49 protein-coding genes (2 of these 49 running past the window's edge) are annotated in these 57,671 nt (G+C 65.5%); 25 read left to right on the forward strand and 24 right to left on the reverse strand.

Annotated features, from left to right (window positions below; genetic code table 11):
- Nucleotides 1-212, forward strand: the end of a protein-coding gene (locus ACIBG0_RS22295; protein WP_397034869.1) for an NADP-dependent oxidoreductase. 697 nt of this gene lie to the left of the window's left edge; 212 of the gene's 909 nt are visible here — the last part of the coding sequence; its start codon lies off the left edge, out of view; the stop codon is at nt 210-212.
- A gap of 3 nt (nt 213-215) precedes the next feature.
- Here the strand turns inward: ACIBG0_RS22295 and ACIBG0_RS22300 are convergent, their stop codons facing one another.
- From ACIBG0_RS22300 to ACIBG0_RS22310, 3 genes are all read right to left on the reverse strand, one after another.
- The gene (locus tag ACIBG0_RS22300; protein ID WP_397034870.1) at nt 216-1,628 is read right to left on the reverse strand and encodes a hypothetical protein; all 1,413 of its coding nucleotides are present in this window, start codon (nt 1,626-1,628) and stop codon (nt 216-218) included.
- A gap of 134 nt (nt 1,629-1,762) precedes the next feature.
- On the reverse strand, nt 1,763-2,515 hold the full coding sequence (locus tag ACIBG0_RS22305; protein WP_397034871.1) for a L,D-transpeptidase family protein: 753 nt from the start codon (nt 2,513-2,515) through the stop codon (nt 1,763-1,765).
- Between the two features lie 165 nt (nt 2,516-2,680).
- Entirely contained in the window at nt 2,681-3,313 is a 633-nt protein-coding gene (locus ACIBG0_RS22310) for a cyclodeaminase/cyclohydrolase family protein (RefSeq protein ID WP_397034872.1), read from the reverse strand.
- A gap of 115 nt (nt 3,314-3,428) precedes the next feature.
- Here ACIBG0_RS22310 and ACIBG0_RS22315 point away from each other — a divergent pair, with 115 nt between their 5' ends.
- Nucleotides 3,429-4,466, forward strand: a complete 1,038-nt coding sequence (locus tag ACIBG0_RS22315) for an LLM class F420-dependent oxidoreductase (RefSeq protein WP_397034873.1) — start codon at nt 3,429-3,431, stop codon at nt 4,464-4,466.
- A gap of 185 nt (nt 4,467-4,651) precedes the next feature.
- Here the strand turns inward: ACIBG0_RS22315 and ACIBG0_RS22320 are convergent, their stop codons facing one another.
- From ACIBG0_RS22320 to mftR, 7 genes are all read right to left on the reverse strand, one after another.
- On the reverse strand, nt 4,652-4,984 hold the full coding sequence (locus ACIBG0_RS22320) for an STAS domain-containing protein (RefSeq protein ID WP_397034874.1): 333 nt from the start codon (nt 4,982-4,984) through the stop codon (nt 4,652-4,654).
- A gap of 85 nt (nt 4,985-5,069) precedes the next feature.
- Complete coding sequence (locus ACIBG0_RS22325) at nt 5,070-7,409, reverse strand: SpoIIE family protein phosphatase (protein ID WP_397034875.1); 2,340 nt, start codon at nt 7,407-7,409, stop codon at nt 5,070-5,072.
- A gap of 13 nt (nt 7,410-7,422) precedes the next feature.
- Nucleotides 7,423-8,061: a SpoIIE family protein phosphatase gene (locus tag ACIBG0_RS22330; protein WP_397034876.1), complete on the reverse strand. Its 639-nt coding sequence runs from the start codon at nt 8,059-8,061 to the stop codon at nt 7,423-7,425.
- The gene (locus tag ACIBG0_RS22335) at nt 8,054-8,479 is read right to left on the reverse strand and encodes an ATP-binding protein (protein WP_040691752.1); all 426 of its coding nucleotides are present in this window, start codon (nt 8,477-8,479) and stop codon (nt 8,054-8,056) included. The genes ACIBG0_RS22330 and ACIBG0_RS22335 overlap by 8 nt, the downstream gene beginning before the upstream one ends.
- Complete coding sequence (locus ACIBG0_RS22340; protein WP_040691749.1) at nt 8,457-8,846, reverse strand: STAS domain-containing protein; 390 nt, start codon at nt 8,844-8,846, stop codon at nt 8,457-8,459. The genes ACIBG0_RS22335 and ACIBG0_RS22340 overlap by 23 nt, the downstream gene beginning before the upstream one ends.
- Nucleotides 8,847-8,858: 12 nt before the next feature.
- Nucleotides 8,859-9,767: an STAS domain-containing protein gene (locus ACIBG0_RS22345; RefSeq protein ID WP_040691747.1), complete on the reverse strand. Its 909-nt coding sequence runs from the start codon at nt 9,765-9,767 to the stop codon at nt 8,859-8,861.
- Between the two features lie 108 nt (nt 9,768-9,875).
- Entirely contained in the window at nt 9,876-10,493 is a 618-nt protein-coding gene (gene mftR / locus ACIBG0_RS22350) for a mycofactocin system transcriptional regulator (RefSeq protein ID WP_397034877.1), read from the reverse strand.
- A gap of 67 nt (nt 10,494-10,560) precedes the next feature.
- Between mftR and mftE the strand changes: the two genes are divergently transcribed.
- Nucleotides 10,561-11,289, forward strand: coding sequence for a mycofactocin biosynthesis peptidyl-dipeptidase MftE (gene mftE, locus ACIBG0_RS22355; RefSeq protein ID WP_397034878.1), 729 nt, complete (start codon nt 10,561-10,563; stop codon nt 11,287-11,289).
- Nucleotides 11,286-12,479 carry a pre-mycofactocin synthase MftD gene (gene mftD, locus ACIBG0_RS22360; protein ID WP_397034879.1) on the forward strand — a complete coding sequence of 398 codons (1,194 nt, stop codon included), beginning with the start codon at nt 11,286-11,288 and terminating at the stop codon, nt 12,477-12,479. The genes mftE and mftD overlap by 4 nt, the downstream gene beginning before the upstream one ends.
- 9 nt (nt 12,480-12,488) lie before the next feature.
- On the opposite strand, the gene ACIBG0_RS22365 is transcribed toward mftD, so the two are convergent.
- Nucleotides 12,489-12,959 carry a MarR family winged helix-turn-helix transcriptional regulator gene (locus tag ACIBG0_RS22365; RefSeq protein WP_397034880.1) on the reverse strand — a complete coding sequence of 157 codons (471 nt, stop codon included), beginning with the start codon at nt 12,957-12,959 and terminating at the stop codon, nt 12,489-12,491.
- A 256-nt stretch (nt 12,960-13,215) separates the two neighbouring features.
- Between ACIBG0_RS22365 and ACIBG0_RS22370 the strand changes: the two genes are divergently transcribed.
- The 4 genes from ACIBG0_RS22370 (at nt 13,216) to ACIBG0_RS22385 (ending at nt 16,730) form a co-directional block, all read left to right on the forward strand.
- The gene (locus ACIBG0_RS22370; RefSeq protein ID WP_397034881.1) at nt 13,216-14,892 is read left to right on the forward strand and encodes a fumarate hydratase; all 1,677 of its coding nucleotides are present in this window, start codon (nt 13,216-13,218) and stop codon (nt 14,890-14,892) included.
- Between the two features lie 185 nt (nt 14,893-15,077).
- Entirely contained in the window at nt 15,078-15,479 is a 402-nt protein-coding gene (locus ACIBG0_RS22375; RefSeq protein ID WP_397034882.1) for a hypothetical protein, read from the forward strand.
- 154 nt (nt 15,480-15,633) lie between these two features.
- Complete coding sequence (locus ACIBG0_RS22380; RefSeq protein WP_397034883.1) at nt 15,634-15,834, forward strand: hypothetical protein; 201 nt, start codon at nt 15,634-15,636, stop codon at nt 15,832-15,834.
- Nucleotides 15,835-16,127: 293 nt separating this feature from the next.
- Entirely contained in the window at nt 16,128-16,730 is a 603-nt protein-coding gene (locus ACIBG0_RS22385) for a M15 family metallopeptidase (RefSeq protein WP_397034884.1), read from the forward strand.
- 153 nt (nt 16,731-16,883) lie between these two features.
- On the opposite strand, the gene ACIBG0_RS22390 is transcribed toward ACIBG0_RS22385, so the two are convergent.
- The 10 genes from ACIBG0_RS22390 to ACIBG0_RS22435 all read right to left on the reverse strand — a co-directional run bounded on the left by ACIBG0_RS22390 (nt 16,884) and on the right by ACIBG0_RS22435 (nt 35,342).
- Nucleotides 16,884-18,203 (reverse strand): MFS transporter, encoded by a 1,320-nt coding sequence (locus ACIBG0_RS22390; protein ID WP_397034885.1) that lies wholly within the window; start codon nt 18,201-18,203, stop codon nt 16,884-16,886.
- 16 nt (nt 18,204-18,219) lie between these two features.
- Nucleotides 18,220-22,431 carry a TIGR02680 family protein gene (locus ACIBG0_RS22395; RefSeq protein ID WP_397034886.1) on the reverse strand — a complete coding sequence of 1,404 codons (4,212 nt, stop codon included), beginning with the start codon at nt 22,429-22,431 and terminating at the stop codon, nt 18,220-18,222.
- Nucleotides 22,432-22,434: 3 nt separating this feature from the next.
- The gene (locus ACIBG0_RS22400) at nt 22,435-23,850 is read right to left on the reverse strand and encodes a TIGR02678 family protein (protein ID WP_397034957.1); all 1,416 of its coding nucleotides are present in this window, start codon (nt 23,848-23,850) and stop codon (nt 22,435-22,437) included.
- A complete protein-coding gene (locus ACIBG0_RS22405) occupies nt 23,850-25,337 on the reverse strand; it encodes a TIGR02677 family protein (RefSeq protein ID WP_397034958.1) in 1,488 nt (495 codons plus the stop codon). The genes ACIBG0_RS22400 and ACIBG0_RS22405 overlap by 1 nt, the downstream gene beginning before the upstream one ends.
- A gap of 153 nt (nt 25,338-25,490) precedes the next feature.
- Nucleotides 25,491-25,814: a type II toxin-antitoxin system PemK/MazF family toxin gene (locus ACIBG0_RS22410; RefSeq protein ID WP_397034887.1), complete on the reverse strand. Its 324-nt coding sequence runs from the start codon at nt 25,812-25,814 to the stop codon at nt 25,491-25,493.
- Nucleotides 25,804-26,016, reverse strand: coding sequence for a hypothetical protein (locus ACIBG0_RS22415; RefSeq protein WP_364347675.1), 213 nt, complete (start codon nt 26,014-26,016; stop codon nt 25,804-25,806). Before ACIBG0_RS22415 ends, ACIBG0_RS22410 begins: the two co-directional genes overlap by 11 nt.
- 59 nt (nt 26,017-26,075) lie before the next feature.
- Entirely contained in the window at nt 26,076-30,014 is a 3,939-nt protein-coding gene (locus tag ACIBG0_RS22420; RefSeq protein WP_397034888.1) for a CHAT domain-containing protein, read from the reverse strand.
- Nucleotides 30,015-30,061: 47 nt separating this feature from the next.
- A complete protein-coding gene (locus tag ACIBG0_RS22425; RefSeq protein ID WP_397034889.1) occupies nt 30,062-31,201 on the reverse strand; it encodes an XRE family transcriptional regulator in 1,140 nt (379 codons plus the stop codon).
- Between the two features lie 532 nt (nt 31,202-31,733).
- Nucleotides 31,734-34,340: an AMP-binding protein gene (locus tag ACIBG0_RS22430; protein ID WP_397034890.1), complete on the reverse strand. Its 2,607-nt coding sequence runs from the start codon at nt 34,338-34,340 to the stop codon at nt 31,734-31,736.
- Between the two features lie 99 nt (nt 34,341-34,439).
- Complete coding sequence (locus ACIBG0_RS22435; RefSeq protein ID WP_387293241.1) at nt 34,440-35,342, reverse strand: PAC2 family protein; 903 nt, start codon at nt 35,340-35,342, stop codon at nt 34,440-34,442.
- A gap of 136 nt (nt 35,343-35,478) precedes the next feature.
- On the opposite strand from ACIBG0_RS22435, the gene metH reads away from it, so the two are divergent.
- The 11 genes from metH (at nt 35,479) to ACIBG0_RS22490 (ending at nt 48,893) form a co-directional block, all read left to right on the forward strand.
- Entirely contained in the window at nt 35,479-39,075 is a 3,597-nt protein-coding gene (metH, locus tag ACIBG0_RS22440; RefSeq protein WP_397034891.1) for a methionine synthase, read from the forward strand.
- A gap of 425 nt (nt 39,076-39,500) precedes the next feature.
- Nucleotides 39,501-41,159 carry a serine/threonine-protein kinase gene (locus tag ACIBG0_RS22445; protein ID WP_397034892.1) on the forward strand — a complete coding sequence of 553 codons (1,659 nt, stop codon included), beginning with the start codon at nt 39,501-39,503 and terminating at the stop codon, nt 41,157-41,159.
- Between the two features lie 87 nt (nt 41,160-41,246).
- Nucleotides 41,247-41,918 carry an HAD family hydrolase gene (locus tag ACIBG0_RS22450; protein ID WP_397034959.1) on the forward strand — a complete coding sequence of 224 codons (672 nt, stop codon included), beginning with the start codon at nt 41,247-41,249 and terminating at the stop codon, nt 41,916-41,918.
- A gap of 201 nt (nt 41,919-42,119) precedes the next feature.
- A complete protein-coding gene (locus ACIBG0_RS22455; protein ID WP_397034893.1) occupies nt 42,120-42,983 on the forward strand; it encodes an arpA protein in 864 nt (287 codons plus the stop codon).
- Nucleotides 42,984-42,993: 10 nt separating this feature from the next.
- Complete coding sequence (locus ACIBG0_RS22460; protein WP_397034894.1) at nt 42,994-43,830, forward strand: class I SAM-dependent methyltransferase; 837 nt, start codon at nt 42,994-42,996, stop codon at nt 43,828-43,830.
- A complete protein-coding gene (locus tag ACIBG0_RS22465; protein ID WP_397034895.1) occupies nt 43,827-45,638 on the forward strand; it encodes a choline/carnitine O-acyltransferase in 1,812 nt (603 codons plus the stop codon). Before ACIBG0_RS22460 ends, ACIBG0_RS22465 begins: the two co-directional genes overlap by 4 nt.
- Nucleotides 45,639-45,734: 96 nt before the next feature.
- Nucleotides 45,735-46,016, forward strand: coding sequence for a phosphoribosyl-ATP diphosphatase (locus ACIBG0_RS22470; protein ID WP_354960458.1), 282 nt, complete (start codon nt 45,735-45,737; stop codon nt 46,014-46,016).
- A 123-nt stretch (nt 46,017-46,139) separates the two neighbouring features.
- The gene (hisG, locus tag ACIBG0_RS22475) at nt 46,140-46,991 is read left to right on the forward strand and encodes an ATP phosphoribosyltransferase (protein WP_397034896.1); all 852 of its coding nucleotides are present in this window, start codon (nt 46,140-46,142) and stop codon (nt 46,989-46,991) included.
- 146 nt (nt 46,992-47,137) lie between these two features.
- Entirely contained in the window at nt 47,138-47,272 is a 135-nt protein-coding gene (locus tag ACIBG0_RS22480; RefSeq protein ID WP_397034897.1) for a hypothetical protein, read from the forward strand.
- Complete coding sequence (locus ACIBG0_RS22485; RefSeq protein ID WP_397034898.1) at nt 47,272-48,492, forward strand: YeiH family protein; 1,221 nt, start codon at nt 47,272-47,274, stop codon at nt 48,490-48,492. The genes ACIBG0_RS22480 and ACIBG0_RS22485 overlap by 1 nt, the downstream gene beginning before the upstream one ends.
- Nucleotides 48,493-48,743: 251 nt before the next feature.
- Nucleotides 48,744-48,893, forward strand: coding sequence for a hypothetical protein (locus ACIBG0_RS22490; protein ID WP_397034899.1), 150 nt, complete (start codon nt 48,744-48,746; stop codon nt 48,891-48,893).
- Nucleotides 48,894-48,895: 2 nt separating this feature from the next.
- Here ACIBG0_RS22490 and ACIBG0_RS22495 read toward each other — a convergent pair whose 3' ends face one another.
- The gene (locus ACIBG0_RS22495) at nt 48,896-49,795 is read right to left on the reverse strand and encodes a RecB family exonuclease (protein ID WP_397034900.1); all 900 of its coding nucleotides are present in this window, start codon (nt 49,793-49,795) and stop codon (nt 48,896-48,898) included.
- An 80-nt stretch (nt 49,796-49,875) separates the two neighbouring features.
- Here ACIBG0_RS22495 and ACIBG0_RS22500 point away from each other — a divergent pair, with 80 nt between their 5' ends.
- Nucleotides 49,876-50,709, forward strand: coding sequence for a tRNA (adenine-N1)-methyltransferase (locus ACIBG0_RS22500; RefSeq protein WP_062989275.1), 834 nt, complete (start codon nt 49,876-49,878; stop codon nt 50,707-50,709).
- 1 nt (nt 50,710) lies between these two features.
- On the opposite strand, the gene ACIBG0_RS22505 is transcribed toward ACIBG0_RS22500, so the two are convergent.
- The gene (locus ACIBG0_RS22505; RefSeq protein WP_397034901.1) at nt 50,711-51,205 is read right to left on the reverse strand and encodes a hypothetical protein; all 495 of its coding nucleotides are present in this window, start codon (nt 51,203-51,205) and stop codon (nt 50,711-50,713) included.
- A gap of 206 nt (nt 51,206-51,411) precedes the next feature.
- Between ACIBG0_RS22505 and arc the strand changes: the two genes are divergently transcribed.
- The 4 genes from arc to ACIBG0_RS22525 all read left to right on the forward strand — a co-directional run bounded on the left by arc (nt 51,412) and on the right by ACIBG0_RS22525 (nt 56,284).
- Nucleotides 51,412-53,172, forward strand: a complete 1,761-nt coding sequence (gene arc, locus ACIBG0_RS22510) for a proteasome ATPase (protein WP_397034902.1) — start codon at nt 51,412-51,414, stop codon at nt 53,170-53,172.
- 439 nt (nt 53,173-53,611) lie between these two features.
- Nucleotides 53,612-54,262 (forward strand): TetR/AcrR family transcriptional regulator, encoded by a 651-nt coding sequence (locus ACIBG0_RS22515; protein WP_397034903.1) that lies wholly within the window; start codon nt 53,612-53,614, stop codon nt 54,260-54,262.
- The gene (locus ACIBG0_RS22520) at nt 54,240-55,757 is read left to right on the forward strand and encodes an ArnT family glycosyltransferase (RefSeq protein WP_397034904.1); all 1,518 of its coding nucleotides are present in this window, start codon (nt 54,240-54,242) and stop codon (nt 55,755-55,757) included. Before ACIBG0_RS22515 ends, ACIBG0_RS22520 begins: the two co-directional genes overlap by 23 nt.
- Nucleotides 55,758-55,864: 107 nt before the next feature.
- Nucleotides 55,865-56,284 (forward strand): VOC family protein, encoded by a 420-nt coding sequence (locus ACIBG0_RS22525; protein WP_397034905.1) that lies wholly within the window; start codon nt 55,865-55,867, stop codon nt 56,282-56,284.
- Nucleotides 56,285-56,542: 258 nt separating this feature from the next.
- On the opposite strand, the gene ACIBG0_RS22530 is transcribed toward ACIBG0_RS22525, so the two are convergent.
- Entirely contained in the window at nt 56,543-57,418 is an 876-nt protein-coding gene (locus ACIBG0_RS22530) for an LLM class F420-dependent oxidoreductase (RefSeq protein WP_397034906.1), read from the reverse strand.
- 174 nt (nt 57,419-57,592) lie between these two features.
- On the opposite strand from ACIBG0_RS22530, the gene bla reads away from it, so the two are divergent.
- A protein-coding gene (bla, locus tag ACIBG0_RS22535) for a class A beta-lactamase (RefSeq protein ID WP_397034960.1) crosses the window boundary here: on the forward strand, nt 57,593-57,671 show its 5' end (the start). 824 nt of this gene lie beyond the right edge of the window; 79 of the gene's 903 nt are visible here — the first part of the coding sequence; the start codon lies at nt 57,593-57,595; its stop codon lies off the right edge, out of view.

Genomic DNA, 57,671 nt, shown 5'->3' on the forward strand with positions numbered 1-57,671 from the left:
ATGCCGACAGCGATCCGCGGTACGAGCGGCTGTATGTCGATCCGTCCGGCCGCGATCTACGCGAGCTGACCGCCCTGTTCGAGACGGGCCGGTTGCATGTCGAGGTCGATCAGGTGCTGCCGATGGCCGAGGTGGTCAAGGCGCATCACCTGAGCGAATCCGGGCGCGTCCGCGGGAAAATCGTACTGGTGCCGTGGAATTCGCCGGTGTGACCGTCAGGCCGCGCCGATCCCGGTGATGAGTGTCTGGTTGCCCACGCGCGCCGTCGTGACGACCTGGGGTTTGTAGGTGACCGATGTCGAATCGGGCCGATGCTCGGTCACCTGCACCAGATACTGGCCGACGGACGTCCCCGGCGTAATGCTGATGCAGTGGGTGGTACCGGCCGGAATGCCATCGATGCCCTGTTGAATTGTCCCGGCGGGGGAGACGGATGCATTGGGCGCCACGAACTCTCGGGTCGCCACACCGGACCGGGTGACGTAATACGCGTATTGGAACGCGAAGATGACGCCCGGTCCGGAATCCATTCCGCCCGCACCGTTGCCGGTGATGGTGTCCCCGACGCGCTCGGCCGGGCACTCGGCGGCGGGGGTGGGTCCGGAGACCGCGACCTGGCTGAGTGTGGACGAGGCAACCGTCGCCGGTTGCGGATCCGGGCGAATCTGCACGAACGCCACGACGAGCAGTCCGGCCGCCGCGACCGATCCGACCAGCACGGGCACCCACCGGCGCTTCGACCGATTCCGCCCGGAACGATCGATCATGGCCGCCAATGCCTCCTCGTGCCGGAAGTAATCCGGCGCAGCGGGTTTCGGTTCCTCGGGAACTTCTTCGACCCACTCGGACCACTCACCTCGATAGTCGAGTTCCTGCCGCGTGAATTCGCTGTCGTCTACCTGAATCAGGTTCTGCTCGTACGTGCCCGGTGCGTCATGGTTCGAATCGTGTCGAGTGGCTTCGGCGTGGGGAGGCCCCGGGTGAATCGGGTTCTGGCGCATCGGATCTTCTTGGAGCGGAGCCCGCATGGGCGGCTCCTGAGGAACAGGGGGGTGCCAATGGGGATCTTGCACGGCGGGCGGACGCGGTGCGCCAGGCGCGGGAGGGTTCGGGTTTGCGGTGATGGGTGCCTGACGGATCGGATCCGGCAATGTCAGCGATTGCTGCTCACTGTCCTGCACGGTCGGCGCCTGGTGCATCGAGATGTTTGGAACCGGTGCCTGACGCGCGGGAACGTCTTGGATCGGAATCCGCGGTATCGGTCCGATTTGCCTCGGGCCCTGGGGATTCGGAGCTTGGCCGCCGGGAACCTGTTGGCCGCGAATGCGCCGGAACGGATCGGTATTCGTCGGCGCCCGGTCGACCGGCACTCGGGGCAGCGGCCCGGATTGCGTTGCGGCGCTGTCGATTGGAACGAGCCGTAGTGGACCGGTGTCGATGGGTGCGCCGTCGACCGGGATCCGCGGAATCGGACCGGTCGGCGCATCGTCCTCGGTGGAGCCGATCCGGTGGAACGGGTTCGGCGGTGTCGGAGTCCGGTATGTCCTCGGCGCACCGAGCGGTTGTTGTGGCGCAGCGCCCGGCTGCGGGCCCATATTCGCCCGCGAGGTCATATCCGGTCGATCCATCGCCCCACCTTCATCAGGTCATACGATCACGTGTGTCCCGCAGTTGTATCAACCCCGGCAGGATACTGCCAGGTTTGCTGCCCGTGACGACATTGAGAGAAGGTGTCGCGAAGGAAAAACGGATTGTTTACGGGTCACCAGTGCACGGTGACCGGATCGCCGACGCCGACGGTCTGGTAGTACCAGGCGGCGTCGTCGGGAGCCAGATTGATGCAGCCGTGGCTGACATTGGCATGGCCCTGCGAATCCACCGACCACGGCGCGGAGTGCACGAAAACGCCGCCCCACGTGAGGCGTTCGGCGTACTCGCCGTTGATGACGTAGCCCTCGGGGGAGCTCAGCGGTATCCCGATGGTGCGCGAGTCGAAGACGACCGAACGGAACTTTTCCAGTATCGGGAAGGTACCTGTCGGTGTCTCGTAGCCGGGCTTGCCCATGGACGCGGGCACCGACCGCGCGACCGCGCCGCCGACGCTCACGGTGAAGGTATGCGCTGACATATCGGCGTCGGCCACCACGCCCGCATTGGTGCGGAACTCGGTGCGAGTGTTACCGACCTGCACCGAGATCGGCGCTCGGGCGGGCAGGAAACTTGTTGGTGTCCAAGTCAATTCACGATCACTCGCCCAGGAGAAGGCTCCCGGCAGTGGCTCGGTGGCTCGGATATCGACCAGTCGTTCAGCTCGGTCGCGGTTGGCGACCGAATCGGCGAATCGAATCGTCACCGGTGCCGCGATGCCGACTTCCTGGCCTGCCGACGGGGTAATCGTCGCGACGACGTCGGCGCTCGGTTCGAGGATCGTAGTGGCGAATGCCGTTCCGGACCCGAAGGCCGCCAAGGCGACGATCGTGATCGCGAGGAATAGGTATCTGAGTGCGCTCCGCATGGTCCACCCCTTCACGCTGGTGTGGGACGCAGAAATCCAGTCTAGGACTTCATGATCAACTCGACGTACCGGTTCTATAACGGCCGTCCGAGTCCACAGGTTTTTCGTATAGAGGCGACATACCCGGCATAAAACCGGGCAAACGATCCGACCGGTTGGTCGAATTCAGCTGCGTACCGCATGCAATACATCCGCGTGCAATGCGTCCGCACGAGCAGTGATCTCGTCGATGCGGATCAGAACTGCCGCGAACTTATCGCCCTGTTCGGCGCTGAGTGAGCGGACGTTTATTTCGATATTGAGCTGCGAACTGGTGGCCGCGGCCCGCGCCGCATCGGCGGCGGCGCCGATATCGGTGACCACATTGGGATTTCCGATCGGCAGCAGTTCGGTGGCGAGTGAGAGCACCTCATCGGCCTCGTCGACGACCGCGGCGGGCACCCGGGCAGCCTCGAGCAGCGCGGCGGTAATGGCATCGCTGCGCGCGGCGACCTGCTCCGGGGAATCCTTCGGCAACTTGTAGGCGTTGCCGACGGCGGTGAACGCCGCCGCATCCGCATCGGCCAACGCCAGCGCGCGCTCGCGGGCCGCATCGGCCGCCTCGATGATCCGGTCGATGACCGGCCGGTGCTCGGCATCCTTGGCCCGGGTGGTGTAGCGCGCGACCATCGCGACCAGCGCGGCGCCCTGTGCGGCGTGCAGTGCGGCGACGGCACCGCCGCCTGGTGCCGGCACCTTCGCGGCCAGGTCGGTCAAGTACTGCGCGAGAGTGACCTCAGCGAAGGCGGGCTGCGACACGTCGGGTGGCCTTTCGTTTTCCTGCGACGATAGTGGAGAACTACGGCGAATACGCTACCGCTCGCACCGGTGGCCGGTGCGCGGCCGGTGCGTAGCTGCGGTTATGTTGAGTGCTATGCGGATCGGATTGAGCATCAACTACTCGGGCGGCTTCAAAGAGGCGGCCGCCGAGGTGGCCGACCTGGAAAGGGCCGGACTCGACATCGTGTTCGTGCCCGAGGCCTACTCGTTCGACGCGGTGAGCGCGCTCGGATATCTCGCGGCCAAGACCACCCGGCTGCAGCTGGCCTCGGGCATCCTGCAGATCTACACCCGCACGCCGAGCCTGACCGCCATGACCGCCGCCGGGTTGGACTTCGTCTCCGACGGCCGCTATGTGCTCGGCCTCGGCGCGTCGGGCCCGCAGGTGATCGAGGGCTTCCACGGCGTTCCCTACGACGCGCCCATTGGACGCACCAGGGAGTTGGTGGAGATCTGCCGCAAGGTGTGGCGTCGCGAGCGACTGGAGTACCAGGGCAAGTATTACCAGATCCCGCTGCCCGCCGATCAGGGCACCGGCCTGGGCAAACCGCTCAAGCTGATCAATCATCCGGTGCGCGAACGTATTCCGGTGCTGCTGGCCGCGCTGGGCCCGAAGAATGTGGAGCTGGCCGCGGAGATCGCCGAGGGTTGGCAGCCGATCTTCTTCGTACCGGAGAAGGCCAAGCAGATCTGGGGCGAATCGCTGGATGCTGGTCTGGCCAAGCGCGATCCGAGCCTCGGCGAGCTCGACGTCTACGCGGGGCCCGCACTGGCCATCGGTGAGAATGTCACGCCGCTATTGGAATTCGTGAAACCGCATCTGGCGCTCTACATCGGCGGCATGGGCGCCAAGGGCAAGAACTTCTACCACACGTTGGCCACCAAGTACGGCTACGGTGCCGAAGCGGACCGGATCCAGGAGCTGTATCTGGCGGGCAAGAAGGAAGAGGCCGTCACAGTGGTCCCGGATGATCTGGTCCGCGATATCTCGCTGGTCGGCCCGGCCGGCTTCGTGAAGGAACGGATCGCCGCATTCCGTGCGGCGGGTGTCACGGTGCTGAATGTGGTGCCGATGGCCGCGACCTCGGCCGAGCGGGTCAAGCTGATCGAGCAACTGCGCGAACTCTGCTGATTCGCAGCGCCCGCGGCGCTGCGTGTTCACGGCCCCCTAGCGTCTGGAGGCCGAGCGGTCGAGACTGGCGACTTCGTCGCATGCGCTTCGACAGCTCGGCCTCGAGACGGGCCGTGAACGTCGCTCGTAAGACTCGCTCCGTGGTGGTCGGGTGATCGGAAAGGGTTCGGGTCGAAGTCGGGGCGCTACCGGAGTGAGGCCAGCGCCGCGGCCAGGGTGGTGTGCAGTGCGAACACCTGATCGAGGCTCGTCATCTTGAGCTGCCGACTGGTGGCCGGACCGTCCGCGACCACCACAATGGTCGTCGTATCGCCCGCACGCTGATGCGCCGCGACCAGGGTCGCCATACCCGCTGAGGCGAGGAAGCTCACACCGGTCAGGTCGATGATCAGAACCGCCGGTTTGCCGGTGAGGATGGCCTCGATGGTGTTCTCCAGCGCTGGCGCGGTCGCCAGATCGACCTCGCCGGAAACCGTGAGCACGGTCGCGCCATCGTGTGCCTCGACTGTGGTGGTCATCGTGTCCGCCAAGGGATACGCGTCTCCGGAGTTGTTTGTCACATCATCACAATCTGCCATGAACCCGCCTCTCGCGCCGCATTCCTCAGCCAGAAATCTGGCGGTTCGTGCCACGCAGCGGGTTCGCTACGGGGGATTTGATCGCGGGCAACGTTACCGACATGCGGACGCGGGTGCCCACCCCGCTGTGGTCTATCTCCAATTCTTCCGTCAGTGCCCGCATCATGTCGATGCCGCGTCCGCGCGGCCCTGGGTCGGCGGAGCGTGGTTTCCACGTTCCGGTGTCGGCGACCAGAATGACGACCTTTTGGGTATCACATTCGGCGGTCAGTTCGACGAGTCCGGGAGCGGTGGTGGCCGCCGCAGCGCTGGTGGCGCGGCCGAGCAGTTCGGCCGTGGAGTTGATCGCGCGGGTGACCGGCCCGCCGCCATTGCGATAGGCGTGCTCCATGCTGTTGCTACACGCCTCGTTCGCCGCGGCGATGAGGTCGGAGGCGAGGTCGTGCGGCACCGCGGCCGCGGCGAGCCAGGCCTTGAGCCGCTTGCGCATCGCCGAGAGCTGATCCGGATTGGCGGGAATCTCGAGCCGCAGCGGTGCCGGGGGTTGCCGGTACACGACCATGGCGACGTCATCGTCGTAGCCCGCCGCCGGACGTAGTCGGGAGAGCACGGCATCGGCGACCTCACGCGGCAGCTTGCCCGCGGTATCGGCGAGCACCCCCGAAATCTTCGCGAAACTGTCATCGATATCGACGCCGCGCTGTTCGACCAAGCCGTCGGTGAACAACACCAGCGTCGAACCCGGTGTGAGCGCTGTGGTTGCTTCGGGGCGTCGTGGCGTATCGAAGGTTGCCAGCGGTACCGCACGGCCGCCCTCGAGCAGTCGACCCGGCTGACCGACATCGGCGAGAATCGGCGGCATATGTCCGGCACTGCTGTAGCGGACCAACCCGCGCACCGGATCGAGAACGGCCGCGCAGACCGTCGTGCACATCGCGCCGGGAATCCGGCCCGCAACGGTATCGAGTTCCGCGAGCAGCTGTGCCGGGCCCGCGCCACGCAGCAGCAGAGCTCGTGCGGCCGTACGCAATTGGCCCATCACCACGGCCGCCGACAGACCGCGCCCGACACAGTCGCCGACCACGACGCCGATGGTGCCATCGCGCAGCGGCACCACGTCGTACCAGTCGCCGCCGATCTCCAGCGGCGGCAGCGCGGGCTCGTAATGCACCGAGAAGCGCGGCGGCAGTTCGATCGGACCGAGCATGGCACGCTGCAGCGTCAGCGAGGTCGAGCGCGCCTGATCGAAGTTGCGCGCCCGCTGCACGGCCAGACTCAGATGGCCGATGAGCAGCGAGAACAACGTCCAGTCGGCGGCGCTGATGGCGCGCGGCGCGGCGAAGCGCAGCCACAGTGCCGCATCACCGGTCTCGCCGAGCGGGGCGACGATGCCCTCGGAACTCTCGGTGCCCTCCGGAATGGCGAACAGACTGCGCGCCGGACGGCGGCGAGCTCGATCCAGTAGCGCCCGCGCGCGGGCGTCGAGCACCGAGCCCTCCGGATCACCCTCGGCCCCCGAAACATACGTCTCCGGCCCGGTATTGCGATTGGGCCACACCATCACCACCGCGGTTTCCGCGCCGACGGTGCGTCGCAGTTCGTCCAGCCCGACGGCGAGCACCTCGACCACACTCGTCGCCGCGCCGACCGCGGTGGCCAGTCGTGACGCGGCCTGATCGCGGGCCTGCGCATCGTGTTCGGCGGTGACATCGCGGATGGTGCCGACGAAGATTTGCTCGTACTTCTCCGGTTCGACCATCGCGCTGGTGCTCACCGCGAGCCAGACCGTGCGGCCGTCGCGGTGTTTGACCGGAATCACGAACCGCTGGGCCTCGCTACCCAGATCGGGATAGCGCGGACCTTCCGGCGTCGACCACGGATGCGGCAGCGGGAACGGAAGTTCCGATGCGCCATAGCCGGTCAGCGCGCCGAAGGCGGAGTTGACCTCGATGATGGTGCCGCGCGCATCGGCGACGAAGAATCCGTCCTGCAGCGACTCCACCAGGGCGGTGCGGAAGGCATCGCGCCCGGCCAGATCGTCGATGCGCGAACGCTGTTGTTCGGCGCGGCGGGTGCCGTCGATATAGCCGCGGGTGGCGATGTCCAGGGCGGCGAGGGTCTGCAGCAGGAACTCGAGTGCGGTCTCGGCGTGTTTGGGGGATTCCTCGGCTTCCGCAGTGCTCGATTCCGCGGCTTGCACCACGCGGTAATGGTTTTCGGTGAGGTCGAGCAGGCTGATGCCCTCGACGAGGGCGCGGCGGCCGAGTTCGTACCCCTCGCCGAGACTCGCCTGCGACGGTGAGTTCAGATGCCGCCGTAGCGCATCCGAGTAAGCGTCGAGAAATGCGGCCAATGCCGCGCTCATTTCATGCCACCGTTCACGCTGGTGCCTCCAGTACGCCGCCCCGGTGGCGGGCCGCGAGCACCAATGCGTCGTCGGTGTCCTTGGCATGCCTGGCCAGGATTTCGGCGGTGATCTCGGCGGTGGATTTGGACGGATCGATGCCGCTGTCGGCGGCTTCGGTGACGATGCCGTCGGTTGACATCAACAGCAGATCGCCAGGACGCACCGGGACGGTCTGTACCGGTAGGTTCTGGGGTAGTCGATAGCCGACGATGCCGCCGGTCATCAGGACCGTCGCGCGCATAGTGAGCCCGACCGGACCCGCGGTCAGAATCCGGCAATCGACATTGCCGACGCCGAGCCAGTGCACCGTATCGGATGTGCCGAACAGCGCCAGAGACACCGCCGCGCCTCGGGTGTCGGCCATGGCCCGATGACATAGCACCATCAGCACGTCCAGCGGTTCGGCGCGGTTCTCCGAGAGCACCTGCGCTGCGCGATCGGCGGCGTCCGCGGCCGCCGAGCCGTGGCCGAGTCCGTCGAGCACGGCGAACAGCACCGCGCCGCCGCCCGCGTCGAGGACCACACCGCGATCACCGGAGACCCGCTGACCGGGCAGGGCACGGCCGGCCACCGCCCATTCGATCCGGCCGATGATCCCGTCCTCATGCACCGTTGGGTACCCACTTCCACATCTCCACCAACGTGCCGCGACCAGGCGCCGAATCAACGGTGAGCCGGTCCATCAGCCGGCGTGCGCCGGGCAGGCCGAGTCCGAGACCGCGGCCGGTGGAGTACCCGTCGTCGAGTGCGCGGGCGATATCGAGGATGCCGGGGCCCTGGTCTTCGGCCTGGACGACCAGCGCCTGGCGACCCTCCCGGTCATCGACCAGCAAACGAATTTCACCACTGCCCGCGTAACTGGTTATGTTGCGGGCGATCTCGGAGATCGCCGTCGAGATCATGGTCATATCTGTCAGAGAAAATCCGAGCTTGGCCGCCAGCTCACGTCCGGCTTGACGTGCGATCACGATGTCACCCGACACCCTGACCGCAATCACCAAGTTCTCAGCGGCCACTGTCACGACCATCTCGCTGGCGGCGGGCCGGAGTCATGCGGTTCAGCCACGCCAAGCCCTCTTCCAGGTCGAGGGCGGTGTGCATATCCTCGAAGGTGAGGCCCAGCTGCACCATGGCGAACGCGACTTCGGGCTGTAATCCGACGATGACCGTTTCGGCACCGCGGAGCTGGGTCATGTGCGCGATGGTACGCAGCGATCTGGCCGCGAACGAATCCATCACATCGATCGCGGTGACGTCCACGATGATCCCGTGTGCGCGGTATCTGCTGACCTGTTTCATCAGGTCGTCCTGCAGACGCTCGGTATCGGCGTCGGTCAAGGCTGACTGGACCGACGCAATTAGATAGGTACCTTGTTTGAGGATCGGAACCGGCATAGGGGGGCCCGATCAGCGCCCATCGCGCTCGGTGAGCATTCGATCCGTGACGCGGGTCACCTCATAGCCGAGTAAGCGTTCGGCCTCTTCGATACCTCCCTGGAGGTCACCGACCGCGTTCATCTTGGACAGGTCCAGGCCGATGGTCACCAGGGTGAGGGCGATCTCGGAGGACAGGCCGGTGATGATCACATTGGCGCCCATCAGGCCGGATGCGTCGACGGTCTGGACCAGGTGGTTGGCCACCGTGGAGTCGATCGCGGGCACACCGGTGATGTCGATGACCACCACCTTCGCGCGATTGGCGCGGATGGCGCGCAGTAGCTGTTCGGTGAGCTGGCGGGCGCGTTGCGAATCGAGCACACCGATGATCGGGAGGATGAGCAGCTGCTCACGCACCTGGAGCACCGGGGTGGACAGCTCGCGAATGGCTTCCTGCTGCTGGCGGATGACGCGCTCGCGCTCCTGCACGAACGAGATGGCCACGGTGCTCGCGATGCGGTTCGCGGCGGGCTCGTACGCGTCGAGTACGGCGTTGAGCATTTCGAAATCGGCCTGGTACTTCTCGAACAGCGAGCGGGCCAGTACGTCGCGCAGCAGCAGCACGATGCCGAGGACCTCGTCGGTTTCGACGCCTCTCGGAATAATGCGCTCGGACAGATCGCGGGCGTAGGCCTGCAGCGCCTCGACGCTACCGGTTACCAGCACCTCGACGTAGTTGTCGTACATGGAGGTCGCTTCGGAGAAGATTTCCTCCGGGGTCATCGCGGTCAGCAGCTGGGCCTCGGTGATGCGCCTCGCCCACTCTTCACGCAGCCCGGTTCGGTTCTGCCGCAGGTGTTCGACCAGCTGCGGAAGCAGGTTGTCGACCGGTCCTACGGGCAGGGAATCCGCCGAAAGGCTCATGGACACCTCGGACATGGAAATTCCAGCCCCTTTCGACGGGATTGTCGGGATAGTCATGCATGCGGCTGCGTGCCGATACCGAGCCTAGTCATACCCCATCCCGGTCGCCGGTGAAACCTGCCGTTAGCTCGATGGTAGATGCGAATCCTCGGAAGGCGGTGCGAATCCACGCGCCAGGGCCGCCAGCGCTTGGTCGAGATAGACCGTGAGGTCGGTGTCTGCGCGGGTCAGCCAGGCATCGAAGGCGGCGCGCGCCGCGGCCAGGGTGGTGCGCCCGACCGCCATCGCGACCAGGTTGTCCTCCGGTACGCCGAGGCGGCGTGCGGCGAAGGCGCTGACGGCCCGTTCCCAGGCGTCATAGTGCGCGCCCGCGGTGGCGGCCAGTGCCGGATCGCCGCCGACGAGTTGCATGCGAACGCGTAGCTCGGGCACGTCTTCGGCGCGATATCGGTTGGCGTTCACCACAACTCGGCGTACCGCCGTCATCATCGGTACCTCGTCCGGCACCGTCGCGAAGGCCGCGCGCAGTGCCTCGACCTCGGCGTCGAACTGGTACCAGAGCACCTCCGCCTTGGTAGGGAAGTAACGGAAAAAGGTGCGTCCGCTGATACCCGCGGCGGCGGCGATCTGCTCGACGGTGGTTTCGGCGAAGCCCTGTTCGGTGAACAGTCGCATGGCGATCAATTCGAGTTCGCGCTTGGTTGTGCCGCGTGGGCGGCCCCGCACCTTGGCATCGGTCACGGCTGTTGATTATGGGCGTCGATCGCCGGATCTTGATTATGTCAGTCACTGACGATAATCTCTCGGCATGGTGGAACGTGTCGCGGAACACACTGTGGCCGCGCGATTGACCTGGCCGGAGGTCGGGTCGCGCGCGGCTGCGGGCGCGATTCTCGCCGTGCCGGTCGGGGCGACCGAACAGCACGGACCGCATCTGCCCCTGTCCACCGATACCGATATCGCGGTGGCATTGTGCGCGCGGCTGGCCGGGTTGCGGTCGGATGTGCTTATCGCGCCGGCGATCCCGTACGGAGCCAGCGGCGAGCACGCGGGTTTCGCGGGCACGCTGTCGATCGGGCAGGCCGCGCTGGAGTTGCTGATCGTCGAGTTGTGCCGCTCGGCCACCGATACTTTCGACCGCATCGTGCTCGTCAACGGGCACGGCGGCAATCTCGCACCGCTGCGCAAAGCCGAGGCGTTGCTGCGTTCCGAATCCCGGGACGTGCGGGTATTCATGCCGCGCTATCCGGGTGATCCGCACGCGGGCCGCGCCGAGACCTCGATGCAGTTGGCGCTGCGGCCGGAGGCGGTGCGCACCGAACACGCCGTCGCCGGTGATACGAGGCCGCTCGCCGAACTCCTACCCCTGCTGCGCGCCGGGGGAGTGCGCGCGGTCAGCGCCAACGGCGTGCTCGGCGACCCGACGGGCGCGAACGCCGATGAAGGCACCGCACTGCTCGCCCAATTGACCACTGACCTGCATGAACAGATCCGGCTGTGGTGGCCGGTGGCTTCCCCGAAAGGATCCCTCTCGTGAACACCTGGTTCGAAACCGTTGCCGAGGCGCAGCGGCGGGCAAAGAAACGACTGCCGCGGTCGGTGTACGGCGCACTCATCGCCGGATCCGAGCGCGGGCAGACCATCGATGAAAATCAGCAGGCATTCACCGAACTCGGCTTCGCACCGCATTGCGCGGGCCCGATCGGCGACCGCGACCAGTCGACAACCGTATTGGGACAGCAGCTCTCGATGCCGGTGCTGATCTCACCCACCGGCGTGCAGGCGGTACATCCGGATGGCGAGGTGGCCGTGGCGCGTGCGGCGGCAGCTCGTGGGATTGCGATGGGGCTCAGTTCCTTCGCGAGCAAGCCCATCGAGGAAGTCATCGCGGCGAATCCGGCGACATTCTTCCAGCTGTACTGGTGTGGTTCGAAAGATGAGATCCTGCAGCGGATGTCGCGCGCCAAGACGGCAGGCGCGGTCGGTCTTATCCTGACCCTGGACTGGTCCTTCTCGCACGGGCGCGACTGGGGCAGCCCGGTGATCCCGGAGAAGCTGGACTTCAAGACCATGCTGACATTCGCACCGCAGACTCTGGCGCGGCCGCGCTGGCTCGCGACTTATGTTCGCTCCGGCCGCATTCCGGATCTCACCGCGCCGAATATGGCTGTCGGTGACGGTCCGGCGCCAGGTTTCTTCGGTGCCTACGGGGAGTGGATGGGTACGCCAGCGCCGGATTGGGCGGATGTGGCGTGGATCTGCGAACAGTGGGACGGGCCGGTCATGCTCAAGGGCGTGATGCGCGTCGATGATGCGCTGCGCGCGGTCGATGCCGGTGTCGCGGCGATTTCGGTGTCCAATCACGGCGGAAACAATCTGGACGGCACGCCCGCCGCGATTCGGGCATTGCCCGTGGTGGCCGATGCGGTCGGATCGCAGATCGAGGTGGTGCTCGACGGCGGCATCCGGCGCGGCAGCGATGTGGTGAAGGCCGTGGCGCTCGGCGCCCGCGCGGTCATGATCGGGCGGGCCTACCTGTGGGGGCTCGCCGCGAACGGGCAGGCCGGTGTCGAGAATGTGCTCGACATCCTGCGCGGCGGTATTGATTCGGCGCTGCTGGGACTTCGCAAGACCAGCGTCGGCGAGCTCGATCGGGGCGATCTGGTGGTGCCGGACGGGTTCGAGCGGGCATTGGGGCTGCCGGACCCGGCCGTGCAATCGGCTTGACCTGGCGGATTATTCGGTGGCCGCGACTTTTCGATGATGGGCGAGCAGTGTGTCGTAGATATCGGCGAGGGCGGCCAATTGCTGGCGGTCGAGCACGTCGACCATATGTCTGCGCACGCTCTGCACATGCGCGGGCGCGGCCGTGGCCAGCACGTCGGCGCCGCGCGGGGTGAGCCGCGCGGCGGTGCGGCGGGCGTCGTCCGGAATCGGCTCCCTGGCGACCAGGGTGCGTTTCTCCATCCGAGTGATCTGATGCGACAGTCTGCTCTGCGACCATTCGAGTTGGGCGGCGAGATCGGCGAAGGTGAGTCGATGATCCGGTGCGTCGGCCAGGTAGGCCAGCACCGAGTATTCGACATAGGTGAGGTTCGATTCGCGAGATGAGTCGCGTCCGACCGCGGCGGCGATGAGGTCCCTGGTGCGCACATACCCCACCCATGCGCGCATTTCGACGTCATCGAGCCAATGGGGATCGGTCACGAGAGCGCTCCAAACTCTGACATGTCATTGAAATGTCCCGCCGCGTGCTGTCGCGCGACAACTGCCAGATCTGAGAGGTAGCACTGGTGGGGTTGAACGTGCAACCTTTTCGTGGGATGTACCGAGTGAGGGTTGCCTAAGCAACAGTCGACCTCTTATTACTGGATACGCTCCTTGTGCTCGTGACCAGTTTGCCGAAGACCTTCCCGAGGCTCCGGCTGTGCGTCAGCCCTGAGACCGAATAAGGAGTGCGTCCGTGACCGCGCCGGATTTCCGCTATTCAGATCTGCTGCCGATCGGCGCCGACGACACCCCGTACCGGTTGATCACCACCGAGGGTGTCAGCACCTTCGAACACAACGGCCGCACCTTCCTGCAGGTCGAACCCGAGGCATTGCGCCTGCTCACCGCCGAGGCGATGCACGACATCAGCCATTACCTGCGGCCGGCGCATCTTTCGCAGCTGCGCCGGATCATCGATGATCCCGAGGCCAGCGGTAATGACCGCTTCGTCGCGCTGGACCTGCTCAAGAACGTCAACATTTCCGCGGGCGGCATCCTGCCGATGTGTCAGGACACCGGCACCGCGATCGTGATGGGTAAGAAGTCCGAGGGTGTGCTCACCGGTGTCGATGACGCCGAATGGATCAGCCGCGGCGTATTCGACGCCTACACCAAGCTGAATCTGCGCTACTCGCAGCTCGCCCCCATCACCATGTGGGAGGAGAAGAACACCGGCACCAATCTGCCCGCGCAGATCGAGTTGTATTCGACGGCGGGCGATCCCGCGCATCCGTCCTACAAGTTCCTGTTCATGGCCAAGGGTGGCGGTTCGGCGAACAAGTCGTTCCTGTACCAGGAGACCAAGGCCGTGCTGAATCCCACGCGCATGCTGGAGTTTCTCGACGAGAAGATTCGCTCGCTCGGCACCGCCGCCTGCCCGCCCTACCACCTCGCGGTCGTAATCGGCGGCACCAGTGCGGAATTCGCGTTGAAGACGGCCAAATACGCCTCCGCGCACTACCTGGACAGCTTGCCCACCGAGGGTTCGCTCGCGGCGCATGCCTTCCGGGATCTGGAGCTCGAGGAAGAGGTCTTCAAGCTGACCCAGTCCTTCGGTATCGGTGCGCAATTCGGCGGTAAGTACTTCTGCCACGACGTGCGCGTGGTGCGTCTGCCCCGGCACGGCGCCAGCTGCCCGGTTGCCATCGCGGTGTCCTGCTCGGCCGACCGGCAGGCGCTTGCCAAGATCACGCCGGAGGGTGTGTTCCTGGAGCAGCTCGAGCGCGAGCCCGCGCACTACCTGCCCGAGCAGACCGATTCCATCCTCGGCGGCGACGTGGTCGAGGTCGACCTGAACCGGCCGATGTCGGAGATTCGCGCCGAACTGTCGAAATACCCGGTGAAGACCCGGCTTTCGCTCACCGGTCCGCTGGTTGTCGCCCGCGATATCGCGCACGCCAAGATCAAGGAGCGTCTCGACGCGGGCGAGCCGATGCCGGAATACCTGCGCGAGATGGCCGTGTACTACGCGGGACCGGCGAAAACGCCCGAGGGTTACGCCTCCGGTTCCTTCGGTCCGACCACCGCGGGTCGGATGGACTCCTATGTCGATCAGTTCCAGGCCGCGGGGGGTTCGTTCGTCATGTTGGCCAAGGGCAATCGCTCGGCGCAGGTGACCAAGGCGTGCAAGGAACACGGTGGTTTCTACCTCGGTTCCATCGGCGGGCCCGCGGCGCGACTGGCATTGGATTGCATCAAATCCGTCGAGGTTCTGGAGTATCCGGAGCTGGGCATGGAGGCGGTCTGGAAGATCGAGGTCGAAGATTTTCCGGCATTCATCGTCGTGGACGATAAGGGCAACGACTTCTTCGCGGAAACGCAGAAGCCGATCGCGTTGCGGGTGCGTACCCGTTCGAAGGAACGCGTCTGAACGGTTCTCTGACCTGGCATTGCGCCGCTGGCGATCGCTTGCGGGTCGCTCGAACGCAGCCATCAGGGCATGTGCCCGGACACCGAAATGTCACCCCGTTCGCCGGGGTAACAATCCGCTGACGCGAGGCACTCTTGATCAGGGGGACGTCGTTGCACCGGTGTCGATGGAGGTCGAGGAGGGCAATGAGTACGTCGTTTCGTATCTCGGAATCCGCCAGCCGTCGGTTGGTCGAACGCGCCGCTCGTGAGGGAACCAGTTCCACCGCACTACTCGACCGCCTGATCCGGGAGGGTTTCGACCAGCTCGACCACCCCGGAATAGTTTTCCGCGGCCCCATCTGCGACCGCCGCGCGGCTTTGGCTGCGGGTCCGGAGGTGTGGGAAGTCGTTGCGCGCCTACAGGAACTGGATGGTCCGGTGGAACGGCGTATCGCTGTTCTGAGCCAGCAATCGGATCTGCATTCCCGCAAGATCAAGGTCGCTATCGCCTACGCGCGGGCGCACGGCCAAGAGATCATCGAGCGCATCGACCGCAATCGTGAAGCGGCCGAAGCGATTCGCGGGTCGGCCCCCGTGCGCCCCTGACGTTCAGCCGATCACCACCACATAGCGCATCAGCACCACGCAGAGCAAGTGGCTATCGCATACAGGCAATGGCTTGTGAGCGATAGCCATTTGCTATGCGTCGACTGCTTTTGCATCGAGGCGGAAGGGCTTGTGGTGCAATAGGGTTGGTCGAATGTGGGCGATCGTGGGGCATTGGGTTGCCGATCGGGACGGCGGCTTCGGGGTCGTGACAACCGAGTCGTGCGAGCAGTTCGTGGTGCGCGATGCGGTGATCGAGTCCGATTCGCCACTGCGTACGGGTGACCGGGTGTGGCTCGAGTTCGTCGACGGTGGGGATTGCGGCGAGGTCATGAAACTTGTGAAGGCGCGGTAGGTTCCGGGTTTCTCGCGGGTTGCTGGGGATTGTTGATCGTGCTCCACAACACTGGAATACATTGTGGACAGTGGCATTTCCGCTGCGACAAATCGGGCGTGGCACAGGATGTTTCGGACATTGGTGATTTATTGTGCTGTGAGTATGTGGAAAGCTATGTGAATGACGTCCGTTCGGACAGGCCGATGTCCTCCTGTTCGCCGGTATGTTGCTAGCGGTGATCGACAGTGCGATGTGGGCCGTAGGGGAGTAGATGCGGGGACCGCGGCCGCGCGGCCGTTACTATCGCTGACATGTCGATCACGCTTCGTACCCGGACCCTGCTGGGCGTATCGGCCACGGTGTTCTCGGTGATCGCCGCGGCCGGGCTGTCCATGCCCACCGCCACGGCCGCGCCGGTCGTGCAGGTGGCCCAGGCCAGCGGGACCGAGGGACTGGAGCCGATGCTTGCCGCGGCGTACACGCAGGCCGAGAACCAGGCGCATGCCGAAGGGGTCGCGCTGTACATCAACTCCGGCTACCGCACGCCCGCCGAGCAGCAGGCGCTCTGGGACGAGGGAGTGCGGACCTACGGCAGTCCCGACGAGGCGCGGCGGTGGGTGCTGCCGCCCAACGAGTCGACGCATGTGCAGGGCCGCGCCATCGACGTGGGACCGCAGGCGGGGGCGCAGTGGCTGGAGGCGAAGGGAAATCGCTGGGGCCTGTGTCGGATCTATCAGAACGAATGGTGGCATTTCGAACTGGCTACCGGCCCGGGTGGAGCGTGTCCGGCGCTGCGCGCGGATGCCAGCGAGGGCGGTGCCGCCCCGGCCCCCTCTTCGCCGATCCCGCCCGTCCTCCCGGCGCTGCCGTCGATCCCACTTCCACCGTGGTTGAGCGGCTCCTTCGGTCTGTAGCCGTTCAGCTGACCCGTACGAATCCCGCGACCTCGGGTCCGGATCCGTCGGACTTCCGGGCTCGGTTGGTCGCTGTCGGTGCCCATCCGCCGTGGTTCAGCAGTATCCGCGGAAATCGCCGGTCGCTGATGGATGGCGTTGGTCCAGGACTGTTCAGCCGACCGGCACGGGTGCCTGAGTGTCGGCGGGCCCCTCAGCTGTCCGGTTCGGTAGCGTCCGGATGAGTACCGCCGTGCTGATCGTGCTCAACGCGCAGACGGCGACGATGTAGCAGGTCACGGCTGCCGAGGTCGAGCCAGCGGTCCACAGTCCGGTGGCGATGAGTGGCGCGAGCCCCCCACCGAGGACGACCGAGATCTGCACGATCAGCGAGGTACCGGAGTAGCGGACCGATGGTGGGAAGAGTTCGGCGATGATGATGCCGCCGACGCTGTGGGCGATGGGCAGCGCCACGCCCATGCCGAGCAATGCGAGGAAGACAACGGCCTTGCTGCCGGTGTTCAGCAGCGGGAAGTACATCGCACACCACACCGTCAGCGCGGCGGTGCCGGCGAGGAATATCCGACGCGTGCCATACCGGTCGGCGAGCGAGCCCCAGAAGGGCATTGTGGCGCACCAGAAAACGGCGGAAACGATGACACCGAGCAACAGGAAGTCTCGGCTGAACCCGAGCGCCTCGGTGCCATAGGTCAGTGTGAACACCATGAAGATATAGACGACCGCCGAGGTGGCGACGGCTGCGAACAGAATCAACAGCAGCCGCACAGGTCCTACCCGAAGGGCATCGCGAAGTGGGAACGACGCGACCTCGCCGCGTCGGACGAGTTCGGCGTAGTCCGCGGATTCGGTGATCCCGAGCCGGACCCAGAGCCCGACAATGACGAGAATCGCGCTGAGCAGGAACGGGATTCGCCAACCCCAGCTCAGAAACGTCGAATCCGGCAGGAGCGCACTGGTGCCGAGGAAGAACGCATTGGCCAGAATCAGCCCGGCCGGCGTGCCCATCTGCGGGTAGCTGGCATACCGGTTGAGTCGTCCCGGTGGCGCATGCTCCATCGACAGCACCACGGCACCCGCACCTTCACCGCCGAGTCCCACGCCCTGCATCAGTCGCAGCACGACAAGCAGTGCGGGAGCCCAGAATCCGATGCTGCCGTAGCTCGGGATCACCCCGATGAGTATGGTGCTCACACCCATCAGAAACAGCGAGACCACGAGGGTGTTCTTGCGACCGAGGCGATCACCGAAATGGCCGAAGAGCAGCCCGCCGATCGGTCGCGCGCCGAAGCCGACCGCAAAAGTGCTGAATGCCGCCAGCGTTGCGGCGGCGGTGCTCAGCGTTGGAAAGAACTGCTTACTGAAGATCAGCGCGGATGCCGTGCCGTAGAGCATGAAGTCGTACCACTCGAGGGTGGTGCCGACCAAGGTGGCGATGGCGACCTTGCGGTGGGGCGGGGTGGAGCTCGAAGACACTGCTATCCATTCACAATCAGCCGACGGGGGCCGGGCTGCCCGGCATATTGTCCAGTGCCAGCCCGCCCTCGATCGAATTCGGGACGCGGCGGCGGTTGGGGGAACCGAGGGCGGCGGTGAGATCGGTTCCATCGTGTTCGGCCAGCAGATCGCCGCTGTCCCACACCAGCAGCGTCGCGCTGACGGTGTTCTCGGCGGCCGAATGCGCGAGATCGTAATGGGCGCAGCCGGGGACATGCGGGTAGGTGATCCACAGGTCGTAGCCGGTCATGAACAGGTCGAGGTCGAATTGCACACTCAGGCCGAGCAATTCGCTGCGCCCGTTGTCGTCGACACCGGCGAATGCCTCGTCCAGCGCGAGCAGACGCGGTGCTTGCGGATCGGCGGAGTCGAGCATGACGTGCGCGGCCGCGAACAGCGGCAGATGCAGTGAGACCGACTGTTCACCGCCGGAGAGCGCACTGTGCCTGGCCACGGTCAGCTTGTCCTCGCTGCCGTCGGCGGAGATGAGAGTGAAGGAAAACACCCGCCAGGTCCGGTAATCCAATGTCGAGCCGAGGATTTCGGGGTAGGAACGTTCCGGATGCGCGGCGCGGGCGGTCCTGATCTCCGCGGCGAAGTGGGCGCGGATGGCCGCCAGATCATCGGCGCCGAGGGAGGAGGCGTCGCGATCCAACAGCTTGCACATGGCCCGGGCCGCATCCGAGAGCGAATCGGACAGCACCCAGTGCACGCCGATAGTATTGCCCGAGGACATGCGGCGCTGCTTCATTTCCGCACCCATGCGGGCGATGAGATCGCGCGCGTCGCTGGTTCGTTCGTAGATCTGCTGCGCCAGGCCGCTGAGCAGTGCGTCCTCCAGGATCCGGCGTTCGGCGTCGGTGAGCAGCAATTCCTGATCGCGGCGGGCGGCGTCGATGCGAGTGGCGAAATCCGCCAGTGCGGACAGTCCGTTGTCGTCCTGTACTTGCACGACGGTCAGGCCGTCCGCGGCATCCCAGTGCAGTCGGTAGTCGCGGCCGGAAGCCGCGAGTGCGGCGTCGAATTCCTGCAATGCGGAGGTCACCGCACTGCGGGTCGATTTTCGGGCCGCCTCGCCAGCCCGCACGGAAGATGTTGCGGCGGTGAGGTTGTCGAAGAGTTCGGCCACTTCCTCCGGCAGCACCTGTGGTTCGGCCTCCGGCCCGGCCGCCGAAATGCGATAGAGCAGTTGTTCCGGGGTCGACCAAGCGGCATCGCTGCTCGGCCAGCGGCTGTCGGCGGGTGCGCCGAGCAGGGTGAGCAGATCCGGCTGGGCGTAGGGCGCGAGGGCTTTCACATCGGCCAGCACCTCGGTGAGCGCGGTACCGAGCGACTCGTGTGCGGTCCGGTAGGCCGCCTCCGCGTCACCGACCGCCTCGATCGCCTCATTGGCGGCCTTGCGAGCGGCCTTCTGCTCGGCTCGGGTCGCCTCGATCTTCGTGCGCGCCTGTTCGAGTTCGCGATCGATATCGGCGGCACCCGCGCCGAGTGCCTCACGCAGGGTGTCGAGTTTGCGCAGCTGCTCCTGGTAGCCGGCGTTGGCGGCCTCGGCCTCTTCGGCGAAGGCCTCGGCCAGATCGCGGGCCTCGTCGAAGCGGTCGGAAGCCTCGCGTTCGCGTTCGCGCTCCCGTTCGTGGTCAGCGCGCAGGCGCAGTAGCCCGGTTCCGGTGTTCTCGAAATGGCGGATGGCCGCGGCGAGGGCGTCGATCTCGCGGGCGGCGCGCGGAGTGCGATGCGCCTGGGCGACCGAGCGCAGCTTCTTCTCGACCGCCGATGCCTCGGCCACCGCCTGGTCGAGGTCGCGTTCGGCCTGGGCCAGCGCCTCGGAGCGCGAGCGCATCATGCCCGCGGCTTCCGAAACCGCGCGCAGGGCTGCGGTGACGGTCGAGGGGCGCGGTAATGCCTTGGCAGCGGCGGAGATTCGCGCGAGTTCGGCGTTCGCCGCGGACTCATCGGCCAGGGCTTGCCGCTGTGTCCGCTCGGCGGACTCGATTGCCACGGCCAGCTCGGCGAGCCGGATTTCCCGGCGCTTGGCGCGGGCGGTGGCTCCGATGAATTCGGCATCGGGTTTGTGATGGCGCCCGACCTGGACGCCTTGGCGGAATCCGCCGGTGGTGCTCACACCGACTTCGGTGCCGAGGTCGCAGTCCTTGTCGTACAGGGCAATGGAGGCGAGCACATCGGCGACGACCTGTTTCGGCACTGTAAGTTCGGCCGAATCATCTTCCACGACAAGGACATCGGCGAGTGTGCGACCGGATGGCCGGGCATCGGCAGGCAATGGAACCAAGAACTGGTCGGAAGTGTATTCCGGGCGTTCGGATTCCGCGCAGACCCAACTGTCGAGCAGGTCGGCAGCGTGCAGGGCGGCCTCGATGCCCGCGGCTTGCGCTGGTGTCACGGAATCAGCGAAGCGGACCAGTCGCCACAGCGGCGCACCCGGACGGCCCTGCGCATTTCGCGCACGAGCGGCGGGAACCGGTGGGGCCTCGTCCCGTTGGGCCGCGACTTCATCGCGTTCGGCATTGAGCTCGACGAGGCGGTCACCGGCCAGCGCGGCGGCGGCGCGTGCTTCCTGACGGCGGGTGCGGATGTCCTCGAGTAGCGGTTCGGCACGTTCGGCCAAGACCTCGGCGACACCGGCGGCGTCATCGGAGCCCGCGGTCGCCAGTGCGGCATCGAGTGCATCGAAGAGGCCTTTCCGAATGGGGGAGTACACCTCCCGATGCGCGTCCCACCAGGTGCGCAGAGCGCCACTGGCTTCGGTGCGCGCCAGCACAACGGCTGCCTCGGCGGCCGAGACCTCGGCCGCGGCCGATTCGCGCAGCGCCCTGGCGCGTTCGGCGAGCTGCTCGGCCCGATTGCGTTCGGCTGTGGCGGAATCCGTCAGACCGAGCGCCTTGCGGACCGCGCGCACGTCGGCGTCACGCTCCTCGGCATGTCCGCGAACCGCGGCGGTGAGCTGATCGCCACGCGCCTGGTCGGCCAATCCGGCCCAGGTAATTCCCGCCTCTTCTGCCGCGGCACGCAACTCGTCCTCGCCGCGGGCCAGTGCGGCCGCCGCGGTCTGTACCGCCGCCTTGGCGCGTTCGGCTTCCTGTGCGCGCTGATCGAGGGCTTGCCTGGCCTTGAGCGCCTTGTCTTTGTGCACACCCGCCGAGGTCTCCAGGCGGCGAACCGCGTCGGCGAGATCATCGAGCTGCTGTTTGCCCTCGTAGGCGCTGGAACGCTGCAGGGTTTCCCGGTCGGAGAGCGCTTGTTCGTAGGCGCGGTCGGCATCGTCGGCACGCGCCTCGGCGGCCGTGCGTTGGGCCTCGCGACGTTCGCGCAGTGCGGTGGCGGCAAACAGCGCCGTGCTGGCGTGGGTCACCGCATCGAGACGGGTCCGCACCTGATCCACATCGGTCTTCGCCTGTACCGCAAGATACTTCCGGTACACACCGACAAAGGATCTGGTGGCGGTATCGGCGTGGACCAGCCCCTCCAGGGTGCGCCCGACCTCCTCCATATCGCTGAACGAACGCGCCGCGTCCAGGATCAGCTGTTCGTCGAGCGGGCGCAGACCATCGGTGAGCGCCTGTGAAAGTCCACGCGGATCAAGGTTTTTCGCGAGCTGGGGGCGGCGCAGCGTGAGAATGAGATTGATCAGCTGGTCGTAGCGCTGGGTGCCGAGACCGAACATGCGCGCGTCGATCGCATTGCGGTATTCGACCGGTCGATCGACGATGGCATCGGTGCCGATCTGTTCGGCCAATTGCTTGCGCGTCAGCGGCCGGTCGTCCGGGCCGATGAGCGAAAAGTCCACGCCCGCGCGACCGTCGGCGACGAAGTACCAGCGCGTCACCTTGTCCGAGGAGCGGGTGGCGCGCATACCGATGCCGATGGTGACGACCTCGGGATCGTCCCACTTACCGCGCGCGAACTCCATCCATACATACGAATACGCGGATTCCTGCTTGCGGTACAACAGGTTCGACTTCATTGTGCGCTCTTCACCGGCGAACGGATTGAGCCTGCGCGGTTCGATCCGGCCGTCGAGCACGAATGGGAACAGCACCTCGAGCGCCTTGGTCTTACCGGAACCGTTGGGCCCGCGCAGCACCAGCCTGCCGTCGGCGAAGCAGTATTCCTGGTCGCGGTAATCCCACAGGTTGATGATGCCGGCGCGCGTCGGGACGAACCGCACTCCGCCATGGATGAGCGACATGGTTTAAATCCCTTCCGTACCAACGCTATCGGCCCCGCGGGTGTCGGAGGCGGTGACGAACAGTTCGGCGGCCCGCTTGGTGCGGACGGTGACGACCGCGCCGCGATAGCGGGCCAGTGCGGGCAGAATGATCAGACCGTCCGCCACCACCTGTACCAGCCGCAGCCGCTCGAGCAGGGCGGTAACCTCCCTGGTCAGACCGGGGACATCGGCCTGCCACTGGGCCGCGAAGGTGACACCGTAGCGGTCGGTCAGCGCCTGTACGGTCTCGCGGACCCAGCTCGCCTCGACGAACGGATACGTCGCGCGCGCATGGGCCATCGCCGCCGCATCAGGATCCGAAACCTCTTCCACCACTTCGGGGTCGGTCGACGGGAGATCGGCGAGCGGAACGAATACGGTGGATTCCGGGATGGCACCGTCGAGTTGTTCGGCCAGCGCGACCGCCGGATCGGGCGCGCCGGGACGCACCGGCACCGGATGGTCGATATCGAGTACACGATCGGCGATCTCGCCCACCAGCAACAGCGCAACCTGCGCCAATGTGCCGGTGCCCGGGAAACGGACATCGGAGAGACGTCCGGAGACGTCGATCAGGGCGACGCCCTCCGCACGGCGTTCTGCTCGCAATCCGGTGAACAATTCGACATCCGCGACGACCCGATCCTGCAGCAACAGTGGACGCTCGTCATAGTTCAGATCCTCGGCGTACACCACCGGACGCTCCACGAGACTGCGCCGCACCCGCCGAGCCGCATCGGCGACTTGGGCGTTCGCCGCCGGACCGTGCGCCAGCGCGTCCTCTGTCAACAGACCACGAACGCTGTGCAAATGCTGCAGCGCGCGCGGCGGTCGAAACAGCGCGAAAACCACCGGCCGGTCGATGTCGTAGAGCGCTTCACCCGCCTCCGGATCGGCGGCCCAGCCACCCGCATCGCCATCGGCCAGGGTGAGTGCCCCCCGATGTGCGAGCCATCCGACGGCATCGACGAAGGCATCGCGATCGGCGGCGCGATCGGGGGAAAGTTCGAGCCCGTCGACCCGGCCGGTATAGGCGGCGACCTGATCGGCCAACTCCGACAAGGTGATCTGATCGCCCGCACGGCCCAGCGCCGCCAGCGCCAAGGCCAGGTAGGCGTAGCGGCGGCGATCGAAGACACGATCGGTGACGGAGCGGGCCGGTTTGCCGGAATCGAGCCGATCGATGACCGGAAAAACCCGGGCAGTCGTTTCGGTGACCTCGAGCCGGTAGCCGAACAATTCGGCCAGATCCTCGCGGAGTTCGGTGGCCCAGCGACGGATCAGCGGCAGTGCGATCCGGTCCGGATAGGTCCGGGTGATCAGGTGATTGGCCAGGATCACCCGGGCGGCGCGCTGGTAGTTGTCGAGTGCGAGCGAGTCGATGCGGCGGGCGTTGATCATCCGCGCCGCCCGCGGTTCGACTGCTTCACCTCGAGGCGACGGTTGTTCAAATGCAGCAGGCCACGCGCGGTACGGATCACCGTCGGACCAGGATGTTCGGAGACGGTGAGGGTGACGCCGCTATCGGAGCCGGTGGTGCCGTCGATGCGGCCGCTCACCGGAACCCAGGCCGTGGACGCCGCGTCGAGCAGGCGCAGCAGCACCTCGGTCTCGCGTTCGTCGAGGACGCGCTCGTGCACCGAGGCTGCGGCCAAGGATTTGGCGGCCTCGGCGCGGGCGCGCTGCGCATCGAGCTGCGCCTCGCGGAGCCGGCGAATTCCGGCGTCGTTGCGTTGAATTCGGGCGGGGGCGCCGGCTTGCGGCGGCCTGCCCGTTTCGGCGAGGGTGCGCGAGATCTCCAATGGCGGTGCCTCCCACCAGGAGCGGATCGCGGGAATCAGATCCGCATCCGGATGTTCCAGCGAAATATGGCGCGGCCTACCGAGACCGAAGACGGCGTCGAAGAGCGCATGCGCGCTCTCGGTGGTCGGTGCGGCGGTGAACCAGCCCGCGAGATGGCGCAGCGCTGATTCGCGACTCACTCCGCCCTTGCGTGAATCGGTGACCCGCCGCAGCAGCGACAGCACGGCGGCAATGGCACTCATGGTCGCCTCCCGCAGCCGATCCGCCTCGGTGCCGGAGGATTCACCGGGAATATCGGAGGCCGTCGCCACGAACCAGGTCCGCAGCCCCTGCCAGCGCGCTCGCCAATCCGCTTGCCGCTCGGTCGGACTCAGCAGTACCCGCTCGTCACAGCGCGCCGCACGCTCGATGAGTTCTTCGACGTCGGTCTCCTCGATCTCGCCGATCGCGGCGGCCAGGCGCGGCGCGAAGCGAGCCAGATCCATGCTGAATTCGCGCATATGAGCGAGCAATGCGTCCTTGTGCGCCAGGAACGACTCCGGAGTGATCTCGGTGGTGCGGACCATATCGCCGAGCGAGAGGTAGAAATGCGCGGCCCGTGCCGCCATATCGGAGAGTGCGGCATCCAGACGGCGCAGCGTCCGGTAGACGCGCTCGGCATCGCCGGCCTTATTCGCCTCGGCGAGAGTATTGAGATCCGAGAGCAGTTCGGGCAGGACCAGACGCGACAGCGCCGCCTCGTCCAGTCGCGCCTCGAGCACCCCCGCGACCGCGCGATATGCCTTGAAGCCGGCCTGTGTGAGTTGGTAGACGTAGTGCCGATTCCGATATTCCGCGAGCGTCGCTGCGCGCGTGCCGTCATAGCTGCGCTCGACGACACCCCACTGATGCAGCTGATCCAACAGCGGCCCGATCTCCGCGCCGGTCAGCTGCGGCGCATCGGGCGCACTGCGTTCGATCCAGGTCGCGACATCATCGGCGTGCAGCAGCACCACATACGCCGCCCGCGCACTGTCGAATGCCCGCAGCACCCACAGATACTCCGCCCGCTTCTCGGCCGTGGCGAAGGAGAACAGCCGCAACCGCTCATCCCATAGCGCGGGCGCGGCATACGGCAGGCCGTCAACGGAGTCGGTCACCGGGAACAGGGTAGTAGCGGGCCGGTCGCGGGTGTCGAGAGCGACCCCCATTCGGCGTGGCCGCGTCCGGTTTGCCGCTGTTCGCCACCTGGTGACTCACAGGTCGAACCGAGCCCGCAGCCCGATCTTCACCTGCTCGAGCAACTCCGAGGTGAGCTCACCGACCTGCTCGGTGAGACTGTCCTTCGGCACGATGGCGATGTCGTACAGCGCGATCACCTGCGAACTCTCCGGCATTGCGACGGTGAGCAATTGATGGCGCGACGGCACCTCGCGGGCCTCGCGCACCGGCGCGGCGACCAACATCGGCCGTTGCCGAATCACCACATCGGAATCCACGATCACCACCGTCGCGCGGCGCCCGGAGATCCGGCTGACGAGATTCCAAATCTGGCCTTGGTGCGTGGGTTCAGCTGGCACGGCCGAACAATACTTGTTCGGCGGTCTGCTCTGCGTCCTTCGCCCATTCGGTTCCGGTGCTATCGGGCAATGCCCGGAGTTCATCCTCGAGCAACTGCCTGCGCACGGCCTTGGAGATGTAGTCGCTCAGCTTGTCCTCGGATGCCGCACGGAGACGGGCCGCGAGATCGTCGTCCATCGAGATATTCAGGCGCACCGTCATACAGCAGACTTTACAGCGGACACCGCGCATAGTGGTACAGAGATATGCGCCACCTGCCATTACGCTGGCGGTCGCAGGCGCCGCAGCAGTATCTTTCCCTGTTCGAATAGAGCGTCGAAGCGCGTCGACCCCGGTGGGTGCGGGTCGACGACATCGAGCACGCGGCCCAGGTTGGTCAACGCGAATTCCATATCGCGCAAGGCGCGGGGGCTGGTCGGATCGGTTTCGAGGACGTCATGGGCGATCGCGAGCGCCTCGCGGTAGACCTCGACGGCGCAGTCGTAGTCGTGCTCGCGTTCGGCGGCGTCCCCGATGGCCCAGAGAATCAGAGCGACATCGCGATGCAGTTGCAGATTTTGCGGATCGGCCGTGGCCAAGCGGCGGGCGATGGTCAGTGCCTCGGTGTTGTGACGAAACGCGAGGGCGAACGCGCCGGTCGCGGCGGCGACCCTGGCGAGCTGGTGATGGGAGATGCTCAGGTCGCGCTGCTTTTCGGTATTGGTCGGGTCGGCGGCGGCAAGCTGCTGCGCGAGGGTGAGGGATTGGGTGTAGTGGTGGTCGGCGGTCAGATAATCGCTGGTGTGGATGGCCAAGTCGCCGAGTTTGTCATGGGAAATGCTGAGGTCGCGCTGATTCCGGGCATTGCCCGGGTCGGTGTCGGCGAATCCGCGGTGGATGGCCAAGGCTTGGGTGTAGTGGTTGGCGGCCGTGGTGAGTTCGCCGAGTCGCAGTGCCACATCGCCGGCTCGGTTGAGCGCGATGGCCAGATCGCGTCGGTATTCGGCATTGCCAGGGTCCTTCTCGGCGAGTTCGCGGTGGATGGCGAGGGATTCGGTGAAGAAGGTGAACGCTTCCTCAGGGGTTTCGTAGAGCAATGAGGTGTCGCCGATCTGCTGCATGGCAATGGCGACGTCGCGGGTGATTTCGGTATCGCCCGGATCAGCCAGTGAGAGTTCGGTACTGATGCGCAGCTTTTCGAAATAGTGCCTGCTCGCGGTCTCGCCGTGCCCCGTGCGCATGGCGAGATCGCCGAGTTTGCCGTGTGCGATCGCCAGGCCGCGCCGGGATTCGGCGGCGTCGGGGCCGGATTCGATGAGGGCGCTGTGCAGGGTGAGCGATTCGGTGTAGAGGTACTGTGCGCCGTCGAGATCGGCGGTGAGTACGGCCAGGTCACCGAGTCGGGTGCAGGCATTGGCGAGGTCACGCCGCAGGTCGACGCGGGCGCGGTCGTTATCGGCGAGGGAGCGCCGGATGGCCAGCGCCTCGGTGTGGTGGGCAAGAGCAGCCGTCAGATCGCCGGTGCGCACGGCGATATCGCCGAGGCTCTCCAGTGCGCGGCTGAGGACCTGTTGCATATCGACGTTGTGCGGGTCGCTATTCGTCAGATGTCGTGCGGTGCGCAGGGATCGGCTGTAATGCTCGCGCGCCGTGCCGAGATCTCCGGCCGACATGGCGAGTTCGCCGAGGGTGTCCAGGCCGATGACCAGTGCGCGGCGGGCATCGGCGCTGCCCGCCGTCGATTGGACCCGCGCCCGCAGCACCTCGACCAGCGCGCATTGACGATCCATTGCGGCACGCAGGTTTCCGGTCCGGCGCAGTGCGCGTACCTCGCGCTCGCCGAGTTCGAGATAGCCGGAAGTGTCGGTCGGCAGGGTCGGCATGATCTCGCCGAGCAGGGCGGCAACCTGCAGTTGATCCAACTCGCGGCAGAAGGGAATGGCGAGTTCGGTGAGTTCGGCGTACCGGCCCGCGGCGAGTAGGTGTCCGCATGCCTCGCTGTAGTCGTCGAAATCCCGGAAACCAGCTGCGATTCGAGCCATCCGCATTGCATGGGCTCGGTTGTGACGGCAAATCCGATCAGTGCCCTGGTGGGTATCGAGAGCCTGAGCGACCCACGGGTGCACGAGGTATCGGTCATCGTCGGTGGTCACCAGCGTCAGCCTGAGCAACGTTTCGATGGCCGCCATCACCTCGCGGCGCTGGTCTCGTGTCGCGTCGGCCCCGAAGCGGGCATGGGAGATGTCCAGATCGCGCAACGGTGTCCGAGACAATGAAATCTGCAGCAGCAGTTCGCGTTCGGAAGTATCGAGCAGATCGAGCAGTGCGTCGACAAGGATGTCGCGAGTGCCGAGAACCACTGCGGTGTCGAGACTTTCGCTCAGCGTCCGGTCCTGGTCGAGATCGACTGCGTGCTCGCCGGCCAACCGGCGCAACCGCTCACCGACCGGACGTAATGTTCCGTCGCCACCACGCAATAGCGCGTCGACGAATTCGATGAGCCGCGGGTGCCCACCGATCGTCCGTGCGACCAGCCGCTGCTCCTCCGCCCGCAAACCGCTGATCTGTGGCAGCCGCAAGAACATTCGCTTCAACTCGGCAGGACTCAGCGGAGTTAGACCGACCTCGGTCAGACCACCGGGAACCGGATAGCGACAGGTGACCAGCAATCGCCCCGTCCTGGCAGACCGGCACAACAGCGAAAACTGCTCGGCGAAACCGGGATCCAGGAATTGCGCACCGCCGGGCCGAGTCAGATTCTGCTCGAAATCATCGAACAGCAATAACACTCGGCTACCCGCCAACAACCGGTGGACATGCTTCAGCGCCTGCTCGCCGCTATCGCGGGCGAGCGCATTGGATACCGGGCGCAATGCCGGGTCGTCTTCGATCGCCGCACGGACCGCGCGGCACAGCGCGGATGGATTCCATTGCCCCACATGCTCGGCGATATGCCAGCCGCGCTCGCGCATGCGTGCCGCTACGCGACCAGCCACGGCCGTCTTCCCGAGCCCTCCCATCCCGGTGATCACTACCGGTCGTCCACGCGTCGACTCGAGCATGCGGACGATATCGCGCACCGGCCCGCGCCGGCCGATCAGATATCCGACCGGCAACTCGCGCACCGTAGCACCGCTCGGTGCTTGCGTCCGGCGCCCGAGCGGCCGCGGTGGTGCCGTCGGATGCCACAGCGGTCGATCCGCGATACCGGTCAGTAGCGTCGGTACGAACCATTCGGGTGGAACCGCAGCGCCATCGGCGAGCCGCTGCCGCTCCAGGGCACAGCGCGCCTGCGCCAACGCGAAGGCAACCGACTCGGTCGGATGCGCGGAAAGCATGGCGTAGAACGATGTGGCCAACAGCGTGGCATACCGGTCCGAAACCCGCGTCTGCATGACCAGCACCCGCTCGACACCCCCGTTGATCAGCGTGCGCGCCAATCCGGCAGGCCCACCGTCGACACCGCCGCAACTGGACAAAACCACCAATGGCAGCGCCCGTTCCGAAGCACGCAGTGCGGCAATGAGGTCCGCGGCCTCGATCACGTCCGGATCGCCGTCCTCATCCTCCAATTCCAAATTCGTCGCCGACCCGTGCGCACTCAGATGCAGCACCTGGAACTCCTCGGCCCGCAGCGCCGCGGTGATCTGCTGCAGCGAAGCGACTTCCAGCATGCGCACGCCGCCGCCACCCCCGGTCGGCACCTTCGAGACCGCGTCGAGGATCGCCTGCATCTCCGCTTCCACATCCAATGCCGTATTGGCCGTGCGGGTCTCGGTCGGTGCGGCGACCGCGGCGAGGATCTTCAACGGTCCCGGTGCCAGTACCGGGGCGCGCTGCCCGGCACCCGAATGCCTGCGGGAGATGGCTACGGTCGGCCGAGTGGCCAGGGGCATATCGTCGGCGAGCACCAGCATCTCGTAGGGGAGCAGCATCGTATCGTCGTCGACATCGAAGACCACGTCGGCAGCCGAGCCGTCGACCAGCCGCGTCAGCTGCCGGATCGTGCGCGGTTCGAACAGTGCGTCACGCAGGGCGGTACCGATCTGAACGACCGTTCGACGCACCGTCTCCGGTTGACCACCTATCGCGTCCCACGCGCACGCCACCAGATCAGGCAGTGGCGCTACCCGTTCACCGATGGGCGCACCCGCCTCTAACACCGTGGTGCGTAGCGATTCGTCCGCATCGCGACGCACAATGACGCGAACCCGATTCATCGCCCACCCCTTACCGCTGGCGATGAGTCAAACGTACGCCGAAATGATCACTCGCAGGACAAGGTCCGCAACTGATCCAGATACACCCGGGTACGGGGATCGCCCGGATAGCGCTCGATGATTTCGCGCGCCGCTTCGCCCGCGATCCACATCAGCGACGGCAGTGACCTGCGCTTGCCCGTGAAGGCACGCATGCCCTCGTCCAGTGCGAGTTCCAGATCGCGATTGCGCACCGCGACGACCGCGAGGGTGAGGTGTGCCTCCGATACCCGCATGGGATTGCGTATCGTGCCGTCGGCGCGCGTCGAGTGGCGGATGACCTCGCGCGCATACGATTCCGCGAGCGAATCCTCACCCGCGACCCGGCAGCAGTCCATGGCATAGAAGTCGAACTTCTGCGGATCGACCACGAAATGGTTGTCCAGATTGGTCGGATGGTCGAGGCGCTCGAGAATAGCTCGCCCCTGATCCAGCGACGCCTCCACCTCACGCCGATCACCAAGGCGGGCCCAGGCCTTCGCACGTTGTGCGCACAACTGGACACCGACGCCGAGTTCGCCGCTGGTCGCCAACGCCGGATCGACCGCCTCGATCGCACCCCGATAGTTGCCCTGGGTCAGCGCGAACCAGGCCGCCATTTCCGCACTCCAGCCGGTGATCTCGGCGTTCTCGGCTTCCTGGCCGAGCGAATAGGCGGCGCGGCGAGTGGCTTCCGCGGTGGTGCGCCGACCGAGGTCGTAGTCCACGCAACCGACGAGCAGCGCAACCCAACCGGCCAGTACGAGAATTTCTCGATGCTGTGCCAGCGTCAGTCGGCCATCCAGCAGTGAAGTGATGCGGCGCAACCAGGATGTGCCCTCGGTATGCAGATCGTGCGGATCGGCGAACGGATATTCGCAGCACAGCCGCTCCGCGGTGATCCGGATGGCATCGAGCGTGGCCGTGGAAACATCGGACATCCGCAGCCTGCCAATGAATTCCAGGGTGTCCATCCCCGTCGCCGAGAGCAGCTCATCGTCGCGGTTCGGGCGATTTTTGGGGAAGAACGCGGCGGTCACCGTATCGAATGCGGCCGCGATGATCGGGGCATAGAAATCATCCGGACGCGACTCACCCGACTCCCAGCGTCGCCAATTACGCAGCAGGGTACTGTCCGTCGGCAGGTTGTGCGAAGACTTCGCGCGCATCACACGGACGGCGTCTGCTTGTGACCACCCCCGCGCATCACGTTCGGAGCGCATTCGGACAGCCCAGACGGGTCGATCGTCTCCAGCGGCCACGTCTGTAGTATCTCATCAGTTAACGCTCAGTGGCCCGGATAGGGCATACAGATGTCACTGGGTTGACACCTGCACTCGCAGTTTTGCGTCCGACATGATGGATATGGGCGCGGAAGATTTGCCACGCTCCGGATGTAAGGACATCTGCTCTTGCAAGTACGCAGTGCCCCTCGGCGACGGGGGTGATCCACATAAGAGAACAGCGATTATCCCCAATCCAACGGAGGTTCGGGTGGACGCGTTGATCTATGGATACTTGCGTGACGATCTGGCCGATGGCCACAGTGCAGAGCTGGAGGATGCGATGAGCAGCCTCGCACGCGAGGAAGGGCTCTGCTTCGCCGCAACATTCCATGAATCGACTTCCGGTGACGGCACGGCATTCGCCGAGCTGACCCAGGAGCTCAAGCGGGCGGACGCGCACCATGTGGTAGTGCCGTCACTCGATCACTTTGCCGGCCAGACGATTCCGCGAGACATTCTCCTCGCGAAGCTGGCCCAGGATGCGGCGGCGCAGGTGTGGACCATCGAGAGCTGCGCGCTTCCAGACGAGGCCCTTGACGAAGAAGCTGTGCACCAGGACTGATCTGCGCCGCAGGTTCGCCACCAGCCAGGTCGCGACCGCACCGGCCGCCAGGGATGCGAGCAGCGCCGCGACATGGTGTTGCCCGAATGGCGGATAGACCTGCCAGTGCAGCAGATACACGAATAACGAACTATCGGCCAGCAGCGCGGCGACCCCGGCGACCAGGGCGGGTACGCGAACCGCGGGCAGCCAGATCAACAGCAGCAGCCCGGACATCACCAGCCGCTCCCGATCGGGAACGCCGAAGTAGCCGGGCACCGAGATGAGCAGCACCGCGCTGACCAGCAGCCGCTGCCAGATCGCCGTAGCCTTCGCGGCCGCCCAACCGAGGGCGAAGAACCAGCAGGCCAGCGGTGAGAACGGCACATCCTTGGCCGGGTAGAGTCCGAACGACCAGACCCGGAAGACCATGGTGAGACCGACCAGCCCCATGGCGAACCAGAACGGCTCGCGCCGCTGCACAGTATCGATGAACGGCACCCGCACCAACAGCGCGGACACGACCATGAACAGTACGAGCACCTCGATGAACCACAGGTGCCCCGCGGTATCGCTGTCGCGCGGTCCGAGAAACTTATTGAGCAGCAACACGTTCTGCCAGCTGTAATAGTCGGTGAACAGCAGCGTGAGGGCCACCCAGGCCGCGGTCGGGATCGCGATGAGCGCCACCGTGTGCAGCGCGTGCCGCAATCTTTCGGCGCGCGGGGTCATGGTGACCGCGAAGCGGGCGAAGTTGAACCCGGCGACGCCGAGCAGGATATGCGCCGCGCCCCAGAGCACGAACATGCCGATGTGGGAGCCCGCGATCAGCACGATCCCGGCGGCGCGCAATACGGTCGGGGTGTCCACCGTGCGACCGAATGCCCTGTGGCCATCGGGAACTCGCTCGAGTTCGGCGACGGTCAGGTCCGGCCAGTTCGCGGGCAGTCGGCCGAGTGCGCGCTCGAGCCGGGTCGAGGTGGTGATGTAGGTCAGCGAATTGCCGCCGAGATCGACGAAGGTGCTGTCGGGTCGGATCCGGGCGGGATCGATGCCGAGGGCAATGGCATAGAGCGAGCGGATATCCCGTGGCGGCAGATCGGTTTCGGGCGCGGCGAGTCGGCGGATCGCTGGATAGTCGGGCTTGCCATTGGGCAGGCGCGGTATTTCGTCGACCGCGCACGCGCGAATGGCCGCGGCGGGCAGACCGGACAGTTCGGCGGCGGTCGCGGCGAGTGCTTGCGCGGGATATTCGGCAGCGACGATCAACTGGTCGTCGCTTTCGGTGCAGCAGGCCGTGAAGCCGGCAGCGGCCAAACCGGATTCGAGCCGCTGCAGGTCGATGCGTAGGCCGAAGATCTTGGCGAACCGGCTGCGCCTGCCGACTATCTGATACAGGCCCTCGGGTGTGCGCCGGGCCAGATCGCCGGTGCGCAGCGATTCGACCGTGCGGCCGAGCGTGAGATCGCTTGGGGCGTCGGCATAGCCGAGCATCACATTGGGCCCGTGATAGACCAGTTCCTCGTCGTCGGTATCCGGCACCGGCTCGAGGGTGAATCGGCCGCCGGGAATAGGCTTGCCGATGCAGTCGGGGTGTTGGGCGGCCAATTCCGGTGGCAGAAAAGCCATTCGCGCGGTGGCCTCGGTCTGGCCGTACATGACGACGAAGTCCCAGCCCGCCCGTTCGCCCCGCTCGGCGTAGTCGCGGACCCGCTCGGCCGCGAGGCGGCCGCCCGCCTGGGTGATGTAGCGCAGGCTCGGCAGTGTCATCTCGGCGAAGCCGATGCGCTCGAGCAGATCGATCGTGTACGGCACCGCCGCGAAAGATGTTGCGCCGTAGCGACGGAACTGGACCCAGAATTCGTCGTCGAGGACCGACCGGTCGGTGAGCAGCAGGCTCGCGCCGCGCAGCAGATGGCTGTGCACGACCGACAGCCCGTAGCAATAGAATATCGGCAGCGTTGTCGCGGCGCGATCATCGGCGTCGATGGCCAGATAGTCGGCAATCGCGTTCGCATTCGACAGCAGGTTGGCCGCGGACAATCGCACCAGCTTCGGGGAGCCGGTCGAACCCGAAGTGCTCAGCAGTAGCGCCAACTCCGGATGTAGACGATGTGCGGAGCGGGGCCGCCGAATATCGGGCGGACCCGCATCGATCACGACATCGGGATCGTAGGTACCCAGCAATTCACTGGTGATCTCCGCTGTGAGCAGAACCACACAGCCCGCGCTCAGCGCGCCCAGATACGCGACGAGCGAGTCGATATCGTTGCGCGCGGCGATCGCGACGAGACGCCGGTTCGCTCCGAGCTGCCGCGCGTACTCCTCGACACGTGCCGCCAGCTGCGCATAGGTGATCCGCTCCAAACCATCCGGCACCGATTCCGCTGCTGTGACGGCCGCCGATGGAGATCGAGAGCAGAGGACGGCGATCCGGTCGTCGAAATTGCGAAGGTGCGCGACGATCCGGTGAATAGTCACCCGGGAAGTCTAGATGGCAAGCCTTTCCGTACCCGCGTGTGGCCCCATGGCGAACTTCCGGTGAATTGTCCGACCTCGAACCGCAACGGCGCGAACCGATTACAGCCCGAAGCTGCCCGGACCCCGCCTGCGCAGGTACTTTTCGAATTCGGCCGCGATCGCGTCGCCATCGATCTTGGCCATCGCGTCGTTGAGATCGACGGCCGCGTCGCCGCGTTCCTCGAGCGAGCGCACATACTCGCTGATCTCGTCGTCACCGACGGTCATCTCATTGACAGCGGTCTCCCAGTCCTCGGCCTGTTTGGGCAGTTCGCCGAGGGGCACCTCGATATCGAGCACATCCTCGACGCGGTGCAGCAGCGCGATGGTCGCCTTCGGATTCGGCGGCTGGGAGACGTAATGCGGGACCGCCGCCCAGAACGAGACGGCGGGTACGCCCGCCTTGACGCACTGATCCTGCAGCACCCCGGTGATACCGGTCGGCCCCTCGTAGCGGGTCTGCTCCAAGCTGAACCGCTCGGCGGCTTCCTTGCTATAGGCAGAGCCGGTGACCGGCACCGGGCGGGTGTGCGGAGTATCGGCGAGCAGTGCGCCGAGTATGACGACGGTCTGCACGCCGAGTTGTTCGATGAACTCGAGCAGGTCCGCGCAGAAGCTGCGCCAGCGCATATTGGGTTCGATACCGCGCAGCAGCACCACATCGCGATCGCTGCCCGGCGGCGAGCAGACCGAGAGCATGGTGGAGGGCCACTGGATTTCCCTGGTTACGCCGTCGACCTGACGTACCGTCGGCCGATTGACCTGGTAGTCGTAGTAGTCCTCGGAGTCGAGTTCGGCCAGCGGCTCGGCATCCCAGATCAGTTCCAGATGCTCGACGGCACCGCTTGCCGCATCACCCGCGTCGTTCCAGCCTTCGAAGGCGGCGACCAGCACAGGTTCCCGCAATGTCGGCAGTTCCGGCTCGGGTGACACCGGAGATTCACTGGAGTTCACCCCGGTCAGCCTACGGCGTGTGAGGACGCGGCGTTGAATTTGTGCAGTCGGCGCGGCATCGTCGGTTCATCTGTCTGGGCAGGTGTGGCGCCCGACACCGATAGGGTGGTTCGGCCTGTCGTAGCGGCCCACTACGCTTGGTCGCATGTCTGCGTCCAGCTCAGCCGCCTTCGATACCACCCTTCTCGATACGCTCCGTCGGCGTGTCGTGATCGGCGACGGAGCGATGGGCACGATGTTGCAGGCGGCCGAACTGACCCTGGACGACTTCCGTGGTCTGGAGGGCTGCAACGAAATCCTCAACGACACCCGCCCGGATGTGCTGCGCAATATCCATCGCGCGTATTTCGAAGCCGGTGCCGATGCGGTCGAGACCAATACCTTCGGCTGCAATCTGCCGAACCTCGCCGACTACGGTATCGCCGACCGGATTCGCGATCTTTCCGAGCGCGGCACGCGGCTGGCGCGTGAGGTCGCCGACGAGATGGGCCCGAGCGCGGACGGCACCCCGCGGTATGTGCTGGGTTCGATGGGACCGGGCACCAAGCTGCCGACGCTGGGTCATGCTCCCTACACCGCGCTGCGCGATGCCTACACCGAGGCCGCCCTCGGCATGCTCGAGGCCGGTGCGGATGCCATCCTGATCGAGACTTGCCAGGACCTGTTGCAGGTCAAGGCCGCGGTGACCGGAAGTCAGCGCGCGATGGTCGAGCTGGGTAGGCGCATTCCGATCATCACCCACGTCACGGTGGAGACCACCGGCACCATGCTGGTCGGCAGTGAGATCGGCGCGGCGCTCACCGCGCTGGAGCCGCTCGGCATCGACATGATCGGCCTGAACTGCGCCACCGGCCCGGCCGAGATGAGCGAACATCTGCGCCACCTGTCCCGGCACGCGACGGTTCCGGTGTCGGTCATGCCGAATGCCGGTCTGCCGGTGCTCGGCGCGAACGGCGCGGAATACCCGCTGACTCCCGAGGAGCTGGCGATCGCATTGCGCGGCTTCGTATCCGAATTCGGGCTCGCACTGGTCGGCGGCTGCTGTGGTACGACGCCCGAGCATATTCGTCAGGTCACCGCCGCGGTACGCGAGGTGGAACCGACGCTGCCGCCGCTGGACGCACGCCGCGAACCGGTGCACGAGCCGAGTGTATCGAGCATGTACACCGCGGTGCCGTTCGAACAGGATGCCTCGGTCCTGATGATCGGCGAGCGCACGAATGCCAATGGTTCCAAGGCATTCCGCGATGCCATGCTGGCCGAGGACTGGCAGAAATGCCTCGATATCGCCAAGGATCAGACCCGCGACGGCGCGCATATGCTCGATCTGTGCGTCGACTACGTCGGACGCGACGGCACGACGGATATGGCGGCACTGGCGTCGCGGCTGGCGACCGCCTCGACCCTGCCGATCATGCTCGATTCCACCGAAACCCCGGTCCTGCAAGCGGGTTTGGAACATCTTGGTGGTCGCTGCGCGGTCAACTCGGTGAATTACGAGGACGGTGACGGTCCGGAATCCCGGTTCCAGCAGACAATGAAGCTGGTCGCCGAACACGGCGCCGCGGTGGTCGCGCTGACCATCGACGAGGAGGGCCAGGCCCGCACCGCCGAGAAGAAGGTGGAGATCGCCGAGCGGCTCATTGCCGATATCACCGGCAACTGGGGTCTGCGCGAAAGCGACATCATCATCGATACGCTGACCTTCACCCTCGGCACCGGCCAAGAGGAGTCACGGCGCGACGGCGCCGAAACCATCGAGGCCATCCGGCTGCTCAAGCAGAAGCATCCCGAGGTGCAGACCACCCTCGGTCTGTCGAATATCTCCTTCGGCCTCAATCCCGCCGCACGCCAGGTGCTGAATTCGGTATTCATGCACGAATGCGTCCAGGCCGGTCTGGATTCGGCGATTGTGCACGCCTCCAAGATCCTGCCGATCGCCCGCATTCCCGAGGAACAGCGCGAGACCGCGCTGGATCTGGTCTACGACCGACGCCGCGACGATTACGACCCGCTGCAGAAGCTCATGTCGCTGTTCGAGGGGGTGTCGGCCTCTTCGTCGCGGGCCTCGCGCGCGGAGGAATTGGCGGCGCTGCCGCTGTTCGAGCGGCTGGAACGCCGGATCGTCGACGGTGAGAAGGCCGGGATGGAGGCCGATCTCGATGCCGCAATGACCGAGGTGCCGCCGCTGCAAATCATCAACGAAACGCTGCTGTCGGGCATGAAGACGGTCGGTGAGCTGTTCGGCTCCGGCCAGATGCAGTTGCCGTTCGTGCTCCAGTCGGCCGAGGTCATGAAGGCGGCGGTCGCCTACCTCGAGCCGCATATGGAGGCCACCGACGACAGCGGTAAGGGGCGCATCGTGCTGGCCACCGTCAAGGGCGACGTGCACGATATCGGCAAGAATCTGGTCGACATCATCCTGTCCAATAACGGCTACGAGGTGGTCAACCTCGGCATCAAACAGCCGATCGCGACCATTCTCGACGCCGCCGTCGACAAGAAGGCCGATGTGATCGGCATGTCCGGTCTGCTGGTGAAGTCGACCGTGGTGATGAAGGAGAATCTCGAGGAGCTCAACGCCAAGGGCGTCGCCGACCAGTTCCCGGTGCTGCTCGGCGGTGCGGCGCTCACCCGCGCCTACGTCGAGAACGATCTCACCGAGGTCTACCACGGCGATGTGCACTACGCCCGCGACGCCTTCGAGGGCCTGCGGCTGATGGACGACATCATGACCCGCAAGCGCGGCGGCGGCCTCGATCCGGACAGCCCGGAGGCGATCGCCGAACGCGAGAAGGCGGCCGAGCGCAAGGCGCGGCACGAGCGCTCCAAGCGAATCGCCGAACAGCGCAAGGCGGTCGAGGTGCCGATCGAGGTGCCGGAGCGCTCCGATGTGGCCGCTGATCTGCCGGTCGCGGTGCCACCGTTCTGGGGCACCCGGGTGGTGAAAGGCGTTTCGCTGCACGAGTATTCGGGACTGCTCGATGAGCGTGCGCTATTCCTTGGTCAGTGGGGTCTGCGCGGTCAGCGCGGCGGTGAGGGCCCGAGCTACGAGGAGTTGGTGGAGACCGAGGGGCGGCCGCGACTGCGGTACTGGCTTGATCGGCTTTCCACCGAAGGCGTGCTACAGCATGCGGCCCTGGTCTATGGGTACTTTCCCGCGGTCTCCGAAGGCGATGACGTGATCGTGCTGACCCAGCCCGATCCGGAGGCGCCGCAACGGTACCGGTTCACCTTCCCGCGCCAGCAGCGCGACCGGTTCCTGTGCATCGCCGACTTCATTCGCTCGCGCGAACGCGCACGCGAAACCGGTCAGGTCGATGTGCTGCCGTTCCAGCTGGTCACCATGGGCCAGCCGATCGCCGATTTCGCCAACGAGCTATTCGCGGCCGACAACTATCGCGACTACCTCGAGGTGCACGGCATCGGCGTCCAGCTCACCGAGGCGCTTGCCGAATACTGGCATCGTCGGGTCCGCGAAGAGTTGGTGCTGGAAGGACATTCGATCGCCGATTCCGACCCCTCGGATGTGCAGGAGTACTTCAAACTCGGCTACCGCGGTGCGCGCTACTCCTTCGGTTACGGCGCCTGCCCGGAGCTGGAGGACCGCGCGAAACTGGTCGATCTGCTCGAGGCCGACCGCATCGGCGTCGTACTGTCCGAGGAGCTGCAGCTGCATCCGGAACAGTCGACCGATGCGTTCGTGCTGCTGCATCCGGAGGCCAAGTACTTCAACGCCTGAGGGCCGACTAGTCTGTTTCCGAGCGGGATTCGTCATCCGCCCGGTCCGGGCGTTGTGATTCTCACCGCATCGGAATCGGTTCGATCGGTGCGTTTCCGCCTCCGGTGCGGGCCTTGATTACCTCGTGATATGTGGGATCAATTGCTATCGAGACGACACGAGGGTTTGCGACGCGCGGGTGTATCCGTTCGGCTGCGCGCCTCTGACCTGCGCCATCGCGTTCGGGTTCGGGCGACAGTGGATGGATGTCGGTCAAGTGTGACAAAGTCTGAACTGTTGCAACTGCATCCGAGGCAGTCGGCGGATGCGAGCGTCCTTCGGCAATTCGGGTGCAAAGGACTTCGGCGCGTAGCATTTTCGAAGATTTCCGCTTACGCGCGGAGTGCGGAATTGGCTCGGCGGTAAAGCAGGAGGGGCACAACACCATGACGGCGGACCGGTTGATCGCTGGACGGTATCGGCTGACGGATCCGATCGGCACCGGCGCCATGGGCGTGGTGTGGCGGGCGACCGACGTCCGGCTGCGCCGCACCGTCGCGGTGAAGCAGCTGCTGCTCGCGCCCGGTTTGTCCCGGTCACAGGCCATGGAGGCCAAACTGCGGGCCATGCGGGAGGGCCGCATCGCGGCGCGACTGCACCATCCCAACGCGATCACCGTCTTCGATGTCGCCGAGGAAGACGGCCAGCCGTGGCTGGTCATGGAATACATGAACGCGCCGAGTCTGGCCGCGAAACTGGCGGGCAAGCGTACCCTCGCACCGACCGAGGTGGCACGCATCGGCGCCCAGGCCGCGGGCGCGCTGGCCGCCGCACACGATGCGGGCATCATGCATCGGGACGTGAAACCGGCGAATCTGCTCGTCGGGGACGACGGCACAGTGAAGATCACCGATTTCGGCATCTCCCGCGCTGTGGGCGATGTGACGGTCACCGCGACCGGATTCCTGGCGGGCACCCCGGCCTATCTCGCGCCGGAGGTGGCGCGTGGCGAGAATCCGGAACCGGCCTCGGATGTCTTCGCGCTCGGTTCCACGCTGTATGCGGCGGTCGAGGGCAGTCCGCCCTTCGGTGAGGGCGATAACGCGCTCGCGGTCCTGCACGCCGCGGCGCGGGCACAGATCCCACCACCACGGCGCGCCGGAGAACTCGGTCCGGTGTTGATGCGGCTGCTGGCCGCCTCGATCGATGGCCGCCCGAATATGCGCGAGGCCAAGGAGGCGCTGGAAGCCGTTGCGGCGGGCCGGACGCCGGCGCTGGTGAGCACACCCACGGTGACCAAGGTGATGCCCGCGCCCGGCGCGGATGCGACCACGGTTCTGAACAACTCGGCTCCCGCGGCAGAAGACGCGACGCAGGTCGTCCCACTCGCGGGGCCCGCCGCTCCGCCCGTCACGGTCGCGCCGCCGCCCGCACCACCCAAGTCCGGCGGCACCCTGCCCGGCGGTGGCGGCGATGGCGAGCAGAGTCGTGGCCGTCTGATCGCGGTGGCCGCGGCCGCCGCGGTCGCGGTACTCGTGCTGGTCGCGATTGTCGTGTCGTCGCTGAACCACGACGACAAGGGCGGTTCGGCGGTCGGGTCGACGACACCCACATCCGCGCCAACCAACTCGGCGACCGGTCCGGAGTCGTCGATCGCCATCCAACCCGGTCAGCCGGAGCAGCAGGCGCCTGCGACCACAGCCGCGCCGACCACCCAGCCCAGCACCACGGTGCCGCCGACGTCTGCCAAGCCGTCGACCACCGCACCGCCGACCAGCACCACTGCCCCGGTCGGTCCGGCCACTGCGGATCGGATCTCGCAATTCATCTACGGCTACTACGGGATGCTGCCGGGCAATGTGCAAGGGGGCTGGTCCGAGCTGTCGCCGTCATACCAGGCTCAGACCGGTGGCTTCGGCTCCTACTCGCAGTTCTGGTCCACCGTTCGTTCGGTGAGCGTGGGTGGCGTCACACCGAACGGCGAGAACCGGGCGGTCGTTTCGCTTACCTATAACCTGAAGAACGGTTCGACCTCCTCGGAGAATCGGTGGATCCAGGTCACGTCGGACAACGGGCGATTGCTGATCGTCGCTTCGGGCGTTTAGGAAAGAGAGACGAATCGCGACGTGAGCGAGCCAACCACTGACACAGCCGTATCGTCGGCGGCGCAACCGAGCGCCAGCGAGGCTCGGTTGATCCCGCGACTTGCCGGGGTGCTGTGGGATATGGACGGCACGCTGCTCGATTCGGAGAAGTTGTGGGATGTCGCCGTGCGCGAGCTGGCTCGCACACACGGCCACGAGATGACCGATGAACTTCGGCATGCCTTGATCGGTGCGTCCGGACCGAATGCCCTTCGGCTCATTTTCGACGGATTGGGTATCGAGCGGACACCGGATGCGTTGCGAGCCGCCGGTGAATTCATCGAGCGGCGGGTGACCGAATTGATGGCGGGCCCGATCCCATGGCGGCCCGGCGCGAAGGATGCGCTCGCGTTGGTACGCACCGCGGGTCTCGCGACTGCGTTGGTCACCAATACCAAGCGGTCGCTTACGGAATTCGGATTGGATACCCTCGGCCGCGACTTCTTCGACGTTTCGGTCTGCGGTGACGAAGTCGCGCACGGTAAGCCCGCGCCCGAGATCTATCTGCGCGCTGCCGAACTGCTCGGCGTGCGCCCGCGAGACTGTGTGGCGCTGGAGGATTCGCCGACCGGCGCGGCCGCCGCCGCTGCCGCGGGCTGTGCGGTCATCGTGATCCCGTGTGAGATACGGGTTTCGGCGGCGCCTGGGCGGGTATTCCGTGATTCATTGGTGGGACTGACCCTGCGGGATCTGGAAGACGCGCTACGCGTCAGAGGTTGAACCGCGCGCCCGAGCGGAGGCGCTTTCGGGACGGATCATGATCACGAGTCCCGTTGTCTGTGAGCCGACACTCCCGACCTCGGCATAGTGAGAGTTACTGTGCCGCAACGTAAGTGGACGCAGTTGATACGTGTGACCGTAGTCACCGGCAACTTTGTCGAATCCCGGGCGTGTCGCCGATTGCTCTACCAAAATGACGCCATGGCAGCGACGGATGTCCTGGACGAGATCGTCGATACGGCACGGTATCCGCTGGGGGATCCGACCGGCGCGGCGTGGGGGGAAGCGGTGGCGCGGGCACGCGCGGAACTGGCCGAAAGTGGCTGCACCGTACTGCGCGAGTTCATCCGTCCGGAATTGATCGCGACTCTGCGCGCCGAGGGCGAGGCGATGGCCCCGGATGCGCACTACGAGGTCGAACGGGTCAACGCCTACAACATCCCGCTGAATACCGAACTGCCACAAGATCACCCGGGCAGGATTGTGCTGGAACGCGGCAATGCTTTCGTCCCGCGCGACCGCATCCCCGCCGAGGCCCTGATCCATCGGCTCTACACCAGTACGGTGTTCCAGCGCTTTGTCGCGGATTGTTTCGGATTGACCGAATTGCATGAATTCGCAGACCCTTTGGCCGGATTGTGCCTGAATGTGGTGGCACCCGGAATGTCGCATCCGTGGCATTTCGACACCAATGAATTCACCGTCAGCATGTTGACCCAGCCGGCGCAGACCGGCGGAATCTTCGAGTACTGCCCGAATATTCGCTCACCACACGCCGAGAACCTCGACGATGTGCGGGATGTGCTCACCGGATCCGGTGCGCAGCTGATCCGGCACCTCGATCTGCGGCCCGGCGATCTGCAATTGTTCCAGGGCCGCTTCTCGCTGCACCGGGTTTCACCGGTCGAGGGCGGCACGGCACGGCATTCGGCGATCTTCGCCTATACCGATCGGCCCGGTGTCATCGGCACCGTGGAACGCACCCGCCAATTGTTCGGGCGGGTGCTGCCCGATCACCTAGCCGCCGCGGCCGACGCCGTCCGTGGCGATCGGTTGCTCGACTGAGAGGGACGACATGCCAGTGCCGTTGCATACGACCGGAAAAGCTTCCTTCGACGATATCTACGACCGCCCCGATCCGCGCGATTACTACGCCCGGATGGCCGAATTGGATTACCGCATACCGGAACTGGCGAAACCGTACTTCCAGCAGCAGATTCGGGAATACCGCGCCTCCGCGCGGGTGGACACCCCGACCGTGCTCGACATCGGTTGCTCCTACGGCGTCAACGCGGCCCTGCTGCGCTTCGACACCACCGTGAGCGAACTCGCCGAGCACTACGGCGGCGCCGAGGACGCCGACCAAGCCGCACTCATCGCCCGCGACAGGGCCCGCCTTGGCACCCGCGACCAACTCCCCGGCGTCCGCTTCATCGGCATGGATGCCGCACGCCCAGCGCTGGCCTACGCCCAGGAAGCCGGCTTCCTGCACGACACGGTGCATGCGGATCTCGAGGCCACCGACCCGACCGAGGCACAGCGTCGTATCCTGGCGAGCGCGGATATCGTCATCTCGACCGGCTGCGTCGGATACGTCACCGAGAAGACGCTGGCACGGGTGGCGACGGCGCACCCGCGTCGTCGGCCGTGGATGGCACACTTCGTACTACGCATGTTCAGCTTCGAACCGATCGCCGCGGAGCTGGCCGCGCTCGGCTACCGCACCGAGCGAGCCCCCGGGGTGTTCGAACAACGTAAGTTCGCATCCGATAATGAACGCACCCAGGTGCTGAACGCCTTGGCCGCCAACGGAATCGACACCGCTGGCCAGGAAAGCGCGGGTTGGCTGCTCGCCAACCTGTACATCTCGCGACCGTTACCGAAACACGCCGACCCCAAGGACCCGCATTGACCGAACGCACCTTCGCCGCCGACGACCACCTGCCACGGGTGCCCCTGCCGACGCTGGAGGAAAGCGGCGAGCGGTTGCTGCAGTGGTGTGCGCCACTGCTGACCGCCGACGAATTCGCCACCACCGAGGCCGCGGTCGCCGACCTGCTTCGACCCGACGGTCCGGGCCGAAGGCTGCACGCGGCACTGGCCGAATACGATGCCACCCCCGGTGTCGGGAGCTGGCTGGATCTGTTCTGGCCGTCACGCTATCTGGGCCGTCGCGATCGCATCGCCTTGAATGCCAACTTCTTCTTCCTGTTCCGTGATGACACCGCACTGGCCACCTCCACCGCGGCCGCGCAGGTGGAGCGGGCGGCCGGAATAATCACGGCCGCGGTCGATTACAAGCTGGCGCTCGATAACGAGGCGATTGCACCGGTCACCCAGCGCGGACAGAAACTGTCGATGTGGCAGAACAGATACCTGTTCTCCGAAACCCGGATTCCGGGGGAGACACAGGATTCCGTGCGCGTGCCCTACAGCGACGAATGGCCGGGACCGTCGGCCGCCAGGCATATCGTGGTGTTCTTCCACGGCAGCATGTTCCGGATGGATGTGATCGGCCCGGACGGTGTGCCCTACTCGCTGGAGGATCTTGCCGACGGGCTGCGCGCGGTGCTCAAGGCCGGTGCGCGCTCGGCCCGCACCGATACCGCCGTCGGCCATCTCACCACCAAGCCGCGTGCCGAATGGGCCATCAGTAGACAGGGATTGCTGACCGAACCCGCCAATGTCGCGGCGTTGGACACCATCGAGACCGCGCTGTTCGCCGTGTGCCTGGAGGATTTCCCGCCGCGCGATGAATTGCACGCCTGTGATCAGCTGCTGCACGGTGACAGCGCCAACCGTTGGTTCGACAAGTCGGTGTCATTCATCGTCTTCGCCGATGGTCAGGCTGGCATCAATGTCGAGCACTGCGGTTTGGACGGGACCACCATCCTGTCCTTCGTCGACACGCTGCTGCAGACTCCGGCTGTCGAGCACGCCGCACGGGCCGGGGCGCAGCCGCAGGGGTTGCCCCCGGTCGAGCCGATCGAATTCGTCCTCGATCAGGCGCAGCGCGCCGATATCGCGGCGGCTGGCGCGGCGTTCTCTCGGTATGCGGCCGAGAATGCCACCGCGACAGTATCTTTCGATTTCGGCACCACTCGCGCCAAACAGCTCGGCATCTCACCGGATGCGTTCGCACAGCTGAGCTATCAGCTGGCGCACCGGCGCAGCAAGGGATTGACCGGCGCCACCTACGAATCCATTGCCACCAGGCAGTACCGCAACGGTCGAACCGAGGCCATGCGGGTGGTGACACCGGAGATGGTGGCCTTCGTCGACGCGATGCAGGATCCGGCGGTCGCACCGGCAGACCGGCTCGCTGCCGCGCGGATCGCCGCGAGCGCGCATGTCGAACGCGCCAAGCAGTGTCAGGCGGGTGACGCGCCCGAACAGCATCTTTGGGAACTCGAGTGGATTCAGCGGCGGCGCGGCACCGAACTCGGCGTCACCGAGCCGATCCCGCTCTATACCAGCCCCGGCTGGACGATCATGCGCGACGACTACCTGAGCACCAGCTCGGCTCCGTCGGTCAATATCCGCTACTTCGGTTTCGGCTCCACCAGCCAGAAGTGCATCGGCATCGCCTACGTCCTGCTGCCGGACCGCTGGAACATCTACCTGGCCACCCCCAAACCGGTCGCCGGCGAGATGTACGCCTTCGCCGATCACCTGCGCACCGCCGTAGCCGAACTGGAGGCCCTCCTCGCAGAGGCCTGATGCGGCTCTTCGCACCCCTTGTGGCCGCCACAAGGGGCGCGAAGAGTCCGCTCGATCCGGTGGTGCCGGGCCGGAGCAACGGGTCCGCATACCGGTCTGAAACAATGGCTCATCGTGAAGAACTTCGAAACCCTGTTCGCCGAGCTGCAAGATCGTGCGGTCACCCGCCCTGAGGGGTCCGGGACCGTGGCGGCATTGGACGCGGGCGTGCATTTTCAGGGTAAGAAGGTGCTCGAGGAGGCCGGTGAGATCTGGTTGGCCGCCGAGCACGAGGGCGACGAGGCGCTCGCCGAGGAGATTTCGCAACTGCTGTACTGGGTCCAGGTGCTGATGGTCGGCCGTGGGCTGAAGTTGGAAGACGTGTACCGACATCTGTGACGGCGGTGTTGAATTTGCGGCACTCGCGGTCACCTGCGTGGTTGGGCTCCGCAACCGCCTTCGGGGCCGTCGCTCACGCCGCCGCGTCGATTCTCAGACCTCCTCCTCGAAAGGACCCTCCCCATGCTGCGCGTCGCAGTCCCCAATAAAGGCGCACTTTCCGAATCGGCCACCTCGATCCTCGCCGAGGCCGGTTACCGCAAGCGCACCGATTCCCGCGACCTGACCGTCCTCGATCCGGCAAACCAGGTCGAGTTCTTCTTCCTGCGGCCCAAGGACATCGCCATCTATGTCGGCTCCGGCGAGCTCGACCTCGGCATCACCGGACGGGACCTGGCGCTGGATTCCGGTGCGCCGGTTCAGGAACGGCTCGCCCTCGGCTTCGGCCGCTCCACCTTCCGCTACGCCGCCCCTGCCGGGCGCGAATGGAAGGTCGAGGACCTCTACGACAAGCGCATCGCCACCTCGTACCCGAATCTGGTCCTGAGCGATCTGCAGCGCCGCGGGATCGAGGCCGAGGTGATCCGCCTCGACGGCGCGGTCGAGATCTCCATCCAACTCGGGGTGGCCGATGCCATCGCCGATGTGGTCGGTTCCGGCCGCACACTGCGCCAGCACAATCTGGTCGCCTTCGGCGAGACCCTGTGCGATTCGGAGGGCGTGCTCATCGAACGCACCGGCTCCGATCAGAACGAACGGGCCCGCAATCAGCTCATCGCCCGCATCCAGGGCGTCGTATTCGGTCAGCAGTACATCATGTTGGACTACGACTGCCCGAAGGAACTTCTGGACGAGGCGGTCGAGATCACGCCCGGTCTGGAGTCGCCGACGGTGTCCCCACTGGCCGATCCGAACTGGGTCGCCATCCGCGCTATGGTGCCGCGCAAGCAGGGTAATGAGGTGATGGACCAGCTTGCCGAGCTCGGCGCGAAGGCGATTCTGGCGTTCGATATCCGGTCCTGCCGCGCATTCTGATCCGATTTCGATCACTCGGCCCCGTCGCTCGGCGGGGCCGAGTTGTTTTGTGCGGGTGATCGATTCATCCGGATTGCAATCGGTGCGCTGACCTGCGGTTGATTGGTACGTTGCGGCCTCGATGAGGAAATGCAAGGAGTACCACTGTGTCGCAGACATCGCCCGCGAAATCTTCGGGCAGCACATTCGCATGGAATGAGGACTGGCTGGCCGCCATCGTCGGCTTGGTCCTGATTGCCCTGGTCCTGGTCGGCGCCATCCCGGATTGGTTGGTGCCGTGATGTCGGAGCGCGAATCCAGGACCGAGACGACCGCCGTGAGCGCCGATGCCGTGCCCGCGGAATCCGAATTCGCGGCGTCCAGCGCGGAGGCGGTCGAGCAAACCGCGGTCGGATCCGAAACCGCTGCACTGCAGGCGATCGCACGTCCCACGGTAGCCGAGATCGGAGCCGGGGTCGTGGTGGTCATCCTGCTCGGCGCGCTGACCCGCTACTTCGACACCCATGTGCCGCAGTGGGCGGTCGGTACACCGTTCAACCGGGTCGCCAAGTCGATCGAATTCCCGGTCTACGCCATTGCCATCGGCCTGATCGGCAATGTCGTACTCGCGAGACTCGATCTCCGGGAACGGCTTTCGGCCGGTTTCCGCACCGAATTCTTCATCAAGACCGGTGTGGTGCTGCTAGGCGCATCGATCAATCTGAAGATCCTGGTAACCGCGGCGGGCCCGTCGATCGTGCAGGCGCTGCTGCTGATCACCGCGGTCTTCGGTTTCACATGGTGGCTGGGCGGTCGACTCGGCCTCGACGATAAGCTGCGTGCCCTGCTGTCATCGGCCGTCTCGATCTGCGGTGTCAGCGCCGCCATCGCGGCCGCGGGCGCGGTGCAGGCCAAACGCGAGCAGATCGCGTACGCGGCATCGCTTGTGATCATCTTCGCGCTCCCGTCGATCTTCGTATTACCGTGGCTCGCAGAGGTTTTCGATCTCTCCGATGCGGTCGCGGGCGCGTGGATCGGCGGCAATATCGATACGACCGCGGCGGTTGCCGCCTCCGGTGCGATCGCCGGGGAGAAGGCGCTGCAGATCGCCACCATCGTGAAGACCACGCAGAATGCGCTCATCGGCATTGTCGCCATCGCGCTGACCGCCTACTTCACGATCCGGGTCGAGCGCATTCCCGGTGCGTCCCGGCCCTCGCTGCGCCAGTTCTGGGAGCGGTTCCCGAAGTTCGTGATCGGCTTCGTCGCCGCCTCCGTCATCGGCACGCTGTATCTGCAATCGGTGGACAAGAAGATCGGCGCGGCGCATATCGCGATCGTCAACGATCTGCGGACCTGGTTCCTGATCTTCGCGTTCGTCTCCATCGGTCTGGAGTTCTCGCTGGGCGGCCTGCGTGCGGCGGGCTGGCGTCCGGTCGTGGTCTTCGGATCCGCGGCGGTCTTCAATCTGGCCGTCGGCTTGGGTCTGTCTGTGCTGCTGTTCCACAACTTCACCGCATAGATCCGCACCGGCAACCTGCCGTTTCGGTGCTCGCCGGTCGCCCCGGCGAGCATCGCAGGGGATGGCAGCCGGCGGAGCTTGCGTAGTCGGCGGGTGGGTGAGCCCGGCGACGTCGTGTGGGTTCGTTCGCGACGAACTCACGAAAAATTCAAGCTCGACTGTCAACACTGGGGCGGTGTTGGGCGAAACAACTAGGGAAGACCTCGAACGGGCAGTGCCGTTCGGGAACCTAAGGACAGGGGAGAACCCAAGTGAAATCGAGTGTCGAGTCGGTCGGTTCGTGGTGGTGGATTCGGAATCTGCTCATCATGATCGGTGATGCCGTCGGGGTGCTCGTGCTCATCGGCGTCATCGCCGCACTCGGTTCCCACGGACTCGATCTGAATCTGTTCGGCGGCTGAGCTCAGTCGGTGACCGCGTCGGCGAAGGTTTCGTCCGGCGATTCCCCGGTGCCACTGTCCGGCCAGCCGGGATAGACCGGTGGTGTGCCGCCGAATGCGGGGCACAGACTCTTGTAGCTGCAATGCCCGCACAGCCAACTGGTGCTAGGTGGGAACTCGCCGGTCCGCCCCGCCGCCAGAATGGCCTGCCATAGGGCCGATAGCGTGCGCTCGAAGCGCAGCAATTCGTCCTCGTCGGGGGCATAGGTGAGGATCTGCTCGTCGGCCAGGTAGATCAGTCGTAATTGGGTGGGCAGGATGCCGCGGGTGCGCAGCACGACCAGGGCATAGAACTTGAGCTGGAACAGCGCCTTGGTCTCCTGGGCGAGTCCGGGAGCCCGGCCGGTCTTGTAGTCGACGACGCGCAGCTCACCGGTCGGCGCCACATCGATCCGGTCGACGAACCCACGCAAGAGCGCACCGTCGTCGAGTTCGACCTCTACGCGCGACTCACAGGACTCAGGATCGAATCGGGTCGGATCCTCCAGTCGGTAGTACGTCTCGACGAACGCGCGCACTTCACCGAGAAAGCCCGCCAGTCCGTCCGCTGCGACCACTTCGGCGACCTCGGGTCTATCGGCCAGCACTCGGGCCCATGCGGGCTCGACGAGCCCGGCAGCGCGTTCGAATCGGCGTTCCCCGGCGGGCAGGCCATACAAATCCTCCAGCACCGCGTGCACCACCGTGCCGCGCACCGCGATCCGCGTCGGTGGCTCCGGAAGTCGATCGATCGCCCGGAACCGGTACTTCAGCGGGCACTGCTTGAAATCCATTGCCCGCGAAGGCGAGAGCGCCGGACGCGGACGATCGGGTGCGGCCTCCCGCACAGTGTCGGCAGGGGGCGTGGTAACCGGCGGATGCATACCTGGCAGGCTATCCGGGCGCACCGACACGCCGGTGCGGCACAGTGCGGATAGCAGCGACGACCAGCGAACGGAGATACATGACGGCCAGACGGACCGGGCCATTCACCATCGGGGACCGGGTACAGCTGACCGATGCCAAGGGGCGCCTCTACACCGTGGTGCTGGAACCGGGTAAGGAATTCCACACGCATCGCGGCGGTATCAAACACGACAACCTGATCGGCGCCGATGAGGGCAGTGTCGTGCAATCCACCAATGGCACACCGTATTTGGCATTGCGGCCGTTGCTGATCGATTACGTGCTTTCCATGCCGCGCGGCGCTGCGGTCATCTATCCCAAGGATGCCGCCCAGATCGTGCACGAGGGCGATATGTTCCCCGGCGCGCGAGTGCTGGAGGCCGGTGCGGGTTCGGGTGCGTTGACGTGCTCGCTGTTGCGAGCGGTCGGCCCGCAGGGCCAAGTGGTCTCCTACGAGATCCGCGAGGACCATGCCGAACACGCGATCCGCAATGTGGAGACCTTCTTCGGCGAGCGCCCGGACAACTGGTCGATCACTGTCGCGGATGTCGCCGACTACGACGGTGCGCCGGTCGACCGCGTCGTCCTGGACATGCTCGCGCCATGGGATGCATTACCCGCTGTGTCCAAGGCGCTCGTCCCAGGCGGTGTGCTGATCGTCTATGTGGCGACTGTCACACAATTGTCGAAGGTGGTCGAGGCGCTGCGCGAGCAGGAGTGCTGGACCGAGCCGCGCTCATGGGAATCGATGGTGCGCGGCTGGCATGTGGTGGGTCTGGCGGTGCGGCCCGAACATCGCATGCAGGGCCACACCGCCTTCTTGGTCAGCGCCCGTCGTCTCGCCGAGGGCACGGTGACCCCGAAGCCGCAGCGTCGACCGTCGAAGGGCTGAATCAGGCCGGAACGCATGGCGCCTGTGCGAAACCGAGCATCAGACAGCCGCTGGCATCCGAGAGCTTCCAGGTGCCGTCGGCATATTCCCAGGTCAGCGGCATGGCGGGAGCTGTGCCGTGCGGTGAGGTGATGGTCACCTGGGCGGTCGCGGAATTGCCGCTGGTGGTGATATCGGCGACCGCGTAGGTGAGCTTGCCGTAGCCGCCGAGCGCCTGGTTCATCTGGTCGATATTGGCGGTGCGCTTTTCGCCGTTGACGATCAGCTTGGTCTTCTCGGAGGTGGGTTTCGCCGGGTCGGAAAGGGAATCCAGCACCGCGGTGAGCGTCTCGACGGTGGGTGCCGCGGCGCTGCCGTGGTCGCCGTGACCTGCGGCGCTGGTCGTCGCGGCGGCGGAAAGGGTAGTCGTGGCCTTGGTATCGGGCTTATCGTCGGAGCCACAGCCGGTCAGACCGACGGTAGCGGCCATCGCCGCCGCGGTGATAACCATGGACATACGCAGCGTCCTGGCGGGAAGGAGCATCCTCAGCAACCTTTCGGTTCGGGTGGCGAAGCGGGTCGCCGTTGCCTGGTTAGGGCAGGCTAACATGGTGCATCCGCCGCCGACCGCAGCCCAGATGTGATCACGACGAAACCATGTCGGAAAGCGAGAACGGTTCGCGCCCGGTAGCGTTAATAGACCGGGACTGGGAGGAGCAGCACATGAGCCCCATCGAGAATTCGGATTCGGCGGCCTGGAGAGAGCTCGAGGCGGTACGCGCCGAAGCGGCTGCACTCCGCAGGCAACTCGCCGATTCGCCGGATCGCGCACGGGAATTGGAAGCCCGCATCGATTCGCTGACCATTCGCAACACCAAGCTGATGGACACCCTCAAGGAAGCGCGCCAACAGCTGGTGGCCTTGCGCGAGGAGGTCGATCGGCTGGGTCAGCCACCCAGCGGGTACGGAATTCTGATCGGCGTGTACGAGGACCAGACGGTCGATGTGTTCACTTCGGGCCGCAAGATGCGCTTGACGTGTTCACCCAATATCGACACCTCGACCCTCGAATACGGTCAGACCGTCCGCCTCAACGAGGCACTCACGGTGGTCGAAGCCGGAATCTTCGATGCCGTCGGTGAGATCGGCACCTTGCGCGAGATCCTCGACGACGGACGTCGGGCGCTGGTCGTCGGACATGCCGACGAGGAGCGCGTGGTGTGGTTGGCCGGTCCGCTGGCCAAAGTCGCCGAGGTCGACGATCTCGACGATCCCGATTCGCCGATCCGTAAGCTGCGGCCGGGTGATTCGCTGCTCGTGGACACCAAGGCCGGTTTCGCCTTCGAGCGAATCCCCAAGGCAGAGGTCGAGGATCTGGTACTCGAGGAAGTCCCCGATGTCGACTACAGCGATATCGGTGGCCTCGGTCGGCAGATCGAGCAGATCCGCGATGCGGTCGAATTGCCGTTCCTGCACAAGGATCTGTTCCGCGAATACGCGCTGCGCCCGCCCAAGGGTGTGCTGCTCTACGGTCCGCCCGGCTGCGGTAAGACGTTGATCGCCAAGGCCGTTGCCAACTCGCTGGCGAAGAAGATCGCCGAGGCGCGCGGTGAGGATGCCAAGGAAGCCAAGTCGTTCTTCCTGAACATCAAGGGCCCAGAGCTGCTGAACAAGTTCGTGGGTGAGACCGAGCGCCACATCCGGATCATCTTCCAGCGCGCGCGGGAGAAGGCGTCCGAGGGGACGCCGGTGATCGTGTTCTTCGACGAGATGGATTCGATCTTCCGCACCCGTGGTTCGGGTGTGTCCTCCGATGTGGAGACCACGGTCGTGCCGCAGTTGCTCTCGGAGATCGACGGTGTGGAGGGTCTCGAGAATGTCATCGTGATCGGTGCCTCCAACCGCGAGGACATGATCGACCCCGCGATCCTGCGGCCGGGACGTCTCGATGTGAAGATCAAGATCGAACGCCCGGACGCCGAATCGGCTCAGGACATCTTCTCGAAGTACCTGACCGAGCACCTGCCGCTGCACGCCGACGATCTCGAAGAGTTCGGCGGCGACAAGGGTCTGTGCATCCGCGCGATGATCGAACGGGTCGTCGACCGGATGTACGCCGAGAGCGAGGACAACCGCTTCCTGGAGGTCACCTACGCCAACGGTGACAAGGAAGTCCTGTACTTCAAGGATTTCAACTCCGGCGCCATGATCCAGAACATCGTGGACCGCTCCAAGAAGTACGCCATCAAGGCCGTCCTCGACACCGGCAATCCCGGCCTGCGCATCCAGCATCTCTACGATTCGATCGTGGACGAGTTCTCCGAAAACGAGGACCTGCCCAACACCACGAATCCCGATGACTGGGCCCGCATTTCGGGTAAGAAGGGCGAGCGGATCGTGTACATCCGCACCTTGGTCACCGGCAAGAACGCCAGTGCCAGCCGTGCCATCGATACCGAGTCGAATACGGGCCAGTACCTGTAGTTCGGTTGACTCCGAGGGCCGTGCTTCCGTCTGGGGCACGGCTTTCGGCTGCTTCGGGCGGGTGGATCGTATGCATCCGGCTGCATCTAATTCACCGGCAAGAACGCCAGTGCCAGCCGTGCCATCCGATACCGAGTCGAATACGGGCCGGTACCTGTAGTTCGGTTGACTCCGAGGGCCGTGCTTCCGTCTGGGGCACGGCTTTCGGCTCGTTCGGGCGAGCGGATCGTCGACGTCCGGCTGTGTCCAATTCACCGGTAAGAACACCATTGCCAGCTGTTGGCGACACTGAGTCGAACATGTAGGTTTCGGGACCGAAGGGCCGCGCTTCCATCTGGGAGCGTGGCCCTTCGGCGTTTTCGGGGTCATCCTCGTGGGGTAGATCGGGTCGTCCTTTGGGTTGATGTGCGGGTTTGGGCGGGCGGGTTAAAATTTGGCCATGCGGCCAGAAAACGAGTCGGGTGGTCGGCAGCGATCGTTCATCGAGGAGGCGCGGCGGCGGCAGATCATTGCTTCGGCGGTGGAGGTGATTTCGGAGGAGGGGTACGGGCGGGCTTCGCTGGCGCGGATCGCCAAACACGCGGGGATCTCCAAGGGCGTCATTTCGTATCACTTCGCCGGGAAGGACGAGTTGATGGAGCAGCTGGTGATCCAGCTGTATGTGTCCGGTGGCGAGCACATCGCGCCCGCGGTGATGGCAGCGGACGGGGCCCGGAATCAGCTGCTCGCCTATATCGGGGCGAATCTGGGATTCATCGATGCGAACAAGAAGTATGTCGCGGCGCTGACCGATGTGGTGCTGAATCTGCGTGATGCGGAGGGTAAGCCGCGGTTCGCCTCGGCGGAAGGGGAACAGGAGATCATCCAACCGCTCATCGACATCATGCGGGAAGGGCAGCGCACCGGCGAATTCGGCGAATTCGATCCAGCGGTCATGGCCAAGTCGATTCGCGATGCCATCGATGGTGCGGCCGGGCGTGCGATTCGGGAGAAGGACTTCGATATGACGACGTACTCGGCGCATGTGTGCCGACTATTCGATGTGGCGACTCGGAAGGGGGGACGCGATGACCGCCGTAGTGGAAAGTGAAGTACGGCAGGACGATAACGCCGAGGCAGCGCCCTTCGCGTGGCTCGGTGTCGGCGCGATCGCCGTGGTGGCGGCAACCATGCTGTTCGTATCGCTGGGACGGTACGGATATTTCGGGGACGAGCTGTATTTCCTGTCGGCTGGACGCCGCCTCGGGTTCGGCTACGCCGATCAGGGGCCGGTGTTGCCCGCGATTGCCCGGCTGATGGACGTGCTGGCACCGGGATCACTGGTAGCACTGCGGATTCCGGCCGCACTGGTGACCATTGCCGCAGTACTGATCACTGCCCAGATCGCCAGGGAGTTCGGCGGTTCGCGGACCGCGCAGGTGCTGAGTGCGGCAGCGTATGCGACCTCGCCGTTCCTGCTTGTGCAGGGAACTCAGTTGGCCACCAATACGATTGATACCGCACTGTGGGTGGTAGTCAGCTGGCTGGTGATCCGCTGGGTGCGCACTCGCCGGGACAGCCTGCTGTTGTGGGCCGCGCTGGTCACGGCGCTGGATATGCAGGTGAAGTGGCTGATCCCGTTCTTCTGGATCGCGGTCGCCGTTGGAGTCGCGATCTACGGTCCGCGCGAGTTGCTGCGGCGGCCGGCACTGTGGGTGGGCGCGATGTTGGTTGTCCTGGTGATGGTTCCGACGCTGATCTGGCAGGCCGAGCACGACTGGCCGCAGTTGCGATTGGGTGCGGTCGTCGCGGCGGAGCAGGCAACGATCGGTGGCCGCTACACCTGGCTGCCGCTGGCGCTGATCGCGGCCGGATTGTTCGGCGGGGTCCTGTTGGTCGTGGGAATCTGGGCGCTGTTCCGCTCGGAGACCTTGCGGCCGTACCGTTTCCTCGCACCACTGCCACTGCTGCTGGCCGTGGCGTTCATCGCGACCAACGGTCGCCCCTACTATGCGGCTGGTTGCTATGCGGCGATCATGGCGGCGGGTGCGGTGCGCTGGAGCGAGTACTCCGGACGATGGCGAATCTACGTGGCCGTTCCGCTGGTCGCGATTTCGGTCGCGATCGCGGTAGTCACTATGCCGTGGCAATCCGAGTCTTCCATCGATCCGGTCGACAGTCAGTCCGAGGCCGGGCTCGAAATCGGCCTGTACGGCAAATTCGGCTGGCCGGAACTTCGCGAGGCGACCGCCGACGCCTACCATGCACTCCCCCCTGCCGAGCGCGCGAACGCGGTGATCGTCACCGATTCCTACTGGCAGGCAAGTGCTTTGGATGTGGAACGGAGTCGCTACGGCCTACCGGCCGTCTATAGCCCCAACCGCGGCTTCGGATACTTCGGCACGCCATCGGATTCCGCGACAACGGTGCTATGGGTCGGCAATGCCGAGGACGAAATGCACGCCACCTGTGGTGACTTGACCCCGATCGGCCGCGTCGACACACGCCTCGGCTACCCGGATGTCACTCGCAATGTCACCATCTGGCGCTGCACCCCACGTCAGCCATGGTCGCAGGTCTGGCCCGACCTGCTGCGTCTCGACTGACCAGCCGCATAGCCCGATTCGTTCAAGACATCCGAATACCGCTCGCGTTGACTGAACCATGGCCGGGACGAAGCCTCGGCCATTGTTCGAGGATAAGGAGGATCGATGTGAAAACGAGTATCCGTGCGATCACCTTGGCCGTGAGCGATCTCGAACGGTCGCTGCGTTTCTACCGTGACGGCCTCGGTCTGTCCTCGCCGGGCATTATCGGCACCGAGTTCGTTCGCGACGAGCAGAACCCCGGTGGGTCGGTCGCCATGTTCACCCTGGACAACGGCCTGATCCTGTCCCTGTACTCGCGCACCGATCTGGCCATGGACGCGGGCATCGATCCCGACCGAGTCAGCGGTTCCCCGATGAGTTTCGGCTTCTTCGCCGACTCCCGCGAGGACGTCGACCGCATTCTGCGGCAGGCCGAACAAGCGGGCGGCACCATCTCCGCCAACCCCTCATCCGCCCATGGGGTATCTATGCGGGCTACTTCGCCGACCCCGACGGTCATTTGTGGGAAGCGGTGTACTTCCTGAACGCTCTGCCGGATTGAATCCATTGTCTCACAGTGCTATTCGGTAGCGAACAGACCGCCAAAGAACGGAGTCGATTGGGGCCGGGAGGCTTCGACGCCGCCCAGATGGTCGGTGGGGCAGCTCTGGGCCGGTATCGGGTTCCGGAAGCGCTCAGTTGGCCTAGGAGGACGGCGGTCGAGGGCGCCGGTGTTCAGGGCCGCCTGCCGCACATGCCCTTTCATAACCAAACACTGCGAAAGGGCATGTGCCGTAAGCGCGCTAACCGAGTTCGGCGAGTTGGGGGACCGCCGGCGCCATGTCCTCGATCCATGCCGCCGGGGAACCGGTGGTCGGGATAATGATCACGGTGTGCACGCCGAGCTTGGCGTAATCGGCCATCTGGCGGATGAATTCGTCGCGATTGTCCGGATTCGGGCGCGGATTGTTGGCCATGATGGTGATGCGGATATCGTCGAAATCGCGCCCGACATCGTCGCAATGGCGGCGCAGGACGTCGATTTTGTGGCCGACATCCTCGGGGGCGGAACCGAAAAGATTGCAGGCGTCGCCGTACTGGGCGACCAACCGCAATGTCTTGCGTTCGCCGCCACCGCCGATGAGCACCTTGGGCCGGTTGATCGGCTGCGGCGAGCACAGCGTTTCGGCCAGTTGGTAGTGCTTGCCGTCGAAGGGGCCGTTGTTCTGCGGGTCCCACATCTGCTGACAGATGCGCAGCGTCTCCTCCAGTCGCTCGAACCGCTCGGCGATCGGAGGGAACTGCACGCCGAGCCCGCGATGTTCACGCTCGAACCAGGCGGCGCCGAGTCCGAGCACCGCGCGTCCGCCCGACAGGACATCGAGGGTGGTGACGATCTTGGCGAGCAGGCCGGGATGCCGGTAGGTCACACCGGTGACGAGCAGGCCGAGGTTGATGCGTGAGGTGTGCGCGGCCAGATAGCCGAGGGTGGTGTAGCCCTCCAGCATATTCGCCTCGGCGGGGAGGCCGGTCGGCTCGATCTGGAAGTAGTGGTCCATGAACGACAGCCAGGTCGCCCCGGATGCCTCCGCCGCGGCGCCGACCCTGGCCAGCTCACCGGCAATGGCGGTGGTGCCGCCGTCGATATCGAAGATCGGTAGGTGAAAACCGAGTTCCATGAAGTGATCCCCTGGTACTAGACGATTTTGCACTCCAACGCTATGACCTGGAGTGCACTCCAAGTCAAGTCTCGCGACGTGGAATTGGTGCCCACCCGGGAATTTCGGGTATTGATGGGACGACCGCGGTAGCGGCCTGACCGCCCCGGCAGCAGCGGAAGGAAGGCTATGACGCTGACACGCTCGAATATCAACCGCCGTTCGTTATTCGCCGCGGCGGCGTTGCTGCCACTGGCTGGATGCGCGACCGGCG

It is taken from the genome of Nocardia sp. NPDC050630, assembly GCF_044457245.1.
Lineage (GTDB): Bacteria > Actinomycetota > Actinomycetes > Mycobacteriales > Mycobacteriaceae > Nocardia.

What these genes read in the sequence shown, in the direction of transcription:
- ACIBG0_RS22320 (WP_397034874.1), bottom strand. Translation starts at nt 4,984, where the DNA reads ATGACCACCACAGTCGAGGCACACGATGGCGCGACCGTGCTCACGGTT.
- ACIBG0_RS22495 (WP_397034900.1), bottom strand. Translation starts at nt 49,795, where the DNA reads ATGCATCCGCCGGTTACCACGCCCCCTGCCGACACTGTGCGGGAGGCC.
- ACIBG0_RS22505 (WP_397034901.1), bottom strand. Translation starts at nt 51,205, where the DNA reads ATGTCCATGGTTATCACCGCGGCGGCGATGGCCGCTACCGTCGGTCTG.
- ACIBG0_RS22420 (WP_397034888.1), bottom strand. Translation starts at nt 30,014, where the DNA reads ATGAATCGGGTTCGCGTCATTGTGCGTCGCGATGCGGACGAATCGCTA.
- ACIBG0_RS22415 (WP_364347675.1), bottom strand. Translation starts at nt 26,016, where the DNA reads ATGACGGTGCGCCTGAATATCTCGATGGACGACGATCTCGCGGCCCGT.
- ACIBG0_RS22380 (WP_397034883.1), top strand. Translation starts at nt 15,634, where the DNA reads ATGTGGGCGATCGTGGGGCATTGGGTTGCCGATCGGGACGGCGGCTTC.
- ACIBG0_RS22485 (WP_397034898.1), top strand. Translation starts at nt 47,272, where the DNA reads ATGTCGGAGCGCGAATCCAGGACCGAGACGACCGCCGTGAGCGCCGAT.
- ACIBG0_RS22300 (WP_397034870.1), bottom strand. Translation starts at nt 1,628, where the DNA reads ATGGATCGACCGGATATGACCTCGCGGGCGAATATGGGCCCGCAGCCG.
- arc (WP_397034902.1), top strand. Translation starts at nt 51,412, where the DNA reads ATGAGCCCCATCGAGAATTCGGATTCGGCGGCCTGGAGAGAGCTCGAG.
- ACIBG0_RS22455 (WP_397034893.1), top strand. Translation starts at nt 42,120, where the DNA reads ATGGCAGCGACGGATGTCCTGGACGAGATCGTCGATACGGCACGGTAT.
- ACIBG0_RS22445 (WP_397034892.1), top strand. Translation starts at nt 39,501, where the DNA reads ATGACGGCGGACCGGTTGATCGCTGGACGGTATCGGCTGACGGATCCG.
- ACIBG0_RS22345 (WP_040691747.1), bottom strand. Translation starts at nt 9,767, where the DNA reads ATGTCCGAGGTGTCCATGAGCCTTTCGGCGGATTCCCTGCCCGTAGGA.
- ACIBG0_RS22530 (WP_397034906.1), bottom strand. Translation starts at nt 57,418, where the DNA reads ATGGAACTCGGTTTTCACCTACCGATCTTCGATATCGACGGCGGCACC.
- ACIBG0_RS22395 (WP_397034886.1), bottom strand. Translation starts at nt 22,431, where the DNA reads ATGTCGCTCATCCATGGCGGAGTGCGGTTCGTCCCGACGCGCGCCGGC.
- ACIBG0_RS22325 (WP_397034875.1), bottom strand. Translation starts at nt 7,409, where the DNA reads ATGAGCGCGGCATTGGCCGCATTTCTCGACGCTTACTCGGATGCGCTA.
- ACIBG0_RS22340 (WP_040691749.1), bottom strand. Translation starts at nt 8,846, where the DNA reads ATGCCGGTTCCGATCCTCAAACAAGGTACCTATCTAATTGCGTCGGTC.
- hisG (WP_397034896.1), top strand. Translation starts at nt 46,140, where the DNA reads ATGCTGCGCGTCGCAGTCCCCAATAAAGGCGCACTTTCCGAATCGGCC.
- ACIBG0_RS22520 (WP_397034904.1), top strand. Translation starts at nt 54,240, where the DNA reads ATGACCGCCGTAGTGGAAAGTGAAGTACGGCAGGACGATAACGCCGAG.
- ACIBG0_RS22460 (WP_397034894.1), top strand. Translation starts at nt 42,994, where the DNA reads ATGCCAGTGCCGTTGCATACGACCGGAAAAGCTTCCTTCGACGATATC.
- ACIBG0_RS22385 (WP_397034884.1), top strand. Translation starts at nt 16,128, where the DNA reads ATGTCGATCACGCTTCGTACCCGGACCCTGCTGGGCGTATCGGCCACG.
- ACIBG0_RS22375 (WP_397034882.1), top strand. Translation starts at nt 15,078, where the DNA reads ATGAGTACGTCGTTTCGTATCTCGGAATCCGCCAGCCGTCGGTTGGTC.
- ACIBG0_RS22425 (WP_397034889.1), bottom strand. Translation starts at nt 31,201, where the DNA reads ATGCGCGCGAAGTCTTCGCACAACCTGCCGACGGACAGTACCCTGCTG.
- metH (WP_397034891.1), top strand. Translation starts at nt 35,479, where the DNA reads ATGTCTGCGTCCAGCTCAGCCGCCTTCGATACCACCCTTCTCGATACG.
- ACIBG0_RS22500 (WP_062989275.1), top strand. Translation starts at nt 49,876, where the DNA reads ATGACGGCCAGACGGACCGGGCCATTCACCATCGGGGACCGGGTACAG.
- ACIBG0_RS22515 (WP_397034903.1), top strand. Translation starts at nt 53,612, where the DNA reads ATGCGGCCAGAAAACGAGTCGGGTGGTCGGCAGCGATCGTTCATCGAG.
- mftE (WP_397034878.1), top strand. Translation starts at nt 10,561, where the DNA reads ATGGTGGAACGTGTCGCGGAACACACTGTGGCCGCGCGATTGACCTGG.
- ACIBG0_RS22315 (WP_397034873.1), top strand. Translation starts at nt 3,429, where the DNA reads ATGCGGATCGGATTGAGCATCAACTACTCGGGCGGCTTCAAAGAGGCG.
- ACIBG0_RS22305 (WP_397034871.1), bottom strand. Translation starts at nt 2,515, where the DNA reads ATGCGGAGCGCACTCAGATACCTATTCCTCGCGATCACGATCGTCGCC.
- ACIBG0_RS22335 (WP_040691752.1), bottom strand. Translation starts at nt 8,479, where the DNA reads ATGGTCGTGACAGTGGCCGCTGAGAACTTGGTGATTGCGGTCAGGGTG.